Annotated in this window: 54 protein-coding genes and 1 tRNA gene (1 of these 55 running past the window's edge); 29 read left to right on the forward strand and 26 right to left on the reverse strand. The window is 63.2% G+C overall.

Annotation, left to right across the window (positions count from 1 at the left end; genetic code table 11):
- On the forward strand, positions 1–258 hold a 258-nt coding region (locus tag VFZ66_21470), incomplete at its 5' end, for a hypothetical protein (protein ID HEX6291770.1).
- A 43-nt stretch (positions 259–301) separates the two neighbouring features.
- On the opposite strand, the gene VFZ66_21475 is transcribed toward VFZ66_21470, so the two are convergent.
- The 5 genes from VFZ66_21475 to VFZ66_21495 form a co-directional block, all read right to left on the reverse strand.
- Positions 302–1321 (reverse strand): sigma-70 family RNA polymerase sigma factor, encoded by a 1020-nt coding sequence (locus VFZ66_21475; protein HEX6291771.1) that lies wholly within the window; start codon positions 1319–1321, stop codon positions 302–304.
- Positions 1322–1497: 176 nt separating this feature from the next.
- Positions 1498–2238 (reverse strand): SDR family oxidoreductase, encoded by a 741-nt coding sequence (locus VFZ66_21480; GenBank protein ID HEX6291772.1) that lies wholly within the window; start codon positions 2236–2238, stop codon positions 1498–1500.
- 229 nt (positions 2239–2467) lie between these two features.
- Entirely contained in the window at positions 2468–3439 is a 972-nt protein-coding gene (locus VFZ66_21485; protein HEX6291773.1) for a carotenoid biosynthesis protein, read from the reverse strand.
- A gap of 255 nt (positions 3440–3694) precedes the next feature.
- Positions 3695–4771 (reverse strand): tRNA (adenosine(37)-N6)-threonylcarbamoyltransferase complex transferase subunit TsaD, encoded by a 1077-nt coding sequence (tsaD, locus tag VFZ66_21490; protein HEX6291774.1) that lies wholly within the window; start codon positions 4769–4771, stop codon positions 3695–3697.
- 114 nt (positions 4772–4885) lie between these two features.
- Positions 4886–5554 (reverse strand): DUF2383 domain-containing protein, encoded by a 669-nt coding sequence (locus tag VFZ66_21495; protein HEX6291775.1) that lies wholly within the window; start codon positions 5552–5554, stop codon positions 4886–4888.
- A gap of 172 nt (positions 5555–5726) precedes the next feature.
- Here VFZ66_21495 and dnaN point away from each other — a divergent pair, with 172 nt between their 5' ends.
- Positions 5727–6860, forward strand: coding sequence for a DNA polymerase III subunit beta (dnaN, locus tag VFZ66_21500; GenBank protein HEX6291776.1), 1134 nt, complete (start codon positions 5727–5729; stop codon positions 6858–6860).
- A 116-nt stretch (positions 6861–6976) separates the two neighbouring features.
- Here the strand turns inward: dnaN and VFZ66_21505 are convergent, their stop codons facing one another.
- The 9 genes from VFZ66_21505 to VFZ66_21545 all read right to left on the reverse strand — a co-directional run bounded on the left by VFZ66_21505 (position 6977) and on the right by VFZ66_21545 (position 17446).
- Positions 6977–7360 carry a VOC family protein gene (locus VFZ66_21505; GenBank protein HEX6291777.1) on the reverse strand — a complete coding sequence of 128 codons (384 nt, stop codon included), beginning with the start codon at positions 7358–7360 and terminating at the stop codon, positions 6977–6979.
- Positions 7361–7565: 205 nt separating this feature from the next.
- Positions 7566–8153: a hypothetical protein gene (locus VFZ66_21510; protein HEX6291778.1), complete on the reverse strand. Its 588-nt coding sequence runs from the start codon at positions 8151–8153 to the stop codon at positions 7566–7568.
- 189 nt (positions 8154–8342) lie between these two features.
- Positions 8343–9095 (reverse strand): hypothetical protein, encoded by a 753-nt coding sequence (locus VFZ66_21515; GenBank protein ID HEX6291779.1) that lies wholly within the window; start codon positions 9093–9095, stop codon positions 8343–8345.
- A gap of 76 nt (positions 9096–9171) precedes the next feature.
- Positions 9172–10620: a M23 family metallopeptidase gene (locus VFZ66_21520; protein ID HEX6291780.1), complete on the reverse strand. Its 1449-nt coding sequence runs from the start codon at positions 10618–10620 to the stop codon at positions 9172–9174.
- 99 nt (positions 10621–10719) lie between these two features.
- Positions 10720–12264: an endo-1,3-alpha-glucanase family glycosylhydrolase gene (locus tag VFZ66_21525; GenBank protein ID HEX6291781.1), complete on the reverse strand. Its 1545-nt coding sequence runs from the start codon at positions 12262–12264 to the stop codon at positions 10720–10722.
- A gap of 294 nt (positions 12265–12558) precedes the next feature.
- Complete coding sequence (locus tag VFZ66_21530; GenBank protein ID HEX6291782.1) at positions 12559–13731, reverse strand: DNA double-strand break repair nuclease NurA; 1173 nt, start codon at positions 13729–13731, stop codon at positions 12559–12561.
- A 181-nt stretch (positions 13732–13912) separates the two neighbouring features.
- Entirely contained in the window at positions 13913–15085 is a 1173-nt protein-coding gene (locus VFZ66_21535) for a zinc-dependent metalloprotease (GenBank protein HEX6291783.1), read from the reverse strand.
- 87 nt (positions 15086–15172) lie between these two features.
- On the reverse strand, positions 15173–17056 hold the full coding sequence (gene selB, locus VFZ66_21540) for a selenocysteine-specific translation elongation factor (GenBank protein HEX6291784.1): 1884 nt from the start codon (positions 17054–17056) through the stop codon (positions 15173–15175).
- Between the two features lie 78 nt (positions 17057–17134).
- Positions 17135–17446: a cupin domain-containing protein gene (locus VFZ66_21545; protein HEX6291785.1), complete on the reverse strand. Its 312-nt coding sequence runs from the start codon at positions 17444–17446 to the stop codon at positions 17135–17137.
- 136 nt (positions 17447–17582) lie between these two features.
- Here VFZ66_21545 and VFZ66_21550 point away from each other — a divergent pair, with 136 nt between their 5' ends.
- From VFZ66_21550 to VFZ66_21570, 5 genes are all read left to right on the forward strand, one after another.
- Positions 17583–18734: an iron ABC transporter substrate-binding protein gene (locus tag VFZ66_21550; GenBank protein ID HEX6291786.1), complete on the forward strand. Its 1152-nt coding sequence runs from the start codon at positions 17583–17585 to the stop codon at positions 18732–18734.
- Positions 18735–18851: 117 nt separating this feature from the next.
- Entirely contained in the window at positions 18852–20384 is a 1533-nt protein-coding gene (locus VFZ66_21555) for an iron ABC transporter permease (protein HEX6291787.1), read from the forward strand.
- A 307-nt stretch (positions 20385–20691) separates the two neighbouring features.
- The gene (locus VFZ66_21560; GenBank protein ID HEX6291788.1) at positions 20692–22197 is read left to right on the forward strand and encodes an FTR1 family protein; all 1506 of its coding nucleotides are present in this window, start codon (positions 20692–20694) and stop codon (positions 22195–22197) included.
- Between the two features lie 221 nt (positions 22198–22418).
- On the forward strand, positions 22419–22910 hold the full coding sequence (locus tag VFZ66_21565; protein HEX6291789.1) for a (2Fe-2S) ferredoxin domain-containing protein: 492 nt from the start codon (positions 22419–22421) through the stop codon (positions 22908–22910).
- 61 nt (positions 22911–22971) lie between these two features.
- The gene (locus tag VFZ66_21570) at positions 22972–24015 is read left to right on the forward strand and encodes an ABC transporter ATP-binding protein (GenBank protein ID HEX6291790.1); all 1044 of its coding nucleotides are present in this window, start codon (positions 22972–22974) and stop codon (positions 24013–24015) included.
- Positions 24016–24130: 115 nt separating this feature from the next.
- Here VFZ66_21570 and VFZ66_21575 read toward each other — a convergent pair whose 3' ends face one another.
- Complete coding sequence (locus VFZ66_21575) at positions 24131–24352, reverse strand: hypothetical protein (GenBank protein ID HEX6291791.1); 222 nt, start codon at positions 24350–24352, stop codon at positions 24131–24133.
- Positions 24337–24636 (reverse strand): hypothetical protein, encoded by a 300-nt coding sequence (locus VFZ66_21580; protein ID HEX6291792.1) that lies wholly within the window; start codon positions 24634–24636, stop codon positions 24337–24339. The genes VFZ66_21575 and VFZ66_21580 overlap by 16 nt, the downstream gene beginning before the upstream one ends.
- A gap of 220 nt (positions 24637–24856) precedes the next feature.
- On the opposite strand from VFZ66_21580, the gene VFZ66_21585 reads away from it, so the two are divergent.
- From VFZ66_21585 to VFZ66_21595, 3 genes are all read left to right on the forward strand, one after another.
- Entirely contained in the window at positions 24857–25555 is a 699-nt protein-coding gene (locus tag VFZ66_21585; protein ID HEX6291793.1) for a C4-type zinc ribbon domain-containing protein, read from the forward strand.
- Between the two features lie 91 nt (positions 25556–25646).
- The gene (locus tag VFZ66_21590; protein ID HEX6291794.1) at positions 25647–26021 is read left to right on the forward strand and encodes a hypothetical protein; all 375 of its coding nucleotides are present in this window, start codon (positions 25647–25649) and stop codon (positions 26019–26021) included.
- A 62-nt stretch (positions 26022–26083) separates the two neighbouring features.
- A complete protein-coding gene (locus VFZ66_21595; GenBank protein ID HEX6291795.1) occupies positions 26084–26491 on the forward strand; it encodes a hypothetical protein in 408 nt (135 codons plus the stop codon).
- A gap of 77 nt (positions 26492–26568) precedes the next feature.
- Here the strand turns inward: VFZ66_21595 and VFZ66_21600 are convergent, their stop codons facing one another.
- On the reverse strand, positions 26569–27498 hold the full coding sequence (locus tag VFZ66_21600; protein ID HEX6291796.1) for a prohibitin family protein: 930 nt from the start codon (positions 27496–27498) through the stop codon (positions 26569–26571).
- A 31-nt stretch (positions 27499–27529) separates the two neighbouring features.
- The gene (locus VFZ66_21605) at positions 27530–27700 is read right to left on the reverse strand and encodes a hypothetical protein (GenBank protein HEX6291797.1); all 171 of its coding nucleotides are present in this window, start codon (positions 27698–27700) and stop codon (positions 27530–27532) included.
- A 341-nt stretch (positions 27701–28041) separates the two neighbouring features.
- Between VFZ66_21605 and VFZ66_21610 the strand changes: the two genes are divergently transcribed.
- From VFZ66_21610 to VFZ66_21635, 6 genes are all read left to right on the forward strand, one after another.
- Positions 28042–29241 (forward strand): TRC40/GET3/ArsA family transport-energizing ATPase, encoded by a 1200-nt coding sequence (locus VFZ66_21610; GenBank protein HEX6291798.1) that lies wholly within the window; start codon positions 28042–28044, stop codon positions 29239–29241.
- A 109-nt stretch (positions 29242–29350) separates the two neighbouring features.
- Positions 29351–30130, forward strand: a complete 780-nt coding sequence (locus VFZ66_21615) for a DUF429 domain-containing protein (protein HEX6291799.1) — start codon at positions 29351–29353, stop codon at positions 30128–30130.
- 125 nt (positions 30131–30255) lie between these two features.
- Positions 30256–31305: a J domain-containing protein gene (locus VFZ66_21620; protein ID HEX6291800.1), complete on the forward strand. Its 1050-nt coding sequence runs from the start codon at positions 30256–30258 to the stop codon at positions 31303–31305.
- A gap of 174 nt (positions 31306–31479) precedes the next feature.
- Positions 31480–31794: a MerR family transcriptional regulator gene (locus VFZ66_21625; GenBank protein HEX6291801.1), complete on the forward strand. Its 315-nt coding sequence runs from the start codon at positions 31480–31482 to the stop codon at positions 31792–31794.
- Positions 31795–31859: 65 nt separating this feature from the next.
- On the forward strand, positions 31860–34331 hold the full coding sequence (locus tag VFZ66_21630; GenBank protein HEX6291802.1) for an AAA family ATPase: 2472 nt from the start codon (positions 31860–31862) through the stop codon (positions 34329–34331).
- 127 nt (positions 34332–34458) lie between these two features.
- Complete coding sequence (locus VFZ66_21635) at positions 34459–35109, forward strand: ATP-binding protein (protein HEX6291803.1); 651 nt, start codon at positions 34459–34461, stop codon at positions 35107–35109.
- A 9-nt stretch (positions 35110–35118) separates the two neighbouring features.
- Here the strand turns inward: VFZ66_21635 and VFZ66_21640 are convergent, their stop codons facing one another.
- The 8 genes from VFZ66_21640 to VFZ66_21675 form a co-directional block, all read right to left on the reverse strand.
- Complete coding sequence (locus VFZ66_21640; GenBank protein ID HEX6291804.1) at positions 35119–35796, reverse strand: DUF6062 family protein; 678 nt, start codon at positions 35794–35796, stop codon at positions 35119–35121.
- A gap of 171 nt (positions 35797–35967) precedes the next feature.
- Positions 35968–38463: a hypothetical protein gene (locus VFZ66_21645; GenBank protein ID HEX6291805.1), complete on the reverse strand. Its 2496-nt coding sequence runs from the start codon at positions 38461–38463 to the stop codon at positions 35968–35970.
- A 180-nt stretch (positions 38464–38643) separates the two neighbouring features.
- Positions 38644–39393, reverse strand: a complete 750-nt coding sequence (gene surE / locus VFZ66_21650; GenBank protein ID HEX6291806.1) for a 5'/3'-nucleotidase SurE — start codon at positions 39391–39393, stop codon at positions 38644–38646.
- A gap of 107 nt (positions 39394–39500) precedes the next feature.
- On the reverse strand, positions 39501–40367 hold the full coding sequence (locus tag VFZ66_21655) for a hypothetical protein (protein HEX6291807.1): 867 nt from the start codon (positions 40365–40367) through the stop codon (positions 39501–39503).
- A gap of 328 nt (positions 40368–40695) precedes the next feature.
- A complete protein-coding gene (locus VFZ66_21660) occupies positions 40696–41793 on the reverse strand; it encodes a hypothetical protein (protein HEX6291808.1) in 1098 nt (365 codons plus the stop codon).
- A 200-nt stretch (positions 41794–41993) separates the two neighbouring features.
- Positions 41994–42557, reverse strand: a complete 564-nt coding sequence (locus VFZ66_21665) for a GNAT family N-acetyltransferase (GenBank protein ID HEX6291809.1) — start codon at positions 42555–42557, stop codon at positions 41994–41996.
- Between the two features lie 220 nt (positions 42558–42777).
- Positions 42778–42874: transfer RNA gene (locus VFZ66_21670), tRNA-Sec, on the reverse strand.
- Between the two features lie 52 nt (positions 42875–42926).
- Positions 42927–43658: a hypothetical protein gene (locus tag VFZ66_21675; GenBank protein HEX6291810.1), complete on the reverse strand. Its 732-nt coding sequence runs from the start codon at positions 43656–43658 to the stop codon at positions 42927–42929.
- A 203-nt stretch (positions 43659–43861) separates the two neighbouring features.
- On the opposite strand from VFZ66_21675, the gene VFZ66_21680 reads away from it, so the two are divergent.
- The 13 genes from VFZ66_21680 to pckA all read left to right on the forward strand — a co-directional run.
- Positions 43862–44977 carry a hypothetical protein gene (locus tag VFZ66_21680; GenBank protein HEX6291811.1) on the forward strand — a complete coding sequence of 372 codons (1116 nt, stop codon included), beginning with the start codon at positions 43862–43864 and terminating at the stop codon, positions 44975–44977.
- 69 nt (positions 44978–45046) lie between these two features.
- Positions 45047–46561 (forward strand): ATP-binding protein, encoded by a 1515-nt coding sequence (locus VFZ66_21685; GenBank protein HEX6291812.1) that lies wholly within the window; start codon positions 45047–45049, stop codon positions 46559–46561.
- Positions 46562–46883: 322 nt separating this feature from the next.
- Positions 46884–47810 (forward strand): hypothetical protein, encoded by a 927-nt coding sequence (locus tag VFZ66_21690; protein HEX6291813.1) that lies wholly within the window; start codon positions 46884–46886, stop codon positions 47808–47810.
- A 159-nt stretch (positions 47811–47969) separates the two neighbouring features.
- The gene (gene atpB / locus VFZ66_21695; protein ID HEX6291814.1) at positions 47970–48974 is read left to right on the forward strand and encodes a F0F1 ATP synthase subunit A; all 1005 of its coding nucleotides are present in this window, start codon (positions 47970–47972) and stop codon (positions 48972–48974) included.
- Positions 48975–49032: 58 nt separating this feature from the next.
- Positions 49033–49266, forward strand: a complete 234-nt coding sequence (atpE, locus tag VFZ66_21700; protein ID HEX6291815.1) for an ATP synthase F0 subunit C — start codon at positions 49033–49035, stop codon at positions 49264–49266.
- Positions 49267–49351: 85 nt separating this feature from the next.
- A complete protein-coding gene (locus VFZ66_21705; protein HEX6291816.1) occupies positions 49352–49843 on the forward strand; it encodes a F0F1 ATP synthase subunit B in 492 nt (163 codons plus the stop codon).
- The gene (gene atpH, locus VFZ66_21710) at positions 49843–50199 is read left to right on the forward strand and encodes an ATP synthase F1 subunit delta (GenBank protein ID HEX6291817.1); all 357 of its coding nucleotides are present in this window, start codon (positions 49843–49845) and stop codon (positions 50197–50199) included. Before VFZ66_21705 ends, atpH begins: the two co-directional genes overlap by 1 nt.
- 132 nt (positions 50200–50331) lie before the next feature.
- On the forward strand, positions 50332–51867 hold the full coding sequence (gene atpA, locus VFZ66_21715) for a F0F1 ATP synthase subunit alpha (protein ID HEX6291818.1): 1536 nt from the start codon (positions 50332–50334) through the stop codon (positions 51865–51867).
- A gap of 62 nt (positions 51868–51929) precedes the next feature.
- Positions 51930–52790, forward strand: a complete 861-nt coding sequence (locus VFZ66_21720; protein HEX6291819.1) for a F0F1 ATP synthase subunit gamma — start codon at positions 51930–51932, stop codon at positions 52788–52790.
- A gap of 93 nt (positions 52791–52883) precedes the next feature.
- On the forward strand, positions 52884–54377 hold the full coding sequence (atpD, locus tag VFZ66_21725) for a F0F1 ATP synthase subunit beta (GenBank protein HEX6291820.1): 1494 nt from the start codon (positions 52884–52886) through the stop codon (positions 54375–54377).
- Between the two features lie 63 nt (positions 54378–54440).
- A complete protein-coding gene (locus VFZ66_21730) occupies positions 54441–54884 on the forward strand; it encodes a F0F1 ATP synthase subunit epsilon (GenBank protein ID HEX6291821.1) in 444 nt (147 codons plus the stop codon).
- A gap of 174 nt (positions 54885–55058) precedes the next feature.
- Complete coding sequence (locus VFZ66_21735) at positions 55059–56072, forward strand: rod shape-determining protein (protein HEX6291822.1); 1014 nt, start codon at positions 55059–55061, stop codon at positions 56070–56072.
- A gap of 187 nt (positions 56073–56259) precedes the next feature.
- On the forward strand, positions 56260–57671 hold the 5' portion of the coding sequence (pckA, locus tag VFZ66_21740) for a phosphoenolpyruvate carboxykinase (ATP) (GenBank protein ID HEX6291823.1). It continues 187 nt past the right edge of the window; 1412 of the gene's 1599 nt are visible here — the first part of the coding sequence; it begins with the start codon at positions 56260–56262; the stop codon falls past the right edge of the window.

The following is a 57671-nucleotide window of genomic DNA, read 5'->3' on the forward strand; positions in this document are numbered from 1 at the left end:
GCCACGCCGTTCCTGATCCTCGACGATTTCGGCGCACAGTCGTCGACATCCTGGGCCAAAGAGAAGCTCTACCAGATCTTGAACTACCGCTATAACGCGCAGCTTCCAACGGTGATCACGACGAACCAGACCTTAGAAGAGATCGATCCGCCGCTTCAGTCGCGCATGAGCGATCAAGAATACTGTGGTGTGCTGGCCGTGTTAGCGCCCGACTACCGCAAAACGCGGGGCGGGCTGTGGAAGCTTAGGGGTCGTTAAAAAAAGAAGGGGCAGGCGGTGTGCCTGCCCCGGTGCGTTATGGCTACTCAAGGTAGCCCTGGAGCCGTCGTCCAACCTCCGGCGCGCGTAGCCGCCGCATCGCCTCCGCCTCGATCTGGCGCGTCCGCTCCCGCGTGATGCCAAACGCCGCGCCCACCTCTTCCAGCGTCCGCCGCTTGCCGTCCTCCAGGCCATAGCGCAGCGCGAGCACCCGCCGCTCGCGCTCAGGCAGCTCGCCGAGTGCCGCGTGAATATCGTGGTAGAGCAAGTTCTGCGTCGCAACCTCCATCGGCCCATCTTCGCGCTCGTCGGAGAGCATCTCGCCGATAAAGGTGTCGCCGTCGGGGCCGACCGGCTGCTCAAGCGAGACTGGCGTAATCGTCGCGGTCAGCAGCCGCTTGACCTTGCGCACGCTGATACCAAGCGCATCGGCCAGCTCCTCGTGCGTCGGCGGTCGTTCGAGAGCCTGCTCTAGCTGGTGCATCGTGCGTCGAACCTGCACAATCATCTCGCCCAGGTGGACCGGCAGCCGGATCAGCCGTCCATGCTCGGCCAGCGAGCGGCTAACTGCCTGACGAATCCACCACGTGGCGTAGGTTGAAAAGCGGTTTCCCTTGCGCCAGTCGAACTTCTCGACGGCGCGCATCAAGCCAAGATTACCCTCTTGCACCAGATCCAGAAACGAGAGCTGGTGCCCAATGTATTTTTTGGCGACGCTCACGACGAGCCGCAGGTTTGCCTGGATCAACTCCTGGCGAGCCAGCGCTCCATCAGCGATCAGCTCGTCCAGCCCTGTGCGATCCAGCCCCGGCACGCCCTCTTCGAGCTGAAGACGCGCGGCCTTGCCACGTTCTATCCGCTGCGCGAGTGTGACTTCCTGCTCTGCTGTTAACAGCGAAACCTGACCAATCTCTCGGAGGTAGAGCTGGATCGGATCTTCCGCGCGTCCAGCCTCTTCCTCCTCGGCATCTGTCTCAAGCGCTGGCTCGTCCCAGCTAGTGCCTATGCCAGGCCCTTGATTCACCATCAGCTCCGCGCCGTCAGCAGCAATATCAGCATGCATACTTCACCCACCTTATCCACTGCCACACGTACGGGGCTTTGGGCAATGGTTTACAAAACTACCCAACTCAAACACAACGCACGTACTTTTCTATACGTAGAAATCGGATAAAAAGATTGGTCACGCCAAGCGTACGTTGCTCGGCGCCGCGCGACCGCCCGCTCCTCTACCTCGCGTTACTGCAATCCTCCTCCTAATCCCTCGTCGGTATTCCACGCCAGTGCATCGATGATGTTGCCCGTCAGACCACGCGGCGGCTGTGTCGCCAGAGCGACCGCAGCGGGCGTAATCACCGCCGGATCGAGCAGATCCTGGCTCCACTCTGGCACCGCATCGCGGACCATCGTCGTATCGGCAAAGCCGCCGGGATGCAGGCCGTTGACGTTAATGCTGTAACGACGCAGCTCTTTGCCCAGCGCTTGCGTCAGCCCCACGACGCCGAACTTGGCAGCGCTGTAGGCGCTAAAGCCCGGCACAGTGATCTTTTCGAGCGGCGCGACCAGATTGATGATATTGCCCCGGCTCGCCGCGATCATCGTCGGCAGCACCGCCTGTGTCACCAGGAACGTGCCTTTGAGCAGCGTATCGACTACCGCGTCCCAATCTGTAGGCTCGATCGCGACGAAGGGACGGCGCAGCGCGACGCCCGCGCTGTTGACCAGCACATCGATCCGCGACCACGCGCTGAGCGTCTGCGCTACCAGCGCCGAAACCTGCGTGGGCTCGCGTACATCGCACGCGACGACAAGCGCCTCGCGGCCAAGCCCCTCGATCTGCGCAGCAACCTCGTCGAGCGCCTTGCCATTACGCGATACCAGCACCAGCGCCGCGCCTTCCTCTGCCAGCGCCAGCGCAATCGTCCGTCCAAGACCTCGGCTGGCTCCCGTGACGATGGCAACGTGCCCTTCAAGATCCATGATGCGCCTCGCCTCGAACAGGTGACATGTTCACTTGCGTACCTGCTGTTCCAACTCACCGGTTGCCGCAGCAGCGACGCCTGTCTGGTCGTAATCAACTAGCCGAGAAGCATATACCGATGTATCGACACAGCCGGAGTCTGATCGGTGAGTGCTTGGCACTTAGCACGGCGTATGCCAGCGCTCCCTATCGCTTCCCGTTTCCTCGCTGCGTACTCGCCCGATCTATCTATCGACGCCCATCCGCCTGCGGCACCTCGATCGGGTGTTGCTTAGGGATCACAACAACTTGACGCCAGAAACGCCTGTTCTGTTGCAGCAGCGGCAGCAGCAGGAGGCCCTCCACCACGAGCAGCGCCACCGCGACGCCAATCAGCACGGCGGGCAGATCCATGCCTGTCAGACGTAGCTCAGGGATCAGCGCCAGCAGCATGGCCCAGCCCAGGAAATAGCCGTGCATCGCCCAGCGCGTCAGCGTCGGGATCAGGTCGATGCCAGGACGCACGCGCACGCCCTGTCGCCAGATCGCCAGCCCGACGATTGCCGCGAAGACAGCCAGGGCACCCGCGAAGATCGACAGGCCGCCGCCAGCAGGTATGCCCGCCGGGTAGAGCACTGCCGCCAGTGCTTTGAAAAGCCAGATGCCCAGCAGCAGGCCGATAAACGCGGCGATCGGCGCGGCAAGCTGCAAGGCTGCCCGCAGCCCGCCCACCCGTGTGTGCCGCCGAATCCAGCGGGCGTATGCCGAGAAAGAGAGCGCCACGAACAGCCAGGCAAAGAAGTTATCCGCCGGAACGCCGAAGTAGCCCGCCGATAGCGGAATGGTCCAGCTCCACAGTTGCAGCCGGATCGCAATCGCGTCGAAGGCCAGATCGAGAATGATCGCCCACAGCGCGTCGGCGAACGGCGCGGCCCACACCGGCAGACCAAGCTGATCGCTGTAGGCCATCGCGCCATAGATAATCAAGCCCCAGCACAGCCCGATGATGATCGGCACCGGACCGATCGCCACCCAAAAACCCGGCGAGTAGCTGTAGGTCTTGAAGATCACAATATCGCCCCACTCCAGCAAGATGCCGTAGATCGCGGCGCTGATCAGCTCAAAAACCGCGATTCGCCCCCGCCGCCGCGCGTGCCAGATCGTTAGCCCAAAGAGCGCTAACGTCGAAACTTCAAGAAAGAGATATGCCACACTCGACATCTTGAACATCCTTTGCACAAGTAGCATACACCTTTTGCAAAGTGTTTGTCAATATCCTTAATATATTGTGATGCTTATCACAACTTTAGTGTACGCGATGTGTCTATCGGGTGCTAGCAGTAGAGCAAGGATGGTAGAGCACGAGGGTCATACGCAGGCGGTACCAGGAAAGATCTCAGCGCGGATCATACTAAAAAGAGCAGGTATCACCCTGCTCCTTCATGCCGATCGCGCAGCCTGGTGATCGCTCTAACGTCAACTAATGAGCTTGAGATTTGGCTTGACGCCTAGCGCCCAGTTGCGCTGCACTCCCTGCTCGAAGCGGAAATAGGCCGCGGCACCGACCATCGCGGCGTTGTCGGTACACAGCCATATCGGCGGGTACTGGACCGGCACCGGCGACCGCGCGATCAGGGTGTCGCGCAGGCAGGTATTGGCTGCCACGCCGCCCGCCAGCAAGATCATCCGCGCGTCGAAGCGCTGTGCGGCCTGAGCTGCTTTTGTCACCAGCACATCCACGATCGACTCTTGGAACGCGGCGGCTAGCTGCCGCACAAAATCGGGATCGGCCTCGGCGAGATTCACGTCGCCGCCCTGTTTGGCGCGCTGAACCTCGTGCAAGACATGCGTTTTTACGCCGCTAAACGAAAAATCATAGCTGTCGCCGAGCCAGGCGCGCGGCACTTTGACCGCGCTCGCATCCACACCTGCCGCGATCTTTTGGATCTGTGGGCCGCCGGGATAGCCCAGGCCCATAATCCGGGCTGCCTTATCGAACGCCTCACCCGCAGCATCGTCGCGGGTCTGGCCCAAGAGCTGGTAATCGCCGTGGCCGCGCAGCAGCACCAGCGCAGTATGGCCGCCCGACACGATCAGACAGACCAGCGGAAACGGCGGCGGCGGCGCTATGTCGGCCACGCTCGCGACGTTGCCGAGCACCTGCGGATGAAGCCAGTTGGCATAGATGTGCGCCTCAAGATGATTCACCCCGACCAGCGGCTTGGCCTGCGCCCAGGCCAGGCCCTTCGCGGCGTTCACGCCGGCCAGCAGCGCGCCGGGGAGTCCCGGCCCGTAGGTACAGGCAATCGCATCGATCTCGGCCCAGCCAAGCGGCAACGGCGCGAGCGCCTCGCTGAGCACCGGCGCGAGGCTGGTGATATGCTCGCGGGATGCCAGCTCCGGCACGACGCCGCCGTAGCGCTCGTGCAGATGCATCTGCGACGCGACGACATTCGACACGACCAGCCGCCCGTCGCGAATGATCGCCGCTGCCGTCTCGTCGCACGATGTTTCGAGCGCCAGAATTGTAAAGCCAGGTTTGAGTTCTACCATAGCTCTATTGTAGCAAAGCCGCCGCCCTCGTGTGGACAATCGGGCTCCTGCTGACGGAAACAACAGGGGCGACCTGTTCGATCGCCCCTGGTCAGTCGGCGGTCGATCGTGGATCTAGCGCCCAACCTCGCGCGATGCCATCGACTCTTGCGATTCCTGATACGCTAGATCAGCGCGCGGCGACGTGCGGCCCTGCTTATTGCGCCCGCCGCGCCCGAAGACAAAGCCCAGGCCAACCAGCGCCGCCTCCAACACCCAGAAGGCCGGTTTCGGATAGCGCAGCCATTGCGGCGCGAAGAACTCGGCGCTGGTGCCGACGTAGGTGCCGCGCAGCGCGATCTGCTCGCTCAGATCGCGAATATGATCGATGTGCGCGTGATTGTACGACTCGATCAGGCTACGGCTTTTGCCGCTCAGATCGGCCTCCTCCAGCGCCTCGCGACACATCGCAACGCCGTTCTCCTCGCCCTGGCGCATAGCGATCAGCAGATCGCGGATCGAGCCTGCGCCTTGAATCCGTGTGATCGTCCGTGTGGCCTGTTCCATCACACCCGTGCGATCCTCAGGATCGCGGCCCAGCTTTTTGACGCGCTTCTTGAAGTCGTCCGCAAAATCGAGATGATTCGAGCGCAGCTTGCCGAAGAGCTTGAACACATCGCCCTCGTCAACCCGATTCATCGCGGCATCGTAGGACTCCGACGCCGCCAGCGTCGAGGCATAAAAACCGGCCATAAGTAACGCCTCAGCCGCCTCGCTGTCTTTGCTTCGTCCAAACCAAGCCATAAACATCCTCCTTGTTCCGATCATGCAGAGGGCAGGGGGTCGCATAAGCACGCCAGCAAACACCATGCCGACAACCCTAAATCGCTATGCTATAATCGTGCAAGAAATGCGACACTTGCACCGTGCGGCGTTGCCGGTGAGCCCATATGAATTTAAGGAGTAGGGAAGCGGCATGAAGGTCTCCTGTTTACAAGAAAATCTTAAGCGCGGCCTATCGATTGTAAGCCACGCTGTGGCCTCGAAAAGTACGCTGCCGGTGCTCTCGAATATTCTGCTGACCACCGAGGGCGGGCGGCTGCGGCTGCAAGCGACAAACCTTGAGGTCGGCATTACCTGCTGGATCGGCGCGAAAGTAGAAGATGAGGGAGCCGTCACGATTCCGGCCAAGCTGCTCTCGGATTTCGTCGGCAATCTGCCCAACGACGCCGTTAACCTGGCGCTGGACGAGCGCACGCAGACTGTGAACCTGCGCTGTGCTCGCTCGGAGGCCAACATCAAGGGCATCGAGGCCGACGAGTTTCCGTCGATTCCCACGGTAGACGCCGACGAGCCCACCGTGTCGATCATGCCCGATGTGCTGCGCAAAGCGATCGATCAGGTTGCCTTCGCCGCCGCTACCGACGACACGCGGCCTGTGCTGGCGGGCGTGTTGCTCAAGCTTCAGGGCAATACGATCACCATGTCGGCGACGGACGGCTTTCGTCTGTCGGTCAAAACGATCGATCTGCCGGAGCCGGTGCGCGTCTCGCAGGAGGTGATCGTCCCGGCTCGCGCGCTGATCGAGCTGGGCCGAATCGTCGGCGATAGCGACAGCCCGGTCGACATCACGATCACGCCGAACGGCAGCCAGATCTTGTTCCACACCGAAAACGTCGATCTGGTCAGCCGGTTGATTGACGGCAAGTTCCCCGACTACCAGCGCATCATTCCCAAGCAGTACGCGACGCGCGCGGTCATGGATCGCGGGACGTTCCTCCAGGCGGCCAGGCAGGCGTCGGTCTTCGCCACGTCGAGCGCCAACATCGCCAAGCTGACGCTTGAGGCTGGCGCGGAGTGGGGGCCGGGCCGCATGACGCTATCAGCCAACGCGGCGGAAGTCGGCGATAACAAGACCGAGCTTGAGGGCCAGATCACCGGCGAGGGCGGCCAGATCGCGCTCAATGTCAAGTTCCTTCAGGAGGCGCTCAACGCGATCGATACGCCGCAGGTCGGCTTCGAGATGCAGACCCAGGCCGCGCCCGGCGTGTTCCGTCCAGTCGGCGACGAAAGCCTGCTGATCATCGTTATGCCGATGACCGTGCGCTAAAGCGCACCGGCCACCAGATCCAAGGAGAGGCATGACTCAGTCACGCCTCTCCTTGCTTTATCAACACCCATCGGCGAAACAAGCGCTCGTATTGCTGCGTAAGATTCCGGCAGCTACTAGACCTGATGGAGCTGGATCAGGTTGCCGCAGGTATCATCGAATATCGCGAAGGTGCCCCAGTCCATAGTTGTCGGCTCCGTACGAAACTCCACACCCAGCTTTTTCAGGCGGTCGTACTCTTGTCGCACATTATCGACAGAAAAGGACGTTATCGGGATGCCTTGCTCAAAAATAGCCTGCTGGTATGTCCGGGCAGCCGGGTTATTGTTCGGCTCAAGCACCAGCTCCATATCGTCCGGCCCTTCGGGCGAGACAACGGTAAGCCATCTGAATTCGCCAGCCGCTACGTCGGTCTTCTTGACAAAGCCCAACACCTCCGTATAAAACTTCAGAGCCTTGGCCTGGTCGTCGACAAACACGCTGCTGAGCTTGATCTTCATCGCGCTTCCTCCTTCATGATGGGCTGACGTACCAATGTAGGTGCTGCGCCCGCGGCCCGCACAGGCAGTATAGGACGTAGCTGTGACACCTACCGTCACTCAGCGGCGATTATTTGCACGCATGTTCCACCGGCGCGGCTGCCACACGGCGCGACACTGTTCCAGCACGAGATTGTACATCGCCGTACCACTCCGGGCAGCCGACCTAACGAATCCGCTGCAAAATCGTCATGAGCCGCGCATGGTCGTCGCGCAGCAGCAGGGCAAGCTGGCGGCCCGCATTGACGACGAACTGGTAGCGATCCTCCTGGCACTCCGCGGCGTGCCGCAGCGCCGCCGCCAATAGCTCGTCGGCGGGCGCATCGTGAGCGGATAGCACCGTCGGCAGAAAATCGAGGCGCGTCATGAACCGGCGTAGCTCGTCGGCGTCGCAGACATGTACGCTATAATGGACCGGCGGCGGCAGCGGCGGCAAGTACTGCCGGATCGTCGGCCCATCGCAGAATCCGACGACCAGCGCGCGAAACTCGGTCTGAAGCACAACTTCCAGATCGGGATTTTCGGCGTAAATATCGCGATCGTACATGCCCTCACGGCCACGCACCACCGCCCGACCGCCAAGCTCACGGCTGGCGGTATGAATGTCGTAGACCAGCGCATAGGCCGCGCAGCCATCCTGTCCGTCGGCGCGGACCAGCGCCCCAAACGGCGGCGCGTCCAGCAGGCGATAGGTTCCCGCCACGAATGCCGTGCTGTTGGCTTCGATGATTTCACCAATCGGCGTCGAATACATGATCTTCTCTCGTGCGATAGTCGATACGCGCCGCTATTGTAGCAAAGACCTTCGAGCGGCGTGATTTGCCGCGCCTGGTGTCATCGACCATGTTCAACGCTCAAATCGCGCACGTCCCGATCGCGTCAGGCAATAAGACCGGCACGTTAAACACGAAACCGGCACGGCTTGAGGCCGTGCCGGTCTGTTTTAGCTGATCTTGAACGATCGCAGCATCTCTGCCGAGAAGTGTCCCAACGGCGTGAGCCGGTACACATACTGGCCGTGCGACACGAAATAAAACTGGTTCGGCGCTTGCATCGTCTGAAGCGCGACAAGATAGCCGCGTAGATTTCCGACATCTGCCTCGGTCGGCGTGCCCCGCCGCTCGTTGGCCGCGATCCAGTCTTCGAGCACCAGCGCGTCCGTATTCTCGAACACATCGATCATAAACTGCGGCGGCTGAAGGTTAGCAGTTGGGCTGGCGGCCAGCGCCTTATCCATGAAGCGCACCCGCTGAATCAGATGCGGGATATTTTGCGGCAGATCGCCTCCCTCGGCGACGACGTACACATCCGGGTAGTCGATCGAGAAATTGAACTGCGCGCTGCTGTAGGTCAGCCAGCTTGCGGGCTGCGCCGGTGCGGCGTTTGGAGCGCCCTGCTGTCCTGGCGGTGCGGCTGCGGGAACACCTGGCTGCGCCTGGGGTCCGCCTCCCGTCGCGCCCATGCCGCCCGATCCTTGCGCGGGCTGTCCCGGCACTGCCTGAGCGCCCTGGTTCTGAGCCGGTGGGAGCGCCGCCTGTGGCGCATCGGCTGCGCTGGAGTCGGCGGTGCGTGTGCTGTTGGGGGGAGTGCCTTCGTCCTGGATGTTGCCTGATGCGCTGGCAGGGTCGGAGCCGCAGCCCGTCGTTGCGAGCAGCGCTACGATCAGGATTGCCGCGCAAAGCATGTTTCGTATCATCGACACCTCCTTACAGGTTGCCAAATTGACGAGCAGACGGCTTGAATCGTTCCCCGCCCGATCGCTCCGACAGTCCCTACGGCCACGAGCGCTCCAGCCATTCCTGCGGCTTGACGTTGATCGAGCCGATGCGCACGTCCCAATGCAGATGCGGCCCCGTCACCATGCCCTTCGCGCCGATCCGCCCGATGATCTGGCCCTGCTCGACGATCGCGCCGGGCTGCACCAGCACCGCCGACATGTGCCAGAAGCCGGTATGCACGCCCTGCCCGTGATCGAGGATTACCGCGCCGCCACGTACCAGCAGATCCGCCTCCGCCAGCATCACCCGTCCGCGCGCTGGCGCGACAACCGGCGTACCGACCGCGTTGGCGATGTCCAGCCCCTCGTGGAACGAGTCGACCGGCCCGCCGTTGTAGGAGCGCCTGGTGCCGAAGTCGGATGAGACGCGGCCCTGCGCTGGCAGGATGAAGCGGCCCGACCATAGGCGCTCCGGTGTCACCTGCGGCCAGATCGCGTTGACCAGACGGCGCTCGGCGGCGATAGCCTCCCGGTTGCGCTCCAGCCGATCGCGGACCTCCTGCGGCAGGTCGATGTTCTCGGTGCGGTAGCGCGCATCGACCACACGGATCGTGCCCTGATGCACAGCGGTGCGGCCATCGGGCAGATCGGCCTCGATCCGCAGCGGCAGCGTGCCCGGCGCGGTCAGCACCGGCACAGCGCCGAGCCCGGTCCAGCTCTGCTCGCCTGCCCTGAAGAGCGCGACCGGCGCGTCGGCGAGCCTGCCGCGCACGGCGGTAGCGCCCGGCACCTGCACCCGAATCGAGACGGTATGGCCTTGCAGCACCGCCGCCGGATCGCTGCGCACATCGAGCTTTGGCATTGCCGCTGCCTCGCCCGCCAGCTCAGCGCCCAGCCGCCCCAGCAGCACTTTATACGGATCGGGATTGTTGGGATGATACTCGAAGCGCGTCCGCTCGAACCATTGGGTGATCACATGGCTGCCGGAACTGTTCGTCTCGTAGTTCGGCTCGGTCAGCGGCAGGCCAAAGAGCGCCAGACTTTCCCGCTCGCTCACCCCACGATCGCCAAGCTCCAGGCCGTGGCTCTGCCAGTAGCTCAAGAACGCGCCACAGACGGCCCGCCCCGTCGTCGGAAAGCTGCGACACGGCCCATCCAACTGCACGCCCGTGCTCGGCCCGCGCCAATCACGGCCTTGTTTGCGCAGCACCTCCTCGCCGAGCCGGCCAAGCTGTACATCGTACGGGCGCTGCTGCTCAGGATGCAGCTCTAGCCGCTCGCGCTCAAACATCTGCGTTGTGAACTGTCCCTCCGGCGTAGACTCCACACGCTGCGGCCCGATCGGCAGGCCAAACACCGGCAGGCCGCCGCTCGCCTCCCAGAATTCCAGCAGCCGCCCCTCGACGCGCCAGCCGGTTTCGGGAAAAAGACGCTCCTCGGCGCGCACCGGCTGCGCTGTGATAGCCAGCAGACCGATCAACAGAAAGACTAAGCATGTGCGCATGACAAATCCTCCTCTGGGCGCAGATCCTAGCACGACGCGCAAACGAAACAGCCCACCGCCAGGGGTGGGCTGTCGCTAGATGGTACGCGAAGACGACGTTTAGCGCAACTCGGCACCGAGCCGTCCGAGCAGCACCTTGTACGGATTCGGATTTTCGGGATGATACTCGAAGCGCGCCCGCTCGAACCATTGGGTCGCGCCGGTCCAGCCATCGCCGTTGCGCTCGCTCTGCACGCTGGTGACAGGATAGCCAAAGAGCGCCAGGCTTTCGCGCTGCGAGACGCCCCGATCGCCAAGCTCCAGGCCGTGCGTCCGCCAGTAGCTCAGGAACGGCTCGCACAGGGTGTGCTGCGTCTCGGCAAAGAACAGACAGCCGGGCTTCGCCTGCTCGCGCGGCAGCGTCTCCCAGGGTCGGCCCTGCTTGAAGAGCAGATCGGTGCCGAGCCGTCCGAGCAGCACGTCGTAGGGCCGCGCGTTTTCGGGATGCAGCTCAAGGCGGTTGCGCTCGAACCACTGCATGCGGAAGCGTCCGTCATGCGTCTGCTGCTCGGCCTCCCCGGTCAGCGGCAGGCCAAAGACCGGCAGGCCGCCGTTGCCGTTCCAGTATTCGAGCAGCCGACCGCTCACAGTCTGGCCCGTCTCTGGGAAGGTGCGCGAGCCGCCGGGCGCTGGCGCTGGTCCGGGCGCTCCCGCGCTATGGAAGCGACTGGCATAGTCGCGCGTCAGATCCAGGTACAGGTTGCCGTAGCTCCGGCTCGGCTCGATCTGGTGGCCTTCAAACCACTCATTCCACGAGGTGATCACCACGGCCTGCGCGCCCTTGTCGATCGCCGCCTGCCACGAGCGCCGGTAGTAGTCGCCGCCCGCTCGATCGCGCACGACGTGCCCGCCGCGAATCCGCGAGTCGTCGTAGCCGGGCATGACCGTGGCGACAAACGGCTTCTTGGTGCCGTGCGAGCTGTTATACTCATTGAAGCGGCGCAGGTAGGAGTTCATCGCGCTGGCCGGATCGGCGGCCCAGGTGATGTCGAAGAAATAGATGCCGTCGAAGACGTCGAGGTAGCTGAAATCGACGCCCTCGCCCATCCAGAACCACTCGTGGTTGGGATCGACCGCCTGCTGCACCTGTCGCCAGGCATTCACGCCGCCGAATGACGGCAGGTTCCAGAAGACGACGACCGGCTTACCGTTCCAGCGCAGCCAGTTGGGATGGCCCATGTAGTGGTCGCGCATGTAGCGCAGGCTATCGATCATGCCCTGCTGCGTTTTGAGCGTGCCGGTAAAGTCCGCCGCCTGATCGGGGATGAACGTGACGTTGAAGTCGCGCCCGGCGCTGGCGTTGAGCAGCTTGCCGCAGCGCTCGTTGAGACGCGGCTCGTTCGGGCCGTACCACGTGCAGATAAATCCGTCGATCCCGGCATCATCCGCCTGCTGCACGTGGCGCGCGATCACGCCATCGTCGCCGCCGCTGTACGGCTCAGGCGGCAGATCGGACATACGCGCGGGATTCCAGTCGGAGTGCTCGTACCAGGGGTAATAAAAAGCCAGCACGGGCTTTGCTGGCGCTGCATGAGCAGTAGGTTGATAGGCCAGGCTGGCTGCGACGATCAGCAGGAGGCACAGGCCCAGAAGACGACGTACCATGATTCTCCCTTCTCGTGAAGCGCATGGCTTCATGTTTGGGGATGACTACGCGCGGCACGTGCGCCAGGCGACAAGACGGTGGTGACGCAAGTATCGACAGGGATTGGGGGGGCGCACCGACGCAGTCAATCCAATAATCGAACCGCTGCGACGTGGAAGCGGTTACGAAGTAGGTCGTTAGGATTGTACCAGATGCGACCTGAGACGCAAGACCTGGCAGCACCACCGCCCGCCACCACTTAACCATAACGAACACAGGACCAGCGGGCTATAAACCCCCGCCGCACGTTGCGCTCAGGCGCCCGGTCGCAGCTTCGATGCCGCTTTCGCCGAGCGCTCGGTGGGTACCTGCGACTGTACCAGCAGCCGCTCGATCAGCGATTGGATCTGCCGCCGCTCGTCGCGGTGGATCACGGCCTGCTCGTGCGCTCGCGCCAGGATGTTGGGATAGCCCAGGCCACGACGACACTGCTCGTAGACTACCGCGTGAAGCAGATCGAGATAGCCTTCGTCGGCCACCCACGCGGGAAACTCGACGCGCGCCAGCTCGCGGCCTACTCGCAGGTAGAAGAACTGGATGCGATGCGGCCCGTAGAACTCGACGTTGATCCGCGACATCGAGCCCCAGCGAGCCGAGCGCTGTCCATCGGCAAGCTGCTCGAAGAGCATGTAATCGACGATGCCGCGATAAGGATCGGCGTGACGCTCAGGGTACTCGAAGCGCCAGCGGTTGAAGTCGCCGCGCACCCGGAGCAGCTTGACCAGCCCGACGACCTCACGGGAGCGCGGGCGGCTCAGGTAGCTGCCGACCGGACACGCGAGCGCGTGCATAGTGTCGAGGTAGCTCAGGTACACGCTCATGAAATGGTTGCGCAGAAAGGGATCGAAGCCTGCCAGCGTCCAGCGGATCAGCGTGCCGTCTTGCAGCGCCAGCCGGGGCCGATCGTCGGGCAGCTCCATCGCCAGCGCCGCCAGCCGCATGCCCTCGTCGACGTCGCGCTGCGCCGCCAGCACCGCGCCCTCCTTGGGATAGTCGCGGCCTGTGTGCGGATCGTGAATCACCAGATCTTCGTCACGGTAGCCGAGCGTCGGCAGGCTGGCGCTGCGAAAGCAGGCATCGGAGCCGTATTGCAGCACGGCGGTGCCGATGTTGATCACATAGCAGGCCGCGACGCCGTGATGATCGATGTCGAGCTGCGAGCCGTCCGAGGCGGCCACGACGTAGCCGGGCGGACACTCCGGCAGATCGTGAATCACGTCGTAGCGCTCAAGCGGCTGAGCCGTGAGCCACGCAGCCGTTCCCGATTGCTCCTCGATCACATCGCGCCAGTACTCCCACTCCGCCGCCTCCGCGTCCAGCAGCTCACGGGCCTGGGCGATCCGCGCGGGCAGCGCGCGCAGCTCGTCGCGGAGCGCGCCGCTCATGGTGCGGATCTGACCGCCGAGCGCCAGCATGTCGAGCGTCATAGCGTCTCCCAAGAATCAATCGAGTTCAAAGTTGGGGTCATGGGGATAGAAACAAGCGAACAAGCGCACAAGGGAACAAAGAAGTTCAGCCTTTGTCCCCTTGTTCCTTTGTTCTTTTGCGACGGACCAGGAAGAGGAAGAGGGAAGGGGGGACAACCCCCACACCCCCGGCCCGACGGCGTTACCCCTCAATCCGCGCGATCCAGCGGTCGGGATTGCGAATCTCATCGATCGTCGGCAGGTTCTCGACGCGCTCCCAGACCTTGGTGGCAAAGCCGATGCCGCGCCGCTCGACGATCGTATCCACGAACTTCTGGCCCTGCTGATACTGCTGCATCTTCAGGTCCATGCCGGTGATGCGGTTGAAGAGCTGCTCGGCCAGATTGCGCGAGCCTTTGCGCTCCTCGATCCGCCGCTCGATCTCCTCGAAGTTGGGCAGCACCTGCTTGCCGATCGCGTTCATGATGTGGTTGGAGTAGCCCTCCACCAGCGACATGAGCGCCTGTAGCTCGTTGAAGAGCGCGCGTTGCGTCGGCGTCTGGAGCGTCTCCATCCAGTGCTGGCCCTTGCCCCAGCTCTCCATGATCCGCGTGAGGATCGGGCCGAGGCCGCCCCGGAAGCTCTGCAACTGATCGTTGACGGTATCGAAGTAGCGGCGCAGCAGCGAGTTGAAGTGCTCGCGCACCCACGGATACGCCTCGAACTCGTAGGCGTGCGTCGTCTCGTGCAGCGCGATCCACAGCCGGAAATCGTGCGCGTCCAGGCCGAGCGTCTTTTGCACCCGGTCGATGTTCGGCTCGACGAAGTAGAGCGCGCCGCCGGTCGGCTCAGGCGCGAGCAGCGAAAGATCGTACTGGCCGAGCACCTTGCGCGCGACCACGCCCAGCAGCACACCGACCTGCACGCTCATCACGCGCCGGTTAATGCCCGCCGCCATCATCGAGCCGATCGTCTGCTGATTGATGTTGCGCTGGTACAGATCCTCGATGAAGCGGAACAGCTCGGTGAAGTTCGAGATGTTGGCCTCAAGCCACTCGCGCCGGTCCATCACGACGATCCGCTGGATCGGCTCCGGCAGGCGTACCTGAAGATACTCCTCGATCAGCGGCTCCGAGCGCCGCACCATGTCGGTATACTGCTCGCGCGCCACGGCTCGCTGGCGAACCGGCGCCTGCTCTGTCTGCGAAACCTGGACCGACATCCGGCGGACGACGCTCCAGTCGATCAAGCGCGCGTCGGACCATTGCTCCGGTCGCTTGCGGCTGGCGACGTAGCTTGCGCCCAGCCCGGCGACAGCGCCGGCCAGCAGGATCATGCCCAATCGTTTCGCGTCATTCGCGGGTCGTGGTGACATCTTCTAGCTCCTTTACAGACCAAGCGACGGGGCAACCGAGTGTGCGACGATTGTGCTCAATGCTGGCCGCTGCATCAGCCGCTCGATTCAATACTTTACCCGTACATCGCCGACGCGCCGCGTCAGCTTACGCTCGTCCAAATACTCCAAAAATGCCAGCGCGTACTTGCGGCTGGTGCCGAAATGATCGCGCAGGCTGGCAACCGTAACTTCGCCGACCGTGTCTAACGTGTACATGGTCCATTCTACCAGCTTATGGAAAGCTGCGGCGTCGAACAGCACCTCAGGGCTGACGCGCACCAGATGTCCGCTCTCGATCAGGTAGCCGATCAGCTCAGCGCCGAGCGACTCCCAATCGGCTTTGGCGGGCGGCGCGAACGGCTCAGCCCGAAAATCGCGCAGCAGCGCATCGACGTGCCGCTGCTGCGCCTGGCTCAGGCGCGGCGTCCAGTCGTGGAGCCGCACCAGCGTCTCGGTCATGGCGATCGTCCCGGCCTGCTCAGCGCGCCGGATCACCTCGTCGAAGACTCGCGCCGACGAAAGGCCAAGCTTCGATTTCAACTCCTCACGCGGCATGCCCAGCCGTAGCGCCCATTTGCGGTGGTAGGACGACAGCGTCGCGGTGATTGTTTCAAGCAGCTTGGTCCAGCCCGCACGTGCGATCAGCCAGCTTGTCGCGTGCGGCTGTTGCTCCGACGACAGCAGCAACGCCTGGTCGCTGGTTCGTAGCTCGGCCAGCGCCGCGCGCGCGGTCGTCTCGTCCAGGCCGCTCTGCCGCACCAGCGCGGCCCACTCGATCGGCGCTGTGCCAAGCGTTTGCAACAGAATCTCGGCGGGCGTGCCCCGGCTGCGCGTCTCCAGACCGGCGATCACCTCAGATCGAAAGCGCCGATGACGCGGCGGATGCGCATCGACGATCCGGCCACCGCCGACCGTCAGCGACGGCGACGGAATGCGCAGAATGCAGCGATCACCGCCTGCGACGGCGATCGGATGCTCCAGCCGCACCTGGACCCAGCCCTCGCCGCCGGGCGGAATCCGCTCGGCGTCCAGCAGCGTCACCCGGCAGGGCACCTCCGCCGCACCGACAAAAAGATCGAGCGGGTCGTTTTGCTCGATCGGGCCGGGCGCTGCCGCCACCAGCCGCAGCTTCAGATCGATCAGCGTAGTTGGCTGGATATGACCGGGCAGCGTCAGCACCGCGCCGCGCTGCACCTCGTCCACGCCGATGCTTGTCAGGTTAACCGCAACGCGCGTGCCCGGCAGCGCCGTCTCTTCCTTCGCGCCATGCGTTTGCAGCCCGCGCACCCGCCCGCGCCGACCCTGCGGCTGAATCTCGATCTCCTGCCCGACCGCCAGCGGGCCGTCGGCGAGCGTGCCGGTGACGACCGTGCCAAATCCGCCGATTGTAAACACGCGGTCGATCGGCAGGCGCGGCGTGCCACGGGCGACCGTGCGTGAGGGCGTCTGCTCCAGCACCCGATCGATCGCCCGCTTGAGATCGTCAAGGCCCGCGCCAGTCCGCGCCGAAACCGCGATCATCTCGGCGTTCGCCAGGACCGTGCCCGCCAGCCGGGCGCGCACGTCCTCGCAGACCAGATCGAGCCAGTCGGCATCGACCAGATCTGCCTTGGTCAGCACCACCAGGCCATGCTCCACGCCCAGCAGATCGAGGATGTTGAGATGCTCGGCGGTCTGCGGCATCACGCCTTCATCGGCGGCCACAATCAGCAGCACCGCATCGATCCCGCCGACGCCCGCGAGCATATTCTTGATGAAGCGCTCGTGGCCGGGCACATCCACGATGCTGACCTGCTTGCCGCTCGGCAGCCGCAGATGTGCAAAGCCCAGGTCGATCGTCATCTCGCGACGACGCTCTTCTTCCAGCCGATCGGGGTTGATCCCGGTCAGCGCGTACACTAGCGTCGATTTGCCATGATCGACGTGTCCTGAAGTTCCAATCACGTACATACAGCGTTTCGAGTTCCAAGTATCGAGTTCCAAGTTTCGAGTTTCGGGTTGCGGCCCACACCCTCGGCCTGACGGCTCCTAGCCGCGATGCGCTTCCAGGCAGACAACGCCCTCAGGCCCGACCAGCGCATCATGCAGCACGCCGGGCGGTAGCTCCAGCCGATCGCCGGGATGCAGCGCTACCCGCTGTTTGCTGGACGGCAGCCCGAAGGTGATCGAGCCGGAGACGACGTAGATCACTTTGTGGTACCTGTGTGTATGCGCGCCGTAGACGTCGCCCGGCCCGTTCGACCAGCGGTAGGGCTGGAGGCCCTCGGCCTGCAATCTCCGCCGGATTGCCGCTTCGGTCGGCGGCTCATCTTCGTCCCATTGTAAAGCATTGATAATCATTCTCGTTTACTTTATAGCTTTGTGATAATGAATATCACAAACATAACTTGACAATAGTTTACACCTGCTATATCCTATGCTGCGCAGATAAGAACAGCCAGACTGTTCCGTATTGTAACAGGAGGACCAAATAGATATGTTCGCTCACACCATCCGCCGCTTCATGCCGGTATTACTGACTATCGTTATCCTTGCCGCCTGTGGCTCTCCCGCAGGAGAGACGGGCGGCACATCCGGCAATCAGGCAAGCAGCGCGCCCGCCGCATCGACAGCGGCATCACCCACCACAGAATCCTCGCCTGCCGCGTCGGTTGAGGCCAGCGCCGCAGCATCGCCTGAGGCAGCCAGCGCCGCATCGGGCGGCGAGCTGACGATCTACTCCGGGCGCAACGAAGAGCTGATCGGCGCGCTGATCAAGCAGTACGAGGCGCAGAGTGGCGCGAAGGTCAACGTGAAGTACGGCGACACCGCCGAGCTAGCCGCGACGATCCTCGAAGAGGGCGAGAACAGCCCCGCAGATGTCTTCTTTGCCCAAGATGCCGGTGCGCTCGGCGCGCTGGCGAAAGAAGATCGGCTGGCGACGCTGCCCGACGAGCTGCTCAATCAGGTCAACGAGCGCTTCCGCTCGCCTGAGGGCGAATGGGTCGGCGTTTCTGGCCGCGCGCGTGTGGTCGTCTTCAACACCAAGACGCTGACCGAAACCGATCTGCCTGAAACGATCTTCGGCTTTACCGATCCCAAGTGGAAGGGCCGACTGGGCTGGGCACCGACCAATGGCTCGTTCCAGGCGTTTGTCACGGCGCTGCGCACGCTGCAAGGCGAGGACAAAGCGCGCGAGTGGCTCGAAGGCATCAAAGCGAATGAGCCGAAGGTCTACGACAATAACACGGCGGTGGTTAAAGCGGTGGGTGCTGGCGAGATCGACGCGGGCTTCGTCAACCACTACTACCTGTTCCGCCAGATCAAGGAGCAGGGCGAGGGCTTTGCCGCGCGCAACTACTTCTTGAAGAACGGCGATCCGGGCGCGCTGGTCAATGTTGCGGGCGCGGGCGTGCTCAAGCGCTCCAAGAACGCGGCGGCGGGCGAGAAGTTTATCAGCTTCCTGCTCAGCGCAGAGGCGCAGCAGTACTTCTCGGCGCAAACCTACGAGTATCCGCTGATCGAGGGCGTCGAGCCAAGCGCATCGCTGCCGCCGCTCAGCACGATCCAGACGCCGCAGCTTGACCTGAGCAAGCTCGAAGATTTGCAGGGCACATTGAAGTTACTGCAAGATGTCGGTATCCTTTAAGCAATGAGCCTGTCACAAACGACAATTCTTCGACATCGTTCGGATCATACCCAGGGAGTGCGCGGCAAGCCGCGACACTCCCTTCGGCCACCTAAAACGCTCCTGATCGCGGCCAGCGTGGTCGTTGCGGCGATGCTGCTGCCGATCGTGTATCTGCTGCTGCGCACGCTGACCGCCGACAGCGACGTGCTCCAGCAGGTGCTTCGCCCGCGCACGCTCTCGGTCTTTGCCAGCTCTGCCTGGCTGGCGCTGAGTGTCACGGGCGCAGGTATCGCGCTGGGCGTGCCGCTGGCCTGGCTGACCGTCGCGACCGATCTGCCGGGTCGGCGCGTGTTTGCCGTGCTGATCGCGCTGCCGCTGGTGATTCCAACCTACATCGGCGGCTATGCGATCGTGAGCGCGCTGGGGCCGCGCGGCGCGCTGCAAGATCTGCTCGGCCATATCTTCGGCGTGGAGCGGCTGCCGGAGCTGTACGGCTTTTGGGGCGCGTGGCTGGCGCTGACGCTCTTCACCTATCCCTACGTGGTGCTGAGCGTGCAAAGCAGGCTGCGCAGCATCGATCCGGCGCTGGAAGAGGCGGCGCGCAGCTTGGGCTACGGCCCGTGGTACACCTTCTGGCGAATCACGCTACCGCAGCTTCGACCGGCGATTGCAGCAGGCGGCCTCCTCGTGGCGCTCTACACGCTCAGCGACTTTGGCGCTGTCTCGCTGCTGCAATTCAACTCATTCAGCCGCGCGATCTACGTCCAGTACCGCAGCGCCTTCGACCGCGACTATGCCGCCGCGCTCGCGCTGCTGCTGGTGGTGCTGACCTCGGCGCTGCTTGGCGGCGAGATCTGGACGCGCGGACGAGTGCGCTATCATCGCAGCACGGCGGGCGCGGTGCGAGCGCGACGCCGGGTAGCGCTCGGCGTCTGGCGCTGGCCTGCCGTCGCGCTCTGTAGCTTGGTCGTCGGCCTCGCGCTGATTATGCCGGTCGGCGTGGTCATCTTCTGGCTGGTGCGTGGCCTGCAAGCGGGCGAGCCGCTGCGCCTGGTCTGGTCCGCCGCCTGGAACTCGATGTATAGCTCGGCGCTGGCAGCGGTGCTGGCGGTATTTGCCGCGCTGCCGGTAGCGATCCTGACTGTGCGCTTCCGCAGCCGGTTGAGCAGCGCGTTCGAGGGCATTGCCTACGCCGGCTACTCGCTGCCAGGCATCGTGATCGCGCTGGCGCTCGTCCGCTTCGCCTCACAGTACACGCCGCTGCTGTACCAGACGCTCACGCTGATGATCGTCGCGTATGTGATGCGCTTCCTGCCCCAGGCGCTCGGCACGATCCGCTCGACGCTGCTCGGCGTCAGCCCGAATGTCGAAGAAGCCGCGCGCAGCCTGGGCCACTCGCCGCTGCATGTGACGCTGCGGGTGACGCTGCCGCTGATCCGTTCGGGATTGCTCAGCGGCGCGGCGCTGGTCTTTCTGACGACCATGAAAGAGCTGCCGGTCACGCTGCTGCTCGGCCCGATCGGCTTCAAAACGCTGGCGACCGCCACCTGGACGGCGACCGCCGAAGGCTTTTTTGCCCGCGCCGCCGCTCCGGCCCTGCTGATCATCGTGATGTCCGCGCTGTCGATGGTGCTGATTCTGCGCCATACCTGGAACGACGCGCGCTAGTCGTGGCCCTATTCGGCTGCATGGGCCATACGCTGGCTTGCCCAGTTATTGCTTAACCCCAAATAGTCCCACTTCGCTGCCCCAATACCAGCGTCAGCCGCGATAGCCGTGCCTCCGATCCGGCTTTGTGAAATTCAACTCTTGACAATGATTGGATTAATCCCTATACTCTCTACGGACTTAAATTAGCAGTTATAGAGCATTCTAAAGCATCAAAATGATTCTCTTTATTGGTATTGGTAATCATTATCATTCTCAAACAAGTGTAAGCATTTTCTCATCAGGGGCACGTCTACGCATGCCCTGCATGCTGCGCGCCATATTGGTGATCTGCGCCGTGCTGCTCATGCCGCGCGTAGCCGCCGCGCACGAGGGCACCGGCAATCCGCATCAGGATCTCTACGTCGTCAACAACCATGTCGAGAACGCGATTGCCGCTCTTCGGTCGGGCGATGCCGAGCAGGCGCGCGCCGAGTACGCCCGTTTCGATGACGAGTGGTTCGAGATCGAGGACGGCATCCGCGATCTTTCCCGGCAGAGCTACCGCGACATCGAAGACGCCATGAGTGATGTCAGATTCGCGCTCAACCAGCAGCCGGTCGATCCCCTCAAGGCGCAGGCCGCGCTCGAAGCCTTAGTCGCCGCCAATGATGCCTTCATCGATACGGCGGGCACGGCGATCACCTCCGGCGGCCAGGATGCGGCTCCGTCGACGCTCACACTTGGCGGCGTGCTGCCGAAGCTCGACGAAGCGCTTGAGGCCCTTGCGCGGGGCGATCTGGCGTATGCGAGCGCCGAAGTCGAAGAGTTCCGCGCGCTCTGGCCCGATGTCGAGGGCGTGGTCGCGGCGAACGATGGCGCGGTCTACCGCCGGGCCGAGGAGCTACAAGCGCAGGCTTCGGCGGAACTCAAGGCAGGCGCGGCGCAGCAGGCCGTGGCGACGCTGACCGAGCTAAAAACCGCGCTCCAGCCCTTCGCCCAGGCGACGCTGACCTATGGCATGTTCGACGCGACCAGCATTTTGCTGCGCGAAGGGCTTGAGGCCCTGCTGATCATCGCGGCGCTGCTGGCATTCCTGCAAAAATCGGGCAACGCCGACAAACGCCGCTGGATCTGGATCGGCGGCGCCGCAGGCGTGATCGCCAGCCTCCTCGCAGCCATCGCGATCCAGCAGCTTTTCAGCTCGTTGATCACCGGCGCGAATCGCGAGCTGATCGAGGGCATCACCGGGCTGGTGGCGGCGGCGCTGCTTTTCTACGTCTCGTACTGGCTCCACTCCAAGACGCATCTCGGCGGCTGGCAGCGCTACATCAAGGACAAGACCAGCGCCGCGCTCGCGACCGGCAGCCTTTTCTCGCTGGCGTCGCTGGCCTTTCTCTCGGTCTTCCGCGAAGGAGCCGAAACCGCGCTGTTTTATATCGGCATTGCTCCGGCGATTGCGCTGCGGGATCTGCTGCTCGGCCTCGGCCTCGGCACGGCGATCCTGATCGTCATCGGCGTCGTGATGATCGGCCTGGGCAAGCATCTGCCGCTCAAGCTGTTCTTCCAGATCACCAGCGTGCTGATCTGGTACCTGGGCTTTAAGTTCATCGGCTCAGGCATTCGCGCCTTGCAGATCGCGCGGGTGGTGCCGGAGACGACCGCATCCTGGCTGCCGAGCTCGGAGGTGCTCGGTCTGTATCCCACCTGGGAGACGACCCTGCCACAGATGGCGCTGGTGGCCCTGGCGATCGGCGTTGTGCTCTGGATGCGCTCGCTCGTGAGGGAGGCCGATCGGCTCAACGTACCAGCTAAGACCTCAAGGAACCTGTAAGATCTATGCGACTTCGACGATCCATACTCATGCTCGTCCTGACCCTGCCCGCTGCGCAGCAGGTGGATCAGGCGCTCGACACACTGCTCGCTTCGGCTTTCAAAACATATGTCAAAGCGAAGACGAGCACTGCGAGCGCAGATCGAGGCGTTCGTCAAAATACTCAAGTAGCTTAGCTGGCCGGGCCAGGAGTCGTTTCTGGCCCGCCCTCAGGAAGGATCATGGGCAAGAAGGAGAAGAAGCTCAAAAAGGCCAGGGCGTCGCTCGCTGCTGTTGCCGAGGCTGCACCCAAGCCGAAGAAGCTTGAGGGCAGCGATAAGAAGCTCAAAAACACCGTGCGCACGTATGTGCAGCATATTCTGGTCTGCACCGACTCGAAGAGCAAGGCGTGTAAAAAGGGCGGCCCCGACGTGCTCAAGGCGTTTGAAAAAGCGATCAAGGCGCGCAAGCTTGGCAGGCAGGTGATAGTGACGGAGATCGGGCATGTCGGCGGCTGTAGCCTGGGTCCCAATGTGATCGTTTATCCTGAGGGCGTCTGGTACGGTCGCGTCGAGCCCGAAGATGTCGACGAGATTATCGAGGAGCATATTCTCGAAGGCCGCGTTGTGCCGCGGCTGCTGCGCGGTCAGCGCATGGACGATCCCTGCGGCGGCTGCATCCTGACGAAGCCGCTGGTCGTCGCGGCCCAGCAGGCGAACGAAGCGCTGAATTAGCGCGATCCGGCGGCGTAGCGCGGGCATCTTCGCTATCGCAGCCAGCGGTATCCGGGTGACTATGGCGATTATTCAGCTCGATCAGATCAGCAAACACTACGATACACAGGCGCATCCCGCCGTCGATAACCTTTCGCTGAAGGTTGGCGACGGCGAATTGCTTGTGCTGCTCGGACCTTCCGGCTGCGGCAAGACGACGACGCTGCGGATGATCGCGGGCTTCGAGCGGCCTGAGCGCGGAACGATCCGCATCGGCGATGAGCTGGTCGCTGGTGAGCGGGCCTGGGTGCCGCCGGAGCGCCGAGGTGTCGGGATCGTGTTCCAAGATTACGCGCTCTTTCCGCATCTGACCGTCGCGCAAAACGTCGCGTTCGGCGTGCTGCGGCTCAGCCGACGCGAGCGCGAGCAGCGGGTCGCGTCGGCGCTGGCAACGGTCGATCTCAGCGAGTACGCGGCGCGGTATCCCCATGAGCTGTCGGGAGGGCAGCAGCAGCGCGTCGCGCTGGCCCGCGCGATGGCTCCTCAGCCACGGCTGCTGCTGCTGGACGAGCCGTTCTCGAATCTCGATCTGGAGCTACGAGTAGCGCTGCGCTACGAGGTCCGCGCGATTGTGCGCCGCGCAGGGATCACTACGGTGCTCGTGACTCACGATCAGAGCGAAGCCTTTGCCCTCGCCGATCGCATCGCCGTGATGCACCGGGGGCGGCTGCACCAGCTTGCCGATCCCGAAACGCTCTATCGCCGCCCGGCCAGCCGCTTTGTCGCCGGTTTTGTGGGCCGCGCCCAATTCTTGAGCGGCAGCGTCGACGACGATCATGTCACAACCGAGCTTGGCACGTTTCGGCTCCACAGAGCTATGCCGCAGGGAGCCGCCGCCGATGTGTTGCTGCGTCCTGATGATCTGCATATCTACCCCGATCGCGATGGCAGCGGCCTGGTGGTCGGGCGTGAGTTCGGCGGCGCGACCGTGCGCTACGCGGTGCGGCTGCCATCGTCGCGCATTATCGACGTGATCCAGCCCTCGGTTCATCTGGTGCCGCTCGATAGCGCGGTTCGCATTGAGGTGCTGCCGCGCGAGCCGGTGGTCTTTCCGGCGCAGGAGTAGCGCGCCGTCAGGCTGGGGTTTTCTCCAAACATTCCCTGCTCTGATGAGGAGCGGGCAGCAAAAAAGGAGAGCCCGAAAGCTCTCCTTGAGGCACGGCCGGTAGCTATGACGGCTGCTACGCGGCTTCTTCAAATCCTACGTAAAACGTAGATGGGCGGATGTAGGAGATGGGACGAAGCTGCACATCCGCAACGCCCTCGGTACGATCCTGCTCGTTGATCAGCACAATATTCGGATGCCTGCGGAAGCGTCGCTCGTAGGCGGCGACGGCCTCCTGAATTTTAAGACCCGTCTCTTTCTTCCGGTCGTCGTCAAACCACGCTAAGTAAAAGTCCATCTCAACGTTCCCTTCTCTAAAGCTCTGCTACGACGTAGACGCTCCACCACCGACCCGGTCTGCCTGAGATACCATGTATTGAGGATCACATCGTGGAATAGATCGCAGACCGCGCCATCTTGACAGCGTACGCGAAAATAATGCCCCGGATGCTTGCCCCAGCTCGCCCCGACACCCCAGGCGCGCTCGACGCGCAGGACTTGCCGGACAACGCCACGATGCAGAAAGCGGTGCGGCAGCCAGTTGAAGCGCTTTGCTTGCAGCAGGATCGGTTCTTGCCGCATACATCCTCCTCGACTTAATGCGCCGTCAGGGCGGGGCGCCCGGCGGTAGGTGGCCCCCAAAAGATTCTCCATCTTGAGCGGATGCAGGAGATCCCATTCCCGAAAAAGCTCCCTGAGCCGGTATTAACTACCACCATTATATTCGCACAATTGTTCTACGTCAAGCGGTTGAATCGCCTATCTGCCCGTGGTATCCTATGATCTATCAAGGATTCCTGCTATGCGCGTACAACTGTTTACTCAGATTCAACAGGTCGATCAGCAACTCACCAATCTTGCACGTGAGCGCGATGCAGTGCTGGACGAGTTTCGCGAGCGCGATCGTCTCCGCGATCTACGCAATACGCGCCGCGACCTGGCGAGTAAGCTCAAGGAAGAGCGCGGCCACAGCAGCGATCTACAATGGGAGCTTGACGATGTTGAGCTGCGCCTGCGCACTCTCGACGAGCAGGAGCGCGACGGGCCGAGCGATCCGCTGGTTGCGCGTGAGCTGGTGATCCTCCGCGAGCGGGCCGCGCAGCTCGAAGAGCATGTGCTGGCACAGCTTGAGCGCATCGCAGAGCTGGAGCGTCAGCTTAGCGAGGTGGAGCATCAGGTGGAGCAGGCGGCTGTCGCATGGAATGAGCGAGAGGCGCTGCTGCAAACACAGCTCGATCGCCTTGGACACGACCTTGAAGCGCTCCAGACTCAGCGCCAGAGTATCGCGGGCCAGCTTCCCGACGGCGCGCTCGATCTGTATGACGATCTCCAGCGCCGCCATCGCGGCACCGCGCTCGCGCCGATTCGCAACCGGCAGTGTAGCGCCTGCCGGGCACGGCTGCCCGCCGCCGTCTTCGATCTGCTGAGCACTCCCGATCCGCTGGTCCGCTGCCCGCGCTGTGGCCGAGTCCTATACATCGAGGCCGAAGCATCCGAGTAAGGTCCGTGGTGTATTTTGCCGTTTTGGTTTAAGATAGCATCCGAGCCGTCCGGCTCATGCGCTATTGGCACATCTCAACGTTGGAGCTGTCATGCACCACTCTGAAATTTGGCAAGACATCAACGCTGCCGTACATCAAGCCGTTCGTGACCGGCTGTTTCAGCTCGACGAGAACGATCTGATCGAGCGGAGCGACGCGCTGCTCGAAAATGTACCCGTTGTCGGCGGCGCGCAGCCTTCGACGGCGCTGCTCCTGCGGCGCTATCACACCCAGCTTCATCAAGAGCTGTGTGTCGGCAGCCAGCCACGCGCGACATTCGGCTCGATCGAAGATGAGCTGCGCGAGCTGACCCGTGCTGTGATGGTCACGGTTGACGCGGATGAGGGTATTTCTGTCGAAAGCGCTGTGCTGCTGGCCCTGATCTTACAGAAGCGCGGCCTGACGAACTTCTGCGCCAGGCCCTAGCCGGGGACGAAAGAACAAGGGGAGAACGCGAAACGCGAAACGCGGGGCGCAAAGGGAGAAGTATGTCGCCAACGGATCGGATGCTGATCGGAGCAATCGCCGCCAATCCAGGCCGCTATGATGGCGCGGGTGAGTACCGCTACTGCCGCACGTGTGACAGCATCTTCTTTACCCGCGCCGCGAAGCCCGACACCAGGCACGATGGGCACAGCGTCGTTACGCTTCCGGCGCTGAACCAGGACGGCAGTGAGCGCCTGAGTCGCGCCTTCAAGGTCTTTATTCAGCGCTGGCCGGAAGCACGGCGCGTCGAGATCGAACATTTTGCGCAGCGGCGCGGCTGGGAGCTGGCGATGGAGCATTCCGACGGCGGCGGCGCGCTGACCGATGAAGAAGTCGCGCAGTGGCGTCGAGTGATCGAGGCCGAGCTGCAACGGCTGGTCGCCGAGAGCCGCACGCTGATCGCGGGCTAGCGACCGGCGCGGCTGCACGCACACAAAGGGGACATGCGCAGGCATGTCCCCTTCACGTTCTACCTTGTGTCGGCGTACTACTGACCGGCACCTGCCGTATCGCTGATGATGCTGGTAGCGTCGATCAAGGGCGTCGCGCCGCCGCCGCTGAAGACCGGCAGCTTACCGTCCCATCTCTGGAGCTGCTGGTAGCGGATCAGATCCGATGTCAGGCTTTGCGAGAGCAGGCGATTGGCCTGAGCCTGGGCCTCTGCTCGAATGCGCGTAGCGTCGGCCTCGCCCTGCGCCTGCGCGCGCAGCGCATTGGCCTGGCCCTCCGCCGCCACCTGATCCTGCTGAGCCTTGATCTGCGCCTGCTTGAGCGCGAAGGATTGCTGCTCCGCCGCCTGCTGCGCCGCGATCTTCTGATCGAGCGCGTTCTGCAAGTTCTGCGGCAGGTGGAAGCCGCGCAGGTTCAGCGACTCGAACTTGACGTATTTTTCCGCAAAGCGCCGCCGCAGCTCCTCGGAAACCTTCTGGGTATACTCGATGCGCTTCTCGCCGTAGATCTCCTCCCAGCCGTACTGCGAGGCGATGTCGTTGAGCGCCGAGCGCGTCACCTGACGCACCAGGTTATCGCGGATCACCTCGATCGGCGCGCCCGCCCAGGTGCGATACAGATTGGCCGCCTCTTCGCTCAGCACCGAGTACTGGACGCTGACATCCGCGTTCATGGTCTGGCCTTCGCGGCTGCCGATCTTGACGCTATCGTCGCCTCTGACCTCGCCCTCCTGCTCCGTCTGCACCATCACGATCGTCTGCACGCCGACCGGATACTTGGTGATGCTCTGAGTGAACGGATTGATAAAGACCCAGCCCGGATCGAGCGTGTTGGTCACTTTGCGGCTGGCCTTGTCGAAGACGATGCCGACGTAGCCCGGCTCGATCGTGCGCCACGCGGAGAAGACCAGCCCCAGCGCCACCAGCGCGATCAGCGCCGCGATACCCAGCACGAACAAGCTCACCATTCCATTCCGTCTTGGACGGACAGCCTTCATATTAGCGCTCATAATCTTCCGATTCCCTTTCGTCGCTCTCTTCGGGATTGAATACGTGATCGAAATAATGCGACAACTGCTCTATAACCAGCGGAACGGCGCGCACCGCAAAGAGAAAGACAAGCACTGCGGCGATCAGTCCGATCGTTACTTCGAGCAGAGTAGGACTCATATAGCCTCCTCGATGATCGGGGCGATCATCCATCTGATTGTACGGTGACAGGCACAACAAGTTGCAACGATCGGCACAAGGAGTTGCAAAGAGAGGATGCCAGCTTTCGGTGGAGTGAGTGCCCCGTGTCTATTCTACGGTTAAAACAGACGAGCACGAGATGATGATGTACTATGTTACCACAGCCTTAAGTCCATGCGCTAAAAGCGACTAGCAGACTTCGGTGGAGCGCCAAAGCAGGGCTGCGTCTGGTACAAAGACATGCACGGTTATCATCCGCCTGCAACACTTGTCTATGCGGCGACGTACAGTAACCGTAGTTCGTTTGAGAAGGAGCGTTCATGCGTCTCATTTTATATCTAGGCAAAGGCGGCGTCGGCAAGACCACCACTGCCGCCGCAACCGCAGCGCGCGCCGCCGAGCTTGGGCATCGCACGCTGGTCGTCTCGACTGACGTGGCGCACTCGCTGGCCGATGCGCTCGATGTTCCGCTGCAATCACAGCCCACGCTTGTCGCGCCGAATCTGTGGGGTCAGGAGATCAACGTTCTGGACGAGGTGCGACGCCACTGGGGTCATCTCCAGACCTATCTGCAAAATGTGCTGCGCCGCAAAGGCGTTAACGAAGTCGCGGCGGAAGAGCTATCGGTCATTCCCGGCATGGAGGAGGTCGTCAGCCTCATGCATATCCGCAAGCAGGCGCGCGAAGGCAATTACGATGCGGTGATCGTGGATGCCGCGCCGACGGGCGAGACAGTGCGCCTGCTGACGATGCCTGAAACCTTCCAGTGGTACGCGGGGCGGGTGCTCAACTGGGAGCAGACGACCGTTAAGCTGGCGCGCCCGCTCGTGCGGGCGCTGATCCCGGCCAGCGATGTGTTCGACTCGCTGCCCAAGTTCATGGCAGAGGTCGATGAGCTGCGCGCCACGCTGACCGATCCGGCGATCTCGTCGTATCGTCTGGTGCTGACGCCGGAGCGCATGGTGCTCAAAGAGGCGCAGCGTGCCGCGACCTACCTGGCGCTCTACGGCTATCCGATCGACGGCGCGGTGCTGAACCGCGTCTTACCGGAGAACGTCCAGGGCAACGGATTCTTACAGCAGCTTTACACGATCCAGCAGGGCTACCGCAAAGAGGCGCACGAGCTATTCACGCCGCTGCCGATCTGGGAAGCGCCATACGAAGCGCGCGATCTGCGCGGCATCGACGATCTGCGGCGGCTCGGACGAACGCTCTTCGGAGACAGCGATCCGACCCAGGTGTTCTTCAAGGGCGCAACCCAGGAGTTGACCAAGGTCGGCGACGAGTACCTGCTGAAGCTGCCGCTGCCGCACGTCGAGCTGGACAAGGTCAATATGACCAAGCGCGGCGATCAGTTGTTTATCGAGATTGGGAATTTTCGCCGTGAGCTGATTCTACCGCTCACCCTGGCAGATCGCGAGGCGACGCGCGCGGTGTTCAAGAATGGCGTACTCGAAGTGCGCTTTGGCCCACCGGTGGCTCCACAGCCGAATGCTGCCCAGGCCGCGCCCAGCGCGTGAGCAGCGACTCGCAGATCTTAGCATACGTTCCGGCAGGCGTTCCAGCCCGCCGGATTTTTCATGTATCCGCAATCATTGCTCAAACATCACCTACAGAAAGGCCCGACCTATGCGTTTCATCGGCCTGGATCTCGCCTGGTCGTTCCGCAACCCAACCGGCGCCGCCGTGATCGAGGGCGACGCGACCAGCGGGCGCTTGCTGACAACACGGCTCCTGCGCGGCGACGACGAGGTTATCGCGTTCGTGGTGGAGCACGCCGGTGATGCTCCGGCGCTCGTCGCGATCGACGCGCCGCTGAGCGTGCCGAACCAGGCCGGGCGGCGACCGGCTGAGGTTGAGATCAGCAAGCTGTTCGCGCGCTACCACGCGGGGGCGCATCCGGTCAATCGCAACCGGCTGGCGCGGGATGGGATCGTTCGAGGCGAGGTGCTGCTGGAGCGGCTGCTCGACCAGGGCTTCATCCACCGCACCGAGGTCGCGGCGCAGGTGCCGATCCGCCAGATTGTTGAGGTCTACACTCACCCGGCGATCGTCTCGATCTTCGACCTCGACCGCATCATTCGCTACAAGGCGCGGCCCAGACGGACTCACGACGAGCGTCTGGCGGAGTTTGCGGCGTATCAGGCGCGGCTGCGCTCGCTTGCCCAGGCCGATCCGGCGCTGCTGCATGCCGACAAGCTGCTGGCGACCGAGCTTGCGCCGCTGAGCAAGGCGCGCCTGAAGGATTACGAAGATCTGCTCGACGGCGTGATGTGCGCCTACATCGCTCACTACCTGTGGCGCTGGGGCATGGCGCGGGCGCGAGTCTTCGGCAACATTGACGAGGGCTACATCACCACGCCCGTGCCGCGCGCCCTGTGGTCGTCCGCGCCGCAGCAGAACCAATGATTGTGTTAACGATGTACTAGAGTTGCGTCCTAGCGTTATAGAAACCTTGACACTGACAGTATCAAGGATTAGAATCCTGATAGTCAAAGCAGAGCACACGCCAATCACTGCACATCGAGGTTCGGATGGAATATAAAGACTACTACAAAACACTTGGCGTTGGCCGGAGCGCGAGCGCGGATGAGATCAAAAAAGCGTTTCGCAAGCTGGCACGCAAATATCATCCCGACATCAATCCCGGTGATCAGGTAGCAGAAACCAAATTCAAGGAGATCAACGAGGCCTACGAGGTCTTATCGGATGCCGAGAAGCGCAAGAAATACGATCAGTTCGGCGCTGACTGGAATCGGTATCAGCAGGCTGGCAGTGCTGGCGGCGGCTTCGACTGGTCGCAGTACATCAATCAGCCCGGCGGCGTGCGCGTCGACTTCGGCTCCGGCAGCGGCTTTGGCGGCTTCGGCCAGGGCTCGCCCGGCGTGGACACGGGCTTTTCGGATTTCTTTGAGAGCATGTTCGGCACGATGGGTGGGCGGCAGACCAGCGGCTTTGGCGGCGGCGGCAGCCGGCCACAAAAAGGCAAGGACTACGAGCAGAGCGTCGATGTGACGCTCGAAGAGGCGTATAACGGCACGCAGCGCCAGATCCGCATGGACGTTCCGCAGGTCTGCGCCACCTGTAGCGGCACGGGCGTGCAAAGCAACAACCTGTGCCCAAGCTGCGGCGGCACCGGCGTCGCGGGGCAGCAGGCGCGAACGCTGGCGGTCAAGATCCCGGCTGGCATCGACACGGGCGGTAAAGTTCGCGTTTCGGGCGAGGGCGGGCCGGGCATCAACGGCGGTCCACGCGGCGATCTCTACCTGCTGGTGAATGTGCTGCCGCGCGAGCGCTACGAGCGCGAGGGCTTCGACCTGCGCTACCGCGCGCCGATCGATCTCTACACCATGTTGCTCGGCGGCGAGGCCAGGATCGGGCTGCTCAGCGGCAAGACACTAACGCTCCAGATACCGGCGAATACCCAGAACGGCAAAACCTTCCGTATTCGCAGCCAGGGCATGCCCAGGCCCGGCACGGAGCAGCGCGGCGACCTCTACATCATCGCGGAGGCCCAGCTTCCGACCGAGCTATCGGCGCGGGAGCAAGAGTTGGTACAGGAATTGCGGAGCATTCGAGCCTAAAGCGCGTCATGTCGAAGGAGCGGCAGGTGTTAGCGTTGTATGAGAGAATCGCGCGAGCGACATCTAAACAGCAAGCGCGACCGTATAATGGATTATGTAACGTTAACCGCAACATAATCGACGATACGGACAGCTAACATCGCTCCATCGGGCAAACGCGAATCGGTAGATCGCATGAGTGAGCGTACACCAAAATACACGATCAGTGTCGTAGCCCAGATGGTGGGCCTGCACGAGCAGAGCTTGCGGATGTACGAGCGAAAAGGTCTGATCCGGCCACAGCGCAGCGACGGCAACATTCGGCTCTTTTCGGATGCTGATGTCGAGCGAGTGCGCTGCATCAAACGGCTCGTGGATGACCTGGGCGTGAATCTGGCGGGTGCGGAAGTTATCCTCCATATGCGCGAGCAGATGGATCTGTTGCGGCAAGAGGTGGAGCAGCTCCAGCACCGTGGACGGCAGGTATTGGACGAAGATCGACAATCGTAGCACATAGCCAGCAACCATAGTATCACCATAACGTCCGTTGTTGGTTTCGATGATACGAGGAACACATGCGTTTAGAAGACTACACAGAGAAAGCACAAGAAGCCTTTCAAGAGGCGCAGGAGATCATGCGGGAAATGCATCACACCCAGTTGGATGTGGAGCACATTTTCCTGGCGATGATCCGACAGAGCAAGGGCCTGACGCAGCGCGCGCTGGAGAAAGCGGGCGTCGATGCCCAGGAAGTTGCCCGGCTGGTCGAGCGCGAGCTTGAGCGCGCGCCCAAGGCGTACGGCAACCAGTTCGGCTACAACACCGCGCAGGCATATCTGACGCCGCGTACCACCCGGCTGCTCAAGCGCGCCGAGCAGGAGACAGAGCGATTACAGGACAAGTATGTCGGCACCGAGCATCTGCTGATCGCCATCGCCAACGAGCGCGAGGGCACGTCGGCGCGGATCTTGACGGCGTTCGGCATCACCGCCGAGCGGCTCTATCAGGTCTTGATGGAGATCCGTGGCTCGCAGCGCGCGGACGATCCCGGTGCTGAGGGGCGCTACGAGATTCTGGAGAAGTACAGCACGGATCTGACCGAGCTTGCGCGCAACGGCACGCTTGATCCGGTGATCGGGCGCGAGGTCGAGATTACCCGCCTGATGCGTATCCTGTCGCGCCGCTCGAAGAATAACCCGGTGCTCGTCGGCGAAACCGGCGTCGGCAAGACCGCGATCGTCGAGGGGCTGGCGCAGAAGATCGTGCAGGGCGACGTGCCGCCAACGCTGGCCGAGCGGCGCGTGCTGGCGCTGGATCTGGCTGGAATGGTGGCAGGCTCCAAGTTCCGTGGCGAGTTCGAGGAGCGCCTGAAGGCGGTGATGGACGAGGTGCGCAACGGGCAGGGCAAGGTCATCCTGTTCATCGACGAGCTGCACACGGTTGTGGGCGCAGGCGCGGCGGCAGGCTCGATCGACGCCTCGAACATGCTCAAGCCCGCGCTGGCCCGTGGCGATGTCCAGGTCGTGGGCGCGACGACGCTGGACGAGTACCGCAAGCACATCGAGAAAGACGCGGCGCTTGAGCGGCGCTTCAGCCCGGTCTTTGTCGAGGAGCCGGATGTCGACACGGCGATCCAGATGCTCTACGGGCTGCGCAAGCGCTACGAAGATCATCACGGCCTGGCGATCTCCGACCACGCGATCGAGTCGGCGGCGCATCTATCGCACCGCTACATCACCGAGCGCTTCCTGCCCGACAAGGCGATCGATCTGGTGGACGAGGCGGCGGCCAAGCTGCGCATCGACATCTACTCGATGCCGCAGGCGCTGAAGGAGAAGCAGGCGCGGCTTACGGAGCTGCACGCAGCCGAGGAGGCGGCGGTCGAGCGGCGCGACTACGAGCGCGCGGCGATTCTCAAGGCCGAGGCGGCGCGGCTGAACGAGCAGTTCGAGCAGGAGCGCTCCGCCTGGATGCAGCAGAGCAACCTGGATGAGATCGTGGACGAGGAAGATGTCGCGACGATCGTCAGCCAGTGGACGGGCATTCCGGTCAATCGCATGCTGGAGACGGAGCGTGAGAAGCTGATTCACATGGAGGAGCGGCTGCATGAGCGGGTGATCGGCCAGCACGAGGCGATCGTCGCGCTGAGCGATGCCATCCGCCGCGCGCGCGCCGGGCTGAAAGATCCGCGCCGTCCGATCGGCTCGTTCATCTTCTTAGGCCCCACGGGCGTCGGCAAGACCGAGCTGGCGAAGGCGCTGGCGGAGTTTATGTTCGACAGCGAGGACGCGATGACGCGGATCGACATGAGCGAGTACGGCGAGCGGCATACCACGTCGCGGCTGCTGGGGGCACCTCCAGGCTACGTCGGCTACGACGAGGGCGGCCAGCTCAGCGAGTCGATCCGGCGGCGACCGTATCAGGTGGTCTTGTTCGACGAGATCGAGAAGGCGCACCCTGAGGTCTTCAACACGCTCTTGCAGGTACTCGACGACGGTCGGCTGACGGATGGGCAGGGCCACACCGTGGACTTCCGCAACACCGTGATCATCATGACCTCGAACGTCGGCACGGAGGAGCTTCGGGCAGGCACGATCGGCTTCAAGCGCGACGCCGATCAGATCGACCTGGCCGAGGCGCGCAAGAAGGTGGACGAGGGTCTGAAGCGCACATTCCGGCCTGAGTTCCTGAACCGCATCGACGAGATCATTGTGTTCCAGCCGCTGACGATGTCAAACTTGATGCAGATCGTCGAGCTACAGGCCAAGGAAGTGGCGGGACGGCTGAACGAGCAGCAGATCACGCTGGAGCTGACGGCAGTGGCGAAGGAACTGCTGGTCAAGGAAGGCTACAACCCGGTCTATGGCGCGCGTCCGCTTCGCCGCACGGTGCAGCGCATGCTCGAAACGCCGCTGAGCCGGTCGCTGCTCAAGAGCGAGTTTGTCGCGGGCGATGTGATCCAGGTCGATGCTGTCAACGGGCATCTGACCTTCACCAAGCGCCAGGCGGTCGCAATCAAGAGCGAGCGTCCGACCGAGACGGTCTAATCGCACCCCTCAGGTGGCAGGGTATGGGCAGGTCCCATGCCCTGCTTTGCTTTAATCATTTCCCAGGCGCGCACCAACAACCGTACGCGCTCATGGTACACTCTGCCACCGCAGAGGAGTACACAGCATGGAAACCGCCCGCATCCACGATCTGATCCGCCTGGGGCCGAACGAGCGTATCATCTTCGAGCGCGACGCACCCACCCCAGAGGCCATTGCGCGGCTGATCGCCAGCCTTGCCAACACCCACGGCGGCACAATTCTCTTCGGCATCGACAGGCGAAAAGCTGTCGTCGGGCTGCGCAACCCTCAGGCGGCGCTGAGCAAGATCACCCGTGGCGCGCAACTGGTGACGCCGCCGATCCTGATCGAGCCGCGCAGCGTCGAGCTAGACGGCGCGACGCTGATCGCGCTGGACGTGCCGCAGGGCACGAACGCGCCCTACACCGCGCCGGACGGACGAATTTTGGTCAGAGCACAGCGGGGCAGCGCGCCTGCCAGCGACCAGCAGGCGGCGGAACTGGCGCGGCGGGCATTCACCGGAGCGCTGCTGATGCCGCTGGGCGAGCAGAGACGGCTACAGGCCAAGAATGCGCCGCCCGTCGATCTGGAGCATATTTTGCTCAAGCTCGAACACCTAATCATCGCCAACGCCGAGCTAACGCGCAAGCTCGACGAGGCCAACTCCTGGCAATCGCGCATGGCCGACCAGTTGATCGGCGCGGCGCTTGGGCTGATCGTCAGCGTGGCGCTGTTTTATCTGGGGTTGGGTGGCTAAGCGGCGGGGCTACTCGCCGGAGAGCAGCAGCAGGGCACGTCGCCAGGCGTCGCGCTCGGCGTCGATCGTCTCGTCGGCGAAGCGGTAATCGCTCTTGCGGGCAAACTCGCTTAGCTCGGCCTCAAGACGCTCCCAGACCTGCGCCTGATGTGTGGTGAGCGTTGCCAGACCCGGCCCGCCGCGCCGAACCGCCATCAGGAAGTGCGGCAGACACAGCCCCGCCGACCGCGCATAGGCCGCGCGGCCCTCATCGGTGGCAATGTCGTCGAGCAGCGCGGCGATATAGACCGCTCCGAGGTCGGCGAGATACGTGCAGATCGGGCATGGCTGCTGGGGCTGAAGCGCAGACGCCGACGGATTGCTCGCTCCGAGCGCGGCGCGCAGCCGACTGATCGTGCCGCCCGCATCCGTCGCCGTGAGCGCCTCGCGGAGTGTCTTGAGAATGTCTGCGGCGACGAGCGAGACACCCAGCGCCGAGCGACCAACCTCCAGCACATGCTGTGTGTGCAGCGCGCAGAAGCCACGCGCGGCGCGGACCTCCGCCCGCCAGCGCACATCGGTGACATGCTCGTACAGCGTCGCGTCGATATAGCGGCGCTCGCTGCGCATGAGCAGGCCACACACGCCGCACCCGGCAGCGGTGTAGGCGGCGTGGAGATCGGTTCTGCTTGGCGGCTTGATCAGCATAGGCAACTTTCGAGTTCAACGTTCAAAGCTTCAAGTTCTGGCCCGCACCCCAATCGCCGCCTGGAGGGCACCCGGCCATCCCTCTGCCATTGCCATAGGAGAGGGGGCGAAAGCGTGGGGCCACCCGGGCCGGGGTGCCCTTTGGGCCTGGCACCCGCCCCGGCCTGACGGCTACGGCTCCGGCGTCGTAGTTGCGGCGGGCATTGCCTCAGCAGGCGGCTGCGGCGGCACCGGCAAGTCCACCCGGAGCACACGCGGGCCATTCGCCAGATAGAGCAAGCCGCGCGCCTCGTCTACGGCCAGATCGCTGATCTGATTGAGCGGCCCGCGAATGCGCGCCTGGATCTGCTGGATCAGCGTGCCGTCGGTCTTGTTGATCTGGAGCACCCGCTCGTTGCGGGTATCGAGGATGTAGATCGAGCCGGGCTGCTTGACCGTCACGCCGTCGGCCTCCAGCATATCCGCCGTCACCAGAAAGCGCGACACCGTGGAGACGGGCACGGCAAGCTGCGGCGCTGGAAACTCTCTGATCAGACTCCCGGCCTCGAAGACCATGATGCTGGCATCGCGGTTCAGCAGATAGACCAGCCCATCGACCTGCACATCGGCGATCTGATCGAGCGGCTTGCTCATGCCGGGCGCAAGCCAGGGCGTCGGCAGATCGGCGTACATGCCGCTGGTATACTTCCAGAGCTGCTTCTCTTTACTGTCCCACATGTACAAATGCCCGCCGTAGGTCGCCAGCGGCAGATTACCCTCGGCAGGCTCCATCCACTCGGTCTGATTCAGGCGATTGGCAAGCCAGCCATCGCCGTTGCGCAGATAGACCCGGTAGATCGGCGTGCTGGGATCGCCACGGTCGAACGCGATCACGTTGTCTTCACGCCACAGCACATCGCGGATCGGATCGGTGACAGACGAATTAATATCCTGATCGGGCTTGAGCAGCGGCTCCTGCTGCCCGCGCTCGTAGAGCACGCCCGCCGCGCGGTCGAGGTAGAAGAGCGGCGGCTGAGTATCGCTGATCGCCGCCGTGCCCAGCACCACCCGCTCGATCAGCCCCTGGCCGCCCGGCAGCGTCGCGACGGACTCGAAATCGTCGATGAAGCCGATACGATTAATCTCGGCCATCGCGCGATCGTAGTCGGTGCGCACGGCCAGATAGCGTGTCCAGACAGCGCTCTTGGTCGTCGTGATCAAGCCGCTTGCCACCAGCTTACCGACATCATCGTTCAAGGCCGACTCTGCCGCCTCAAGCTGCCGCTGCGCCACAACGCCATCCTGGGCCTGACGTGCCTGCGCGACCGCCTCGGTTACTTTGGCGAGCGCCAGTTCGATCGTGCGCTGATCGCTCTGCCGGTTTTGACGGATGCCGAAGATCACCAGCATCGCCACAACGCCGACGATCAAGAAAATATTGAGCCAGGGCAGCGGCGGTCGCTGCCTGCGATACGATAACCCTTTGAGCCGCAAACCCTGGGCCGGCTGCCGCTCCACCGGTCGGGCAGTTCGACGCGGCACATTGGCGACACTGCCCATGGTCATCGCCAGCAGCGAGTGAATCGGCAGCAGGATTCGATCGCCCAGGGTCGGCGGCGGCGGCGCTGGCTTGCGTGGCAGCGCCGCAAAATCAACAGGCGTGCCCGTATTGTCGGAGAGATCGATCTGGCGATTACGGCGGGGCACTGCCGGAGGCCGCACCATGCCGCCGTAGTCGCCCTCGCCCAAAAACGCGCTCGGCGGCAGCGGCATCACGTCGGCCACCGGCAGCGTATCGATCAGCGTGAGCGGCGCGGCATTTCGCTGACCGTTGGACGGCGGAGCCGCAACCGTTGTGGGCAATGCCGCACCGACAGCCAGCTGCTCGTGCGGCGTACCGGGGTCCGACGGGGCAGGCTGCGACCGTGGCGCACGCGAGGAGCGACCCAGCCAGCCGCCCAGCCGCCCTGCCACCTTTGGGCGCTCAGCGTGCGGCTCAGGCTCGGCGGGCGCGACCGGCGTATCCTGAACTTCGGGCGCTGCGCCGGGCACCGCCTCGATCACGATCGCGTGCGCTTCGGGCAGATGCGCTGATCGACACGCATGGTACAGCTCATCGGCGATCGTCGCGGCATCCGAGTAGCAGATCAACTGCTCGGTCTGCTGCTTGCCGAGCAGACGAACGAGGTTCGACGAGCACAGCACCAGCGTATCGCCCGGCTGAATCACCGAGCGAAAGAACTCCGGCTCTGAGCCGAGGCTGGTGCCGAGCGAGCCCTGGCGATGCGTCGCCGAGAGATCGGCGCCGTTGGTCCACGACAGCGGCACCGGCAGCGCGCGGAGCCTGGAGGTATGCGCGATAAACGCCTGCGAGGGCGGCACCTGCGTGATGAACACATCGGAGCCGTGAATCACCGCGCAGGTACAGCCGACCAGCGCCCGCTTGTGCGGCGGCGCGTTATAGTTGTGCTGATACAGCGCGGCGTTAGCGGCCTTGAGCGCGTGGCGCAACGACGACGTGATGCTCATCGAGCCGTCGGCATAGAACGTTTCGCGGATCGTTCGAGCCACCAGCGTACATGCCTGCCGTCCCCGCGCGACATCGCCCTCCGCCTCGACGACCAGCACGAGCTGGCCTTTGCGTGCTTCGGGCGAAAACGGCGAGCGCGGCGCGCTCACGACGATCATGTCGCTATGCACCTGGCGAATGCCGCTAACGAGCCCCCACTGACTGATTGTTGTATGAAATTTGGACATCGTGCCTACGCAAGAGTGCGTGATTGTGAGTTTCTGCTCTGAGGCAGCGCCAGACATCGGAATGCTGCCGGATCGTGCCTCATGATCTCCTCGATTATAGCAACCTCGTGCCTACACGTCCAACGGCCAGCGCCGGAGCGTATCCAGCCACCGCTGGTTGGTCAGATCGAAATGGACAGGAGTCACCGAAATGTAACCGTTGGCGACCGCCGCCGTATCGGTGCCCTCGGTCAGATCGCCTTCCGGCTCGCCGCCGCCGAGCCAGTAGTACGGACGACCGCGCGGATCATGGCGCACCACCAGCTCATCGCGATATACCCGCCGTCCCAGGCGCGTGATCGCCACGCCGCGAATTGGGCTATGCGGCACGTTGACGTTCAGCACCACCTCAGGCGACAGATCATGCTCGACCGCAAGCCGGGCAAGCCTGGCGGCAAATGCCGCCGCTGGCCTGAAATCGGCATCGCGGTGCCCGTCCAGCGACACAGCGATCGACGGAATGCCCATGATCGTCCCCTCGCGCGCGGCGGCAACCGTGCCAGAATAGCTGACATCGTTGCCCAGGTTCGGCCCGATGTTAATCCCCGACACCACCAGATCGGGGCGGCGCTTCAGGATGCCGAGCAGCGACAGGGCAACACAGTCGCCGGGCGTGCCGGTGCAGACAAATCCTTCGCGTCCGTCGGCCAGCGACACCGGATCGACGCGCAGCGGATCGAATAATGTTCGCGCTGCCGACGCGGCGCTCCAGTTGCGTTCGGGCGCAACCACTACTGTCTCGCCGATCGTGTCGAGCGCCTGCCGGAGCGCGAGCAAGCCCGGACTTTGAATGCCATCGTCGTTTGTCACCAGAATATACATGCATCACCTCACAGCCACACAGCATACCGTTATCGCCTTAACGAAGCAACAGCCACAGGGTGTATCCTGTGGCTGCTTTGATCGTCGTCGCAATCATCCTGATCTGATCAGTGGCATTTACGCAGCAGCCCAGCGTCATCGTCGTCGTCATCAGGGCAGGGCGTGGGCGTTGGTTTGCGCGTCGGCTCCGGCGTCGGCTCCGGCGTCGGCTCCGGCGTAGCGATAGGCGGCACGGTTGGCTGCGGCAGGATCGTCGGCAGCAGGGGCGTAAGCGTCGGGAGAATGGGTAGTCCTGTCGGCTCCGGCGTAGCGGTAGGCTGCGGTGTTGGCTCCGGCGTCGGCGGCACATACGTCGGCACCTGAGTCGGGTCAGGGGGCTGCTCGGTCGGAGCGGAGCGCGGCGGCGTGCTGGTGGGGATATGTGGCGGCGCGGGCCGCTCCTCTCTGGGCAGATCGGTCGGCGTTGGCGTCGGCATGCTTCGGCTCGGCGTCGGCGTGGGCGGCGCAGGCGCGGCGGCTGGCGGCTCTGGAACGCGCGCGCTGGTCGGCGCGGCAGGAATCTCCTCCGGCAGGGCAGAAGCCGTCACACGCGGCGGAGTCGGCGTGGGCGTTCCGCGCGTCGAGCGCTGTGGCGTGGCACTGGGACGTAGCGCCGTTGGAGTTGCGCGCCTAGCGCCAGGAGACAGAGGAGCATCCGACGGTGGCCGAACGGAAGCTGTTGGAAGCCGTTCGTCGTCGATCTGCAAAACCGGCAGCGTGGTCGGACCGCCAAAGAAATCAAGGATACGCTCGGCCATGCTTGGATCGGTCGGCGTCGGCTCCTGGTACTCCGGCGGCAGCACCGACATCGCCTCCGCAGGCACGGTCGGATGAGCCGTCGGCATGATCCAGATGATCTGGCCCTTCGGTGTAACCTGAACGCGCGAGCCGCTGGCAATTGCCCAGCCGACGGCACCGCTGATACTTAAACACATAGCTGCTGTGAGCAGATGGATGCGATACGCAGAGGCTATGCTGCTCCAACCCCTCGGCAATCGGGCCATGTCCATCCTTCCGGTCTAGCTCAGGATCACGGCGCATCTTCGGAAAACAGCCGCTTCTGCATCAGGAAGGGACATTGTGGGGAGTCCCCCACCCCGGCCTGTCGGCGCACGAGGAAGCATCCGTGTGGCCCGGTGGGTGTATGCGGGATGGGTGCGGGCAGTTGCCGTATTGTAGAAGACGCGCTAGAGCATGTCAATGCTCACACAACAATCCGATCTAGATGGCAGATCATGGCTGCTGTGATGGTCCGACCCGACATTATTTACACTTCTTCAAGGGACCCGCGCTACCGCCCCGATCGTGTGGACACGGCGTTGGCTCCGGCGTTGGCTCCGGCGTTGGCTCCGGCGGCACTTCGGTCGGCGCGGCGGTTGGTTCGGGCGGCACCGCGGTCGGCGCGGCGGTCGGCTCCGGCGGCACCTCGGTTGGTGCAACTGTCGGCGGCAGATCCGTCGGCGCGGCGGTTGGTTCGGGCGGCGCGGTGGGCACTGCCGTCGGCGGCAGATCCGTCGGCCTTGGCGTCTTGGTCGGCCTTGGCGTCTTGGTCGGCTCCGGCTGCCTGGTTGGCGTTGGCTCCGGCGGCACCGCGGTCGGCACGGCAGTTGGTTTCGGCAGCGGCGTGACCGGCGCGGGTGGTAGCGGGCTAGATGTTGGCGGCACACGCGGCGGTGCTGCGGTCGAGCTTGGCACGGCGGTAGCGGTGCGCGGCGGCGCAGGTGCCGGGCGCTGTGGATCGGATGGCTGCTCCCGAACGGGCGTGGCGGACCACACTGGCGTAGCGGTGCGCGTCGTCTGAGGAGGTGGGAGAACATGCGACGGCGTTGGGCTTCTGGACGGCAGCGCGGTTGCTGTCGATTGCCTGCGCGGCGTGGGCGTCGCCGCACGGCGGGGCGTCGCCGATGGAGTGAGGCGCGCAGGCTGTCTGCCAGAGCCGGAGGTTGGCGTGACGGTCGGGCTGGTAGCTATCGCCGCTCGGCTGCGGGTCGGCGTTGCCATCGGCCCGGCTGCTCTGCGCGACGTAGGACCGACGATCAGCTCAGGCGGGGCCTCAATGGGCGGCGCGGATGGACCCGGCCCGAAGCCAAAGAAGTCGAGCACGGCGGCGGTGATGCCGGGCTGCGAGGTTGGAGGAGCAATCGTCTCAGCGCGCCCTACGACAGCAGCGCCAGGCTGAGGCAGCGTGGTGGGCGCGCCTGTCGGCTCGATCCAGACCAGCTTACCGTCGGGCGCGATCGTCGTGCTGCTGGAAACATTCCAGCCGACAGCGCCGCTGACCAGCAGGCACAGCCCCAGCAGCGCAAGCTGCAAGCGCTGCTGGGGGAGTATCTGGCGCCAGATCACAAGCAGCCGCTCCATCTCCATCCTCCTGAAGGCACCATGCACCGGTGTCTTCTATAGCCCGATGGAAAGATGGCATCAACAGAGGGGGCATCGTTTGGTCCGACCATTGTATAGGCGCAGCTACGCTCCTGTCAATCGGAATATGCTGTTCTCCTGCCGGACGCATACGGCAGGTTGATACCATCACGGTTGGAAGTTGGGGTGTCGATGCGCGGCTACCACACGCTGCCGCTGCGCCAGTCGACGCTGAGAGGACGGGTCAGATCGAGATCTGCCGGTGTTCGCGGCAAGCGCAGGATCATCACGATCTCTTCGGGCGTGTGCTGAATGCCGCGAGACGTGCGCACATAGAGCGGACCCTGCCAGACTTCCCAGCCCAGGCGACGATAAAAGCTGACTCGCGAGGTGGAGAGCGCGGCGATGTCGTAGTCTTGAATACGCGCCGCAAGCTGCTGCATCACCAGGCTGCCGACGCCCTGGCCCTGATACGCTGGCGCTATCGCCACCGCGTCGACATACGCCGTGCGCAAAAGCGCCTGTCCCTGCGGCTCAAGCCAGCGCGTCATCCACGTTGCATGGCCGATCATCAGATCGTCGAGGAGCACGAGCAGGTGCGAGGAGGTAAGCGGGACAAGATCGAAGAGCGGGGCGAAATCCTGCGCAAAGGCCGCGCCGCACAGCTCGATGATCGCCGTACGCTGCGCCGCGCCGATCTGCCTGGTAGCGACGACCTCGACGCTCAGCCGGTCAAGCATGTCGGCTCTTTTCTTCTCGCTCATCGGTCCGCCTCCCAGCACTGCCCATCCCTCATCTGTGCAACGTCGCGGACCGTGCTTGGTTTGACGCAGGGGTGATCCGACGGCAGAGCGCCGAGCTACTACCTGTCGATGGTATCGAGCATGCTACTGTAGGCGTCAAGCGCAACTTGTGGATCGAGCCGTGCAATGGCGGGCGCTCAGAATGCGCAGCAGCATGCGGCTGGGTGAAGCAATCGATGAATGGCGAGAGCGCGTGGGAGTCGAACCCACCGGCGAGGCTCGTCACCCCGCCCAACCGTTTTGAAGACGGCGACCAGCACCGGCCAACACCCGCTCTCGTACATCATGCTACCGAATGCCGCGCGCCGCGTCAAGGGCGGCGGGACGGCGTCAGTGGAAGGATAGATTATATTGCTGCTGCCACTCGACGACCGCATGATTGAGCTGCTCGCGCGCCAAGTAGCCGCAGCGTACCAGGACATCGCCGAGCAGCACGCGGTGGCCTTTGCGCTTCAGATCGGCCTGCTGTGCCAATCCCTGATGCAGTTGAGCGCGCGTGACCAGCCCACGGCGAACGAGATACTCGCCGATCTGCATCGTGACGCCCTCGGTCGTCGGCAGCGTTTCGATCTGCGTGGCGACGGCAGCCTCAAGCTGCTGAGGCCGAACGAGCTTCATGCGCAGCAGAACCTCGCCCAGGCGCAGGGGCTTTTTCTTGCGGGCCAGACGAGCCTGCTCCTTGAGCGCCGCATCGAGCTGCTGCTGCGTGATCACGCGCGCCTCGACCAGCGCCTCGCCGAGCATGTAGCGCCGCTGCGGCGTGGACGGCGGCGGTGCCGCTGTCTGAGGCCGGAGCACGGCGGCCTCCTCCAGCAGCAAGCGAATGTTGAGCACATCGCGCGCCTCTTGCGCCTGCTTGTGGTGGGGGTTGATCGTGAGCAGATGATCGATACAGCGCAAGGCTTGCTCGACAGTAGGCATCACATGGCTGAGCCAAAGCCAGGCGGCCTCGTTTCGGGGGTCGTGCTTGAGTACACGGATGAAACAAACCCGCGCCTGCTCTTTGTCGCCGGCGCGCGTTGCGGCGATACCAGCCTGCAAATCAGCCGTAGCTAGGTCCATAGGTTAGGACACTCCTCTGGCAGGAGATAGTTGATGAAGATGATCTAGTATACTACATAAGGGCCACTCCGTGGAGTCGCGCTGCCGATGGGAGATCCGGCCTACCGGCGATCTGGACCATGCGCCCTTGTTCAGGGCGCGCAATTGCGTCAAAAAGACGTGTGCTATAATGCGCGCGTCGCGCCGAAATAAGGAGCATCGTGATGCCCAGCCACTTCCCCGATGGCTTACCGGCTGTTTTACCTGCAACCGTAGCTCAGATCCAGCGTCGTTTACCCGCGCCAGGCGACATCACGGTTCGCGTCGGTAGCCGGATCGAGCCGGACGATCCGATTGGACAGGCCATCGTGCCACAGTCCGCCGTGTTTGTTGACATCGCCAGCGCGCTAGGGATCGAGGCGCAGGCCGTGCCGCGCGCGATGCGCCGGAAAGTTGGCGAGCGCGTGGCGCCCCAGCAGGTCTTAGCCAAGCGCCGCCGCCGCAAATGTATGGCGCCCCAGGCAGGCACGCTCAGCGCCGTTGACGCCGAAACCGGCTACGCGATCATCACGCCCGATCCGGTTCCCGTCACCTTAACCGCATCGGTGCGCGGCTATGTTGCCGATGTGATGCCCGGACGAAGCGCGCTGATCGAAACACCGGCGGCGATGATTCAGGGCGTCTTTGGGATCGGCGGCGAACAGTTCGGCGTGCTGCGTCTGCTTGTCACCGATCGCCACGACATCATCACGCCCGACATGATCGACGCGCGCAGCGCGTACGCCCTGATCATCGGCGGCGCTGGCATTACCGCCGAGGCGCTGCGTAAAGCGCAGCAGGAGCAGGTGCGCGGCGTGATCGTCGGCAGCATCGAGCAATCGGAGGTCAGAGCGTTTCTCGGCGGCGCGCTCCCCGACGATTGGTACGCCTACGGGCAGCAGCGGGGCGGCACGCCATCGACGCCGACCGTCCTCGTCACCGAAGGGTTTGGCGCGCATCCGATGGCCGAGCCGCTCTTCGATCTGCTGACGCGCTACGATCGACAAGAGGCGTTTCTCGACGGGTGTACCACGCTCTTGCCGCCGCTGCAACGTCCACGGCTGGTAATTCCGCTGCCGCGCTTGCAGGGCGGGCAAGACCCGACACAGCCGCAAGCGCTACGCGTGGGATCGATCGTGCGGCTGGTGGACGAGCGGCATATGGGCATGATCGGGCGGGTCCAGGCGCTTAGCGCGCAGGGCCAGTTGCCATCCGGCCTGCGCACGCCGATCGCGACCGTGCAGGTGAGCGAGGCGGAGCGGATTGTTGTGCCACAAACAGCGATCGAAGTGATTGGTTAAGGAATGCCAGCCGCACCACCGCAAACAGCACTGCCTGCATTCGATGTCGAACAGCCACGGATTCTGGTTGTGGATGACGATCCGTTTGTCTGTACGGTGGTGCGCAAAACCCTAAGCCGCGATCAGTATCGGGTCGAGACAGTCACCCGTCCAGAGGTCGCGCTGCAACGCCTGGCCGCCGAGCCCTTCGATCTGCTGCTGACCGACATCAGCATGCCCGAAATCAACGGATTGGAGCTTGCCGAGCGGGCACGGGCGCAGCACGCCTCGCTGGGCATCGTGGTCATGACCGGCTACGGCTCGTTCGACAACATCAGCCGGGCCGTGCGTACCGGCATTGCCGACTTCATCACCAAGCCGTTCGACATCGAGGAGCTGCGCCTGACGGTCGCGCGGGCGCTGGAGCGGCAGCGGCTGCAACGCAACAACGTTCGGCTACAAACGCTTGTCAAGGTCTTTGAGTACAGCCAGACGATCAACAGCACGCTGGACCTCGACGCGCTCTATCACATCGTCATCGATATTGTCCGGCGCGAGACGGGCGCAACTGCGGTGATGATCTGGATCGCCGACGAGCAAGATCCCTGCGTCGCGGCCTCCGGCATTGACGCCGATCAGTTGAGCGCGGTCGAGGATCTGGCCCGGCACGTCTTTGCGACCGCGCAGGTCCCCAGCGCGCAGCACGGCATGCCGATCGCGCCGGGCCGGACCGGCAAAGGGGCGGTCATGGCGCTGCCGCTGGCCGTTCACGACGAGCGGCTCGGCGTCTTAGTGGCGGCGTATGACGACGGGCAGAAGGCAGCGCTGGCCGAGCTGCTGGCGATCATTGCCAATCAAACATCGCTGGCGATCCGCAACGCGCGCCAGTTTGCGGCGCTGCGAGAGCTCGATCATCTCAAGAGCGAATTCATCGGCATCGCATCGCACGAGCTGCGCACGCCACTCTCGCTTGTGCTGGGCTATAGCTCGCTGCTGCGGCAGTACCTTCAGAGCCACGAGAGCGGCTACTTACAGCAGGTGCTCAAGGGCGCGCACCGCATCAGCGACATCGTCGACGATCTGGTCAACCTGCGCCAGTCCGATCTCCAGCAGATGACGCTCGATCTGACGGTCTTCGATGTCTGGGAGATGCTGCGGGAAACCGTCGCGGAGCTACGGGCGCTCGCCAACGAGCGCGAGATCCCACTCCATCTGCAACACCCATCGGAGCCGCTGCTGATCCGGGCTGATCGCGATAAAATAACCTTAGCGCTGGCGAATCTGGTCGATAATGCGCTGAAGTTTAACAGACCTGGAGGTTCAGTCACGATCATAGGCACGTACGCCGCCACCAACCGACGAGAGGTACGAATCGACGTATGCGATACCGGTATCGGCATTACGCAGCGTGATCTGTCGCGGATCTTTGAGCGTTTTTACCAGACTGCCCCGTCGATCACCCGCATTCGGAATGGCATGGGCATCGGTCTAGCGATCACCAAAAGCTTCGTCGAAGTGCATGGCGGGCGGGTGCAGGTGGAGAGCACACCAGGGCGGGGCAGCACCTTCCATGTGTACCTGCCGGTCGCTCCACCGGATGGCTAGACTCCTCCACGTCATTCAATCAGGAGCTACGCGGTGGGCTGCACGCCTGCGGCAGAGCGGTACCGCCTTTTTTGTGTATGTCGTTTCGCGCTAGTGCGGCGTCGGACCTGAGGGATTTGGGGATCTCCCCCAACAGGCTCCTTAGATTCTGCGCCAGCAGTGCGAAACGACATATTTCTGGATCGTACCTTGCTGCCGTAGGCTTGGATTCCATGCCTGGCAGCGCCACTACGTAAGTTTAAGCATAGGTGTGTACATGATAACTGCCCCGATTATGATTGTGCCCGGTAAAAATGCTGTGTTGCATTATGTGGCCCGGCAGATGGATCGGTTAGATGACGTTGTGGTGATGGAGTCTGCCAACCATGCGCTGTGGCAAGCCCGCCAGACACCGCCCCGGATCGTGCTGGCGGATCTTCAACTTGAAGATATGAGCGGCCTGGAGCTGGCCGAGATTTTGCCTAATTTTGCACCCAATACGCGCATCTTGATCTGCGGCCAGGCCAGTCCTGTCACCTCCGCCGAGGTGCTGGCGGTTGGCGCCGAGTTCGTCGCGCTCGAAGGCTCGGCGGCACAGGCAGTGCGCGCCGTGTATCAGGCGCTCGACATCGCGCCGCCGCCCGTGCTGCCCACGACGAGTGAGCTGAAACAGTTGCCGCCCGCGCAGGCTAAAATGCTCAACCTGCCGACCTCACAGCCGCAGGCCGAGCCTGCGCCTGCTGCCGCGCCACAGGCTGCACCAAGCGCGACCGTCGAGCCTTCCAGAGCCGCAGCCTCAGCGCCAAAAGAGCCGCCTGCACTGGAGCCGCCTACCGAGCCTGCGCCAGCCGAAGGTTTTGGCGGCGGCGGCTCGTTGATCATCCGGCCTCAGCAGCTCACGGTGCTGAACAAACTCTTGGAGGTGCTCGCCAAAGAGATCGGCGCGCAATGCGTCCTGCTCAGCGATCCGGCGGGTATGGTCCTGGTGCAGTGGGGCGCGCTGCCAAGCGTTGTGATGGAGATGACCGGGCCGCTGCTCGCTACCAGCTTCTCGACCGCCAGCCAGCTTGCGCGGCATTTGCAGGAGCAGGATAGCAACGCCGTGTATATCCATGAGGGCACGCGCTACGACATCTATGCCTTTAACATCAGCTACCGCGTGATCCTGATCGTTATGTTCGATAAGCACGTCAATCCGGGCAAGCTCGGCACCGTCTGGGTCTATGCCAAGCGCGCCATGAAACAACTGCAACAAATCTTGAAACTCTGATTTGCAATTTTTTCACACCTCTGCTATACTCGCCCTAGAAACACTATGTGAGAGATTTCTCGAAGTTCCAAGTACATCGACGCTCGCGACCAACCCAATACGGGCTGTGCCACGAGCGTCGTCATTCGAGAAGCTGAAATAGTCGCGAGGAGGCTGGCTTTGAAGCCACGAACCATCATCACGGTCGTGATTGTGCTGGCGATCATGATCGGTAGCCGGTTGCTCTTTCCCGTTGAGGAGTTGCCCGAAGTTTCAGTGGCTGCTGAAGTGATTGGACGGCCCGGAGGCTTTCCGTTCACCAACTCGCTTCTGATGACGCTGGTCGTCGATCTCGTGCTGATTGTGCTCGTCCTGCTTGGCACCAGCAGGATGGCGGCTATCCCGCGCGGGCTGCAAAACGTGTGGGAGCTGGCGGTCGACACATTCTATAACCTGGGCGTGAGCATCGATCACCGCAACATTGCCCGCATGTTTACCCTCGTCGCCACGATCTTTTTCTTCGTGCTCTTCTCGAACTTCCTGGCGCTGGTTCCGGGCGTCGGCTCGATCGGCCTGTGCCGCACACACGAGGAAGCGTTGATCAACCAGTCGGTCGAGATCGAGGAAGCGCCCACCGCCCACGACGCAGACCATGAGGAAGAAGTACACAAGGCCGACATCGCCAACGGCACGTGCGGCACATACGAGCACGACGGCGTTGAAGAAGCGTATGTGCTGGTGCCGCTGCTGCGCTCTCCCAGCGCGGACCTGAATACCACGCTGATGATCGCGCTGGTTTCCTTCCTCTCCATCGAGTACTTCGGCTTCAAAGCGCTCGGCATCGGGTACCTCGGAAAATTCTTCAACTTCAAAGAAGGCCCGCTGAACTTTGTCGTCGGTCTGTTCGAGCTTATCTCGGAGTTCGTTCGTATCCTGTCGTTCAGCTTCCGGCTCTTCGGCAACATCTTCGCGGGCGAGGTGGTTCTCGCGGTGATGGCCTTCCTGGTTCCCTGGCTGCTGCCGCTGCCGTTCTACGGTCTTGAAGTCTTTGTGGCCTTTATGCAAGCCTTTATCTTCGCGGCCCTGACGATGGCGTTCATCAACCAAGCGACCACCGCGCACCACGCGGAGGACGAGCACGGCGGTCATGTCGAAGCATCGCCGATGGATAACTTAGCGCACTAACGACGTATCCGGGCGTACAGGCAGCGCCCTCAACTCGCTACTATTTTGGAGGAATCTCATGACGGATGAAGGTTTACGGCTTCTCGCCACGGGTTTGGCTGTTGGTCTTGGCGCGATCGGCCCAGGTGTCGGCATCGGTATCATCTTTGCGGGCGCGCTCCAGGCGATTGGCCGCAACCCCGAAGTCGAAGGCACGCTCCGCACCAACCTGTTCATCGGCTTCGCGCTGACTGAGTCACTGTTCATCTTCGCGCTCGTGATCGGGTTCTTGATCGGCTTCGGCGTTATCTAGTGCCGAAAGGCAGGGGGATGCCCCTGGGGCCTGGGGAGTCCCCAAAGATTCCCCTCTCTGATGTCGATCGATAGAGGAGCACGACATGGACAAACTGGGAATTAATCCTAACCTGTTTATTGCACAGTTAATCAACTTTGGCATCATCGCCTTCTTTTTGGCCCGCTTCCTGTACCGGCCAGTGCTGAACGCGCTGACAAACCGCCAGGCGGTTATTCGGGAAAGCCTGGAGAATGCCGAGCAGGTCAAGCAGCAGGTTGCGCGCGCCCAGCAGGACTACGATGCCCGCTTGAACGAAGCGCGTCAGGAGGCGGCCCGCATTCTGGCGCAGGCCAACGATCGCGCCAAGACGATGGAGCAAGAGATCATCGTCCAGGCCCGTCAGGAGGCCGAGCGGATTCAAATCGAGGCCAGGCAGCAGGTGCAGCAAGAGCGCGAGCAGCTCTTGCGCGGCCTGCAATCGCAGCTTGGCAACCTTGTGGTGCAGACGGCCAGCACCGTGGTTGGGCAGGAATTGGATAGCCGTGGGCACGACCGGCTCATTCAGAATGCCATTGCCGATCTTGGGAGGCTCTAATGCCTGCCGTTGATCCCGCTGCCACGGCGCGGGCGCTGTACGATGCGCTCGCACAAACGCTGCGCGATAGTGGAGCCGAAGATCAGCTCGATGAGGTCGTCAACCAGTTCCTTGAGCTGGCGCGTGGGTCCGGCCCGCGCGAAGCGCTGATTACCAGCGCGGTGCCGCTCACGCCGGAGCAGCAGACAGGGCTCGTGCAGCAGTTGCAGGCCAAATATAGCAAGGCGCTGGTCATCAAATTTGAGGTTGATCCGGCGATCCTGGGCGGCCTGATCGTCCGCGTGGGCGACCGGGTCCTTGATGAGAGCGTCCGCAGCCGACTGATCGCTGTTCAGCAAGGTATGCTCACGAGCTAACGATACTAATACCGAACAGAGAACAAAGAGCGAAGGGGGCAGATACCGGCTCAGCAGAGCACTCGTCGGCAAGGTGCTTGATACGGTGACGCTGTTCCTGGTTCTTTGTTCTTTGTTTTGCTAGAGGATACTATGGCTGTATCAACTGAAGATATTTTGCAACGGTTACAGGCGAGCTTACGCGCGACGACGACGTTCCAGCCCCAGGCGGTGAACGTCGGGACGGTGACGGCGGTCGGCGACGGCGTGGCGCGCATCGAGGGCTTGCAGCAGGCGATGGCCTCGGAGCTGCTTGAGTTTCCGGCCAAAGACGGCCAGCCGCCGGTCTATGGCATCGCGCTCAACCTTGAGCAGAACAACGTCTCGGCGATTATTCTCGGCGATTACCTTAACATCGAAGAGGGTGACATCGTCAAGAGCACGGGCCGCATCATCGAGGTGCCCGTCGGCGACGCGCTGATCGGTCGCGTGGTCAACGCGCTGGGCCAGCCGATCGACGGCAAAGGCCCGATCACGACGAACAAGACCCGTCCGATCGAGCGCATCGCGCCGGGCGTGATCACCCGCAAGTCGGTCGATACGCCCGTTCAGACCGGCATCATCGCCATCGACGGCATGATCCCGATCGGACGCGGCCAGCGCGAGCTGATCATCGGCGACCGCCAGACCGGCAAGTCGGCGATTGCGATCGACACGATCATCAACCAGAAGGGCAAGGACCTGCTGTGCATCTATGTCGCGATCGGCCAGAAGAAGGCGCAGATCGCACAGCTCGTCGGCATTCTGGAGCAGGCAGGCGCGATGGACTACACGATCGTCGTCTCGGCGTCGGCCTCTGAGTCGGCGGCGCTCCAGTATATTGCGCCGTACGCTGGCTGCGCGATGGGCGAAGAGTTCATGGAAACCGGACGCGACGCGCTGATCATCTACGACGATCTCTCGAAGCACGCCCAGGCGTACCGCCAGGTGTCGCTGCTGCTGCGCCGCCCTCCGGGCCGCGAGGCGTATCCTGGCGACGTTTTCTACCTGCACTCGCGCCTGCTGGAGCGCGCGGCGCGGCTCAACGAGGACTACGGCGGCGGCTCGCTGACGGCACTGCCGATCATCGAGACGCTGGCGGGCGACATCTCGGCCTACATCCCGACCAACGTAATCTCGATCACCGACGGCCAGATCTTCCTTGAGTCCGACCTGTTCAACGCCGGTCAGCGGCCCGCGATCTCGGTCGGTCTGTCGGTGTCGCGCGTGGGCGGCTCGGCACAGATCAAAGCGATGAAGAAGGTCGCCGGTCAGCTTCGTCTCGACCTGGCGCAGTTCCGCGAGCTGGCGGCGTTCGCGCAGTTCGGCTCGGACCTGGACCCCGCCACCAAGGCGCAGCTCGATCGCGGCCAGCGCATCACCGAGGTGCTCAAGCAGCCGCAGTACCAGCCGGTGCCGGTCGAGGAGCAGGTGATGATCATCTGGGTCGCCACCACCGGCATGCTCGACAAGGTGCCGCTCAGCCGCGTTGCCGAGTTCAAGCGCGAATTCTTCCAGTACATGCGCTCGACGCATCCTGAGGTTGGACGCACGATCGTCGAAACCAGGTCGCTCGATGATCAGACGTTGGCCGCGCTGCGCAGCGCTACCGAAGAATTTTTGGCGACGAGCAATTACCAGGAGCAGTAAGCGGCAGATGTGGAGCCGATCGGCTCCACACGCCAACCCTGCTACGTCTTGACGAGGTACACATGGCATCTTTACGCGAGATTCGCCGCCGCGTGAGGTCGGTCAAGAATGTCGCCAAGATCACCAAAGCGATGGAGATGGTTTCGGCGTCGAAGATGCGACGCGCGCAGCGCAACACGCAGGCAACGCGGCCCTACTCCGACCGGATGCGCGATGTCATGGGCGAGCTAACGGTCCGCGCCGGTCAAACGCTGGCGCATCCGCTCCTGACGCAGCGCACCGACGTACGGCGGATCGGCCTGGTGATCATCACGCCCGACAAGGGCTTGTGCGGCGCGCTCGTCTCCAACGTGCTCCGCACGGCCAGTCGCTTCATCCTCGATCAGCGCAAGCTCGGTCGTGAGGTCGAGGTGCTGACGGTCGGCAAGAAAGGCCGCGATTTCGCCGTGCGCACCGGCCTGAAGCTGGTCGCCGAGATCACCGGCCTGGGCGACGCGCCCAGCCTGATCGACATTCTGCCCGTGGCGACCAATGTGATCAACAGCTTCAGCGACGGCCACTTCGACGAAGTGTATGTGGTCTTCACGGCGTTCATCAACACGCTGACCCAGCGACCGGAGCGCCGCCGCGTGCTGCCGATCGAGCCGCCGCAGGAGGCTGCCGAAACGCGCACCGACTACACGTACGAGCCGAGCCAGGAAGAGGTGCTGAACGCGCTTCTGCCGCGCTTCGTAGAGGTTCAGCTCTATCAGACGATTCTTGAGTCGATCGCCAGCGAGCACTCGGCGCGCATGACCGCTATGCGCAACGCGACCGACAACGCCAAGGAGCTGGTGCGCGATCTGACGCTCTCGGCCAACAAGGCGCGTCAGGCCGCGATTACCAAAGAGCTTGCGGAGATCTCAGCCGGTAGTTTGCGGTAAACGGAGAACAAAGAGCAAAGAGCAAAGAACAGCGAGGCGAACCAAGAACTTTGTGCTCTGTTCTCTGTTCTTTGTTCTTACGGAGATAGATTCATGGCAACAGCAAATATGAGTCAGCCGGGCACCCGCCGCCGTGGCGCGACCGGTCAGATCACACAGATCATCGGCGTGGTTGTCGATGCGGTCTTTCCGCCCGATCAACTGCCCGAAATTTATAACGCGATCGAAATTCCGATAACGCCCGACGCGCAGGAGCGCCAGAGTCGTGGCGAAGCGCCCCGCCCAGGCGAGGTGCTGGTCTGTGAGGTGCAGCAGCACCTGGGCCACGATACCGTTCGCGCGGTGGCGATGAGCACTACCGACGGTCTGCGCCGTGGGCTGCCCGCCGTGGATACGGGCGCGCCGATCTCGGTGCCGGTCGGGCCGACGACGCTTGGCCGCGTCTTCAACGTGATCGGCGAGCCGATCGATAACAATGGCGCGGTGACAGCCGACACCTTCTCGTCGATCCACCGGCCCGCTCCGTCGTTCGAGGAGCAGAGCACGCAGATCGAGATGCTTGAGACGGGCATCAAGGTGCTCGACCTGATGGCGCCCTTCACCAAGGGCGGCAAGGCGGCGATCTTCGGCGGCGCTGGCGTGGGCAAGACTGTGACCATTCAGGAGCTGATCGCGAACATCGCCAAGAAGGCCGGTCTGTCGGTCTTCGCCGGCGTGGGCGAGCGCTCCCGCGAAGGCAACGACCTCTACCACGAGATGTCGGACTCGCGCATCGACGAGAATACGCGCGTGATCGACAAGACCGTGATGGTCTTCGGCCAGATGAACGAGCCGCCAGGCGCGCGGCTGCGCGTGGGCCTGACCGGCCTGACGATGGCTGAGTATTTCCGCGACGAAGGCCGCGACGTGCTGCTGTTCATCGACAACATCTTCCGCTTCACGCAGGCGGGATCGGAAGTGTCGGCGCTGCTTGGCCGTCTGCCCAGCGCGGTGGGCTACCAGCCGACGCTCGGCACCGAGATGGGCGAGCTGCAAGAGCGCATTACGTCGACCAAGCGCGGCTCGATCACGTCGGTGCAGGCGGTGTACGTGCCCGCCGACGACTACACCGATCCGGCTCCGGCGACGACCTTCGCGCACATCGACTCGACGATCGCGCTGGAGCGTGCGATTGCCGAGCAAGGCATCTTCCCGGCGGTCGACCCGCTGGCCTCGACCTCGCGCATTCTCGATCCGAACGTCGTGGGCGAGGAGCACTATCGCGTGGCGCGGCAGTGCCAGCAGGTGTTGCAGAAGTACCGCGACCTTCAGGACATCATCGCGATCCTGGGCCTGGAAGAGCTGTCGGACGAGGACAAGCTGACCGTGGCGCGGGCGCGCAAGATCCAGCGCTTCTTCTCGCAGCCGTTCACCGTCGCGCAGCAGTTCACGGGCCGCGCCGGGCAGTACGTGTCGATCGCCGATACCGTGCGCGGCTTCGGCATGATCCTGGCGGGCGAGCTGGATCATATTCCTGAGCAGATGTTCCTGTACGCAGGTCCCATCGAGCAGGTGATCGAGCGGTACAACCAGTCGCGCACCAGCTAGTTGACAACGTGCCGCCTCCAATGTCGCGGCTTGGGCATTGGAGGGCGGCTAAGAGAGGACGCTATGCCTTTTCGCCTCGAAATTGTCACCGCCGAGCGCGTCGTTATGTCCGAAGATGTCGATCAGGTCAATGTGCCGGGCGCGGCTGGACGTATGGGCATCCTGGCGCGTCACGAGCCGCTGCTGACCTCGCTGATTCCCGGCGAGCTGTCGATCATCAAGAACGGCGAGCGCATCCCGTTTGCGGTATCCGGCGGCTTTATGGAGGTGCTGCCCGATCGGGTGACAATCCTGGCCGATACCGCCGAGCGCGCGGATGAGATCGACGAAGCGCGCGCCGAAGCGGCTCGTCGTCGCGCCGAGGAGCTGCTGCACGAGCGACGATCCGAGCAGGAGATGCTGATCGCGGAGGCCCAACTGCGACGGGCGATGGTTCGGCTGGCCGTGGCGCGGCTCAAGCGTGGCGGACGCCACACCGGTCCCGGCGGCGTGCTCGGCGAAGATTAGCGCCGCGATCATTCGGTTGCAGCGGCGGTACGATGAAGTATGCTACAATATCTGCGCTTGACGTAACCCACGTCAGGCGCGTTTCTTTGTTTTCAAACGGCAACGCCGGGAAGTGGCAGGCCAAACAACCGGCGTCGAACAGGCTGCTTGTAATAGATTGATTGAGGAGTTACGGTGGCGCGCAAAATTGGTATCGATCTCGGCACAGCAAATGTTTTAGTCTATGTCAAAGGCAAAGGCATTGTCCTCAGCGAGCCGTCGGTGGTCGCGCTTTCGACCAAAACCGGACGACCTCGCGCAGTTGGCGTCGACGCGCTGGAGATGCTAGGCCGCGAGCCCGAAAGTATCGAAGTGATCCGCCCGATGCGCAACGGCGTCATCGCGGACTATATTGTCACCGAGGCGATGCTTCGGCACTTTATCCGCAAGGCCAACCAGGGCGCGTTCTCGCGGCCCGGCGTGATGATCTGTATTCCGGCGGGTGTCACCTCGGTAGAGATGCGCGCGGTGCATCACGCCGCGATCCAGGCCGGGGCGCATCCCAAGCACACCTACCTGATCCGCGAGCCGCTGGCCGCCGCGATCGGCGCGAACATTCCCACGGCCAAAGCGTCGGGCAATCTGGTGATCGACATCGGCGGCGGCACCACCGAGGTCGCCGTGATCTCGCTCAACGACATCGTCGTCAGCACCTCGGTGCGGGTTGGCGGGATCAAGTTCGACGAAGCGATCGCCTCCTACATCAAGCGCAAATACAACGTCGTCATCGGCGAGCGCACGGCAGAGAGTGTCAAAGTCGAGGTCGGATCGGCGCTGCCGCTCGATTCGCCGCTGCTGATGCAGGTGCGCGGACGGGATCAGGTGGCGGGCCTTCCCCGGACGATTCAGGTCAGCTCGACCGAGATCACCGAGGCGATTCAGGAGCCGCTCGAAGCGATCATCAACGCCGTGCGCGCGGTGCTGGTCGAAACGCCGCCGGAGCTGGCATCGGATATTATCGATAAAGGCATGGTCATGACCGGCGGCGGCTCGATGCTGCGGCGTATCAATGAGCTGCTGACTGAAGTGACCGGCGTGCCCTGCTATGTCGCCGATCAGCCCGCGAACTGTGTGGCGATCGGCACGGGTCTGGCCCTCGAAAACCTCCATATTCTGCGCGATAGCCTGTCTGGTGACGGCGAACTGTAACGTAACTGACGTGTCGTACATTAAGTGCCGGGCTGAGCAGGTCCGGGCGCGGGCCTTGCTGCATCAGACGGCGGGGCGCAGCGCTGCGCTCTGGGCACGGCAGCGGTGTACCTGCGGTGCGCAAGGTGGTACATAGTTGTGATAGAATGAACAACTGGGAACCTATATCCGGTTGAGGAGGAATCCAGTGGCTCAGACTGCGACAACGGAGACACAGCAGGCCCTGCATGAGCTAGGGTTGACCAATGTAGGTCAGGTGTATTGGAACCTATCAACGCCGGTGCTGATTGAGGAATCAATCAAGCGGGGCGAATCACAGCTTGCAAGCAACGGTGCGTTGGTTGCGACGACCGGCAAGCGCACCGGGCGCTCGCCCAGGGATAAATTTGTCGTACGGAACGCGGCGACCGAGAACACCGTTGAGTGGGGCACGATCAACCAGCCGATCCAGCAGGAGCGCTTCGACGCGCTGCGCCGTCGGATGATGGACTATTTTCGGGGCCGCGATCTGTTTGTGCTGGACGCGCGCGCCGGAGCCGATCCGGGCAGCACGCTGCCGGTACGGGTCATCACCGAGTACGCCTGGCACAATCTGTTCGCCAAGCAGCTCTTTATTCGCCTGACCGACGAGGAGCAGGCGATGTTCACGCCGGAGTGGACGGTGATCTCAGCGCCCGATTTCCATACCGACCCTGAGCGCGACGGCGTGAAGTCGGACATGGCGGCAATGATCGATTTCGAGCGCCGCGAGATCCTGATCTGCGGCTCGCAGTACGCGGGCGAGATCAAGAAGTCGATCTTTACGGTGCTCAACTTCCTGCTGCCGCAGCGCGGTATTCTGCCGATGCACTGCTCGGCCAACGAGGGCAGGCGCGGCGACGTGGCGCTCTTCTTCGGGCTGTCGGGCACCGGCAAGACCTCGCTGTCGTCCGATCCCGAACGGCGGCTGATCGGCGACGACGAGCACGGCTGGAACGAGAACGGCGTCTTCAACTTCGAGGGCGGCTGCTACGCCAAGTGTATCCGCCTCTCGCGTGAGAGCGAGCCGCAGATCTACAACGCGATCCGCTTCGGCGCGGTGATCGAGAACGTGGTGATCGACCCGATCACGCACACGCCCGACTACGACGACGAGCGCTACACCGAGAATACGCGCGTGGCCTATCCGCTCGAATACATCGACAATATCGTCGAGGCGAAGCGCGGCGGCCATGCCAATGTGCTTTTCTTCCTGACCGCCGATGCCTTTGGCGTGCTGCCGCCGATCTCGCGTCTGACGCCGGAGCAGGCGATGTATCACTTCCTGAGCGGCTACACCGCCAAACTGGCAGGCACCGAGGTCGGCGTCAACGATCCGCAGGCGACCTTTGAGGCGTGCTTCGGCGCTCCCTTCCTGCCGCTGCCCGCGACGACCTACGCCAGGATGCTGCGCGACAAGCTGAATCAGCACACGGCCCGCGTGTATCTGCTCAACACCGGCTGGACCGGCGGGCCGTTCGGCGTCGGCAAGCGCATCAGCATCGGCCACACGCGCACGATGCTGCGCGCCGCGATTGCCGGGCAGCTTGAGCAGGCGGAAACCTACACCGATCCGCTGTT

This window comes from Herpetosiphonaceae bacterium, from assembly GCA_036374795.1.
Taxonomy (GTDB): domain Bacteria; phylum Chloroflexota; class Chloroflexia; order Chloroflexales; family Kallotenuaceae; genus LB3-1.

Excerpts from the sequence above, each read along its gene's own strand:
- VFZ66_21645 (HEX6291805.1), bottom strand. The coding sequence starts at position 38,463 with ATGATCGTCGTGAGCGCGCCGCGCTCGCCGTTTTCGCCCGAAGCACGC.
- VFZ66_21520 (HEX6291780.1), bottom strand. The coding sequence starts at position 10,620 with ATGCGCACATGCTTAGTCTTTCTGTTGATCGGTCTGCTGGCTATCACA.
- VFZ66_21585 (HEX6291793.1), top strand. The coding sequence starts at position 24,857 with ATGCGCGTACAACTGTTTACTCAGATTCAACAGGTCGATCAGCAACTC.
- VFZ66_21690 (HEX6291813.1), top strand. The coding sequence starts at position 46,884 with ATGGATCGGTTAGATGACGTTGTGGTGATGGAGTCTGCCAACCATGCG.
- VFZ66_21590 (HEX6291794.1), top strand. The coding sequence starts at position 25,647 with ATGCACCACTCTGAAATTTGGCAAGACATCAACGCTGCCGTACATCAA.
- VFZ66_21505 (HEX6291777.1), bottom strand. The coding sequence starts at position 7,360 with ATGAAGATCAAGCTCAGCAGCGTGTTTGTCGACGACCAGGCCAAGGCT.
- VFZ66_21720 (HEX6291819.1), top strand. The coding sequence starts at position 51,930 with ATGGCATCTTTACGCGAGATTCGCCGCCGCGTGAGGTCGGTCAAGAAT.
- VFZ66_21610 (HEX6291798.1), top strand. The coding sequence starts at position 28,042 with ATGCGTCTCATTTTATATCTAGGCAAAGGCGGCGTCGGCAAGACCACC.
- VFZ66_21570 (HEX6291790.1), top strand. The coding sequence starts at position 22,972 with ATGGCGATTATTCAGCTCGATCAGATCAGCAAACACTACGATACACAG.
- VFZ66_21510 (HEX6291778.1), bottom strand. The coding sequence starts at position 8,153 with ATGTATTCGACGCCGATTGGTGAAATCATCGAAGCCAACAGCACGGCA.
- VFZ66_21655 (HEX6291807.1), bottom strand. The coding sequence starts at position 40,367 with ATGTGTTTAAGTATCAGCGGTGCCGTCGGCTGGGCAATTGCCAGCGGC.
- VFZ66_21635 (HEX6291803.1), top strand. The coding sequence starts at position 34,459 with ATGGAAACCGCCCGCATCCACGATCTGATCCGCCTGGGGCCGAACGAG.
- tsaD (HEX6291774.1), bottom strand. The coding sequence starts at position 4,771 with ATGGTAGAACTCAAACCTGGCTTTACAATTCTGGCGCTCGAAACATCG.
- VFZ66_21550 (HEX6291786.1), top strand. The coding sequence starts at position 17,583 with ATGTTCGCTCACACCATCCGCCGCTTCATGCCGGTATTACTGACTATC.
- VFZ66_21660 (HEX6291808.1), bottom strand. The coding sequence starts at position 41,793 with ATGGAGCGGCTGCTTGTGATCTGGCGCCAGATACTCCCCCAGCAGCGC.
- VFZ66_21475 (HEX6291771.1), bottom strand. The coding sequence starts at position 1,321 with ATGCATGCTGATATTGCTGCTGACGGCGCGGAGCTGATGGTGAATCAA.
- VFZ66_21580 (HEX6291792.1), bottom strand. The coding sequence starts at position 24,636 with ATGCGGCAAGAACCGATCCTGCTGCAAGCAAAGCGCTTCAACTGGCTG.
- surE (HEX6291806.1), bottom strand. The coding sequence starts at position 39,393 with ATGTATATTCTGGTGACAAACGACGATGGCATTCAAAGTCCGGGCTTG.
- atpH (HEX6291817.1), top strand. The coding sequence starts at position 49,843 with ATGCCTGCCGTTGATCCCGCTGCCACGGCGCGGGCGCTGTACGATGCG.
- VFZ66_21530 (HEX6291782.1), bottom strand. The coding sequence starts at position 13,731 with ATGACGCTCGACATGCTGGCGCTCGGCGGTCAGATCCGCACCATGAGC.
- VFZ66_21535 (HEX6291783.1), bottom strand. The coding sequence starts at position 15,085 with ATGTCACCACGACCCGCGAATGACGCGAAACGATTGGGCATGATCCTG.
- VFZ66_21625 (HEX6291801.1), top strand. The coding sequence starts at position 31,480 with ATGAGTGAGCGTACACCAAAATACACGATCAGTGTCGTAGCCCAGATG.
- VFZ66_21545 (HEX6291785.1), bottom strand. The coding sequence starts at position 17,446 with ATGATTATCAATGCTTTACAATGGGACGAAGATGAGCCGCCGACCGAA.
- selB (HEX6291784.1), bottom strand. The coding sequence starts at position 17,056 with ATGTACGTGATTGGAACTTCAGGACACGTCGATCATGGCAAATCGACG.
- VFZ66_21675 (HEX6291810.1), bottom strand. The coding sequence starts at position 43,658 with ATGGACCTAGCTACGGCTGATTTGCAGGCTGGTATCGCCGCAACGCGC.
- atpA (HEX6291818.1), top strand. The coding sequence starts at position 50,332 with ATGGCTGTATCAACTGAAGATATTTTGCAACGGTTACAGGCGAGCTTA.
- VFZ66_21515 (HEX6291779.1), bottom strand. The coding sequence starts at position 9,095 with ATGATACGAAACATGCTTTGCGCGGCAATCCTGATCGTAGCGCTGCTC.
- VFZ66_21620 (HEX6291800.1), top strand. The coding sequence starts at position 30,256 with ATGGAATATAAAGACTACTACAAAACACTTGGCGTTGGCCGGAGCGCG.
- VFZ66_21680 (HEX6291811.1), top strand. The coding sequence starts at position 43,862 with ATGCCCAGCCACTTCCCCGATGGCTTACCGGCTGTTTTACCTGCAACC.
- VFZ66_21560 (HEX6291788.1), top strand. The coding sequence starts at position 20,692 with ATGCTGCGCGCCATATTGGTGATCTGCGCCGTGCTGCTCATGCCGCGC.
- VFZ66_21480 (HEX6291772.1), bottom strand. The coding sequence starts at position 2,238 with ATGGATCTTGAAGGGCACGTTGCCATCGTCACGGGAGCCAGCCGAGGT.
- atpD (HEX6291820.1), top strand. The coding sequence starts at position 52,884 with ATGGCAACAGCAAATATGAGTCAGCCGGGCACCCGCCGCCGTGGCGCG.
- VFZ66_21595 (HEX6291795.1), top strand. The coding sequence starts at position 26,084 with ATGTCGCCAACGGATCGGATGCTGATCGGAGCAATCGCCGCCAATCCA.
- VFZ66_21615 (HEX6291799.1), top strand. The coding sequence starts at position 29,351 with ATGCGTTTCATCGGCCTGGATCTCGCCTGGTCGTTCCGCAACCCAACC.
- dnaN (HEX6291776.1), top strand. The coding sequence starts at position 5,727 with ATGAAGGTCTCCTGTTTACAAGAAAATCTTAAGCGCGGCCTATCGATT.
- VFZ66_21575 (HEX6291791.1), bottom strand. The coding sequence starts at position 24,352 with ATGGACTTTTACTTAGCGTGGTTTGACGACGACCGGAAGAAAGAGACG.
- VFZ66_21495 (HEX6291775.1), bottom strand. The coding sequence starts at position 5,554 with ATGGCTTGGTTTGGACGAAGCAAAGACAGCGAGGCGGCTGAGGCGTTA.
- VFZ66_21665 (HEX6291809.1), bottom strand. The coding sequence starts at position 42,557 with ATGAGCGAGAAGAAAAGAGCCGACATGCTTGACCGGCTGAGCGTCGAG.
- VFZ66_21525 (HEX6291781.1), bottom strand. The coding sequence starts at position 12,264 with ATGGTACGTCGTCTTCTGGGCCTGTGCCTCCTGCTGATCGTCGCAGCC.
- VFZ66_21630 (HEX6291802.1), top strand. The coding sequence starts at position 31,860 with ATGCGTTTAGAAGACTACACAGAGAAAGCACAAGAAGCCTTTCAAGAG.
- VFZ66_21600 (HEX6291796.1), bottom strand. The coding sequence starts at position 27,498 with ATGGTGAGCTTGTTCGTGCTGGGTATCGCGGCGCTGATCGCGCTGGTG.
- VFZ66_21730 (HEX6291821.1), top strand. The coding sequence starts at position 54,441 with ATGCCTTTTCGCCTCGAAATTGTCACCGCCGAGCGCGTCGTTATGTCC.
- atpE (HEX6291815.1), top strand. The coding sequence starts at position 49,033 with ATGACGGATGAAGGTTTACGGCTTCTCGCCACGGGTTTGGCTGTTGGT.
- VFZ66_21605 (HEX6291797.1), bottom strand. The coding sequence starts at position 27,700 with ATGAGTCCTACTCTGCTCGAAGTAACGATCGGACTGATCGCCGCAGTG.
- VFZ66_21485 (HEX6291773.1), bottom strand. The coding sequence starts at position 3,439 with ATGTCGAGTGTGGCATATCTCTTTCTTGAAGTTTCGACGTTAGCGCTC.
- VFZ66_21640 (HEX6291804.1), bottom strand. The coding sequence starts at position 35,796 with ATGCTGATCAAGCCGCCAAGCAGAACCGATCTCCACGCCGCCTACACC.
- VFZ66_21565 (HEX6291789.1), top strand. The coding sequence starts at position 22,419 with ATGGGCAAGAAGGAGAAGAAGCTCAAAAAGGCCAGGGCGTCGCTCGCT.
- VFZ66_21705 (HEX6291816.1), top strand. The coding sequence starts at position 49,352 with ATGGACAAACTGGGAATTAATCCTAACCTGTTTATTGCACAGTTAATC.